Genomic DNA, 55,287 nt, shown 5'->3' with positions numbered 1-55,287 from the left:
TCCAACGGCCGGAGAAGCCGGGCTTCCTGGTCTCGGAGACGGACGAGGGCCCGGTCGTGCCGGTCTTCACCTCCTGGGCACGGCTCGGGCTGTTCGCCGGGCCGTGCGAGTGGGCGTCCACGACTGCCGCGGATCTGGTGGAGCTGCTGCCCGAGGGTGTACGCGTGTTGGTCGACCCGCTCGGACCTGGCGCGTTCCTGCTGGACACGGAGGCGCTGCGGGCCTCGGGCACGGAGAGGGAAGCACGGTGACGAGCCCTGGCGGAGAGTCCGGCGAGGTGAAGCCGGGGGACGGCTACCGGATCGAGATCGCCTCGGTGCGCAAGATCATGAAGCCGCTCGAGGAGTCCGTCGTCGCCGCACGCAAGATCAAGAGCGACTGGAAGCCGCTGGCCGACACCATCTACGACTCGGCCACCTTCGAGATCGTGCAGTCGGCCGAGGACGTGCTCTCGCAATGGGGCCACGGCATGGGGAAGGTCGCGGAGCACACGGACACCGTCGTGGAGACGCTGCGGCAGGTCATCGCCGCCTATATCCTCGCCGATCTGCTGGGCATCAAGCACTTCGCGCCGACCGAGGACAACCTCGCCAAGCTGCCGTTCGGCGAGTACGGGCTGAAGGCGTGGGAGGACGGGCACCGGCCCAAGTTCGACCCGCCGCCCCAGATCTACCAGGAACCCTGGCTCGACGACGGCGGTTCCGGCTCCGGCGGTTCGGACAACTCGGGCGGGGTCCAGGATCTGCCCACCAACCCGCGCAAGCTCTACGACGGCGGCTGGGTCACCGACGGCGGCGGCGGGGGGCCGATCATATGACTCGTGACGCGATCGAGGGCGGCACGGTCGAACGAATGGACCTGACCGCGGTCTGGGGTTGATCACAGGCGGCTCCCGACCGCGGGTGCGGGCGGGAGCCGGGTGCGCGGTTTCCCGGAAGTGAGAACTCAGGGCTCAGAACTCAGGGCAGATCGGGCACCACCAGGATCTTGCGGCCCGTGCCCGAGGCGAACTGGTCCAACGCGGCCGGGTAGCTCTCCAGCGGCACCCGGTCGCTGATGAAGACGTCGGGGTCGAGCACGCCCGCCGCGAAGAGTTCCGCCGCCCTCTCGTAACTGTGCAGCACGGCCATGGATCCGGTGATCGTGATCTCCTGGTTGTAGATGCGGTACGGCTCGATCGTCGCGGTGGTGGCGTAGTCCGAGACGCCGAACTGCAGGAAGGTGCCCGCCTTGGCGACCCGGGAGAGGCCGTCCTGGATCGCGGCGGCGTTGCCCGTCGCGTCGATCACCAGATCCCAGCCTCGCGGCTGGTCCAGTTCGTCGGCGGTGGCCGCCGCCGAGGAGCAGCCCAGGGTGCGGGCGGTGGCGAGCCGCTCGGGGTTGAGGTCGAGCACGTCCACCGAAGCGGCCCCGGTGCGCTTGGCGAGTTCGAGCATCATCAGCCCCATCGTCCCGGAGCCGTAGACCAGGACGTGGGCGCCCAGTTGGCTCTTCAGCACGTCATAGCCGCGCACCGCGCAGGACAGCGGCTCGATGAGCGCGGCGTCCTGCGTGCGTACGTGGTCCGGGAGGCGCACGCAGTTGGCGACCGGGGCCACCGCGTACTCCGCCGCGCCGCCCGCCGTGGTGACGCCGATGGCGGCCCAGCGGTCGCACATGTTGTTGTGCCCGACCCGGCAGTAGCGGCACTCGTGGCAGTAGAGCGAGGGGTCGACCGCGACCCGGTCGCCCTCCGACAGTTCGGTGACGTCGGCGCCGAGGCCGACGACCTCCCCCGCGAACTCATGGCCCGGCACCAGCGGCAGCGAGGGGGCGAACTCTCCCTGAAGGATGTGCAGATCGGTGCCGCACAGGCCGCAGGCGGCCACCTTCACCACGACATCGCGCGGTCCGGGGGCGGGGTCGGGCACAGTGGTGATCGAGACCTTGCCGGGCGCCTCGACGAGTGCGGCCTTCATTTCACAGCTCCTAGCGACAGGCCCTGGACGAGTTTGTCCTGGGCGGCGTACCCGGCGGCGAGCACCGGGAGGGAGATCATCAGAGAGGCAGCGCACACCTTGGCCAGGAACAGGCCCTGGCTGGTGATGAAGCTGGTCAGGAAGACGGGGGCGGTCTGGGCCGTCACGCCGGTGAGCACCCGCGCGAAGAGCATCTCGTTCCAGCTGAAGATGAAGCAGATCAGCGCGGTGGCCGCCATCCCCGGACCGGCGATGGGGGCGATCACCCTGGCCAGGATGGTGGGCAGCCGCGCGCCGTCGATCTGTGCGGCCTCGATCAGCGAGACGGGCACCTCGGCGAGGAAGGACTGCATCATCCAGACGGCGATCGGCAGATTCATCGCGGTGTAGAGGATGACCAGCAGCCAGATGTTGTCGAGCATGCCCGTGTTCTTGGCGAACAGATACACCGGCAGCAGCCCGGCGACCACCGGCAGCATCTTGGTGGACAGGAAGAAGAACAGCACGTCCCGCCACTTGTGCACCGGCTTGATGGACAGCGCGTACGCCGCCGGCAGCGCGAGCAGCAGCACCAGTACGGTCGAGACGACGGAGGCCGTCATCGAGTTGATCAGCGGGGGCCAGGGGCTGGCCCCTCCCCCGGCGCCGAAGAACTCCCGGTAGCCGTCCAGGGTGAGCGGCGCACCGAGCGAGGGCGGGTTGGTGGCGGCGTCCGCCTCCGAGTGAAAGGAGGTGAGCGCCATCCAGGCGACCGGCAGGAAGAAGAGGATTCCCGCCAGCCAGGCCAGCAGCCCCAGCGCGGCTCCGCGCCGCCGGGCACGGCGTACGACGGTGGGTTCCGGGTCCTTGCGGAGTCCGGCGCGAGCGCGCGCCGCCCTCGATTTGGACGCGAACGTGGAGGTGGACTTGGTGGTGGTCTCGGCCGTCGTCATGCCCGGGACACCTCCCCGCTGAAGAGGGACGACACCACGCGCAGTGCGAAGGTGGCAATGAGGATCGATCCGATCACCACGAGCACACCGGCGGCCGACGCCATGCCGTACTCGTGCGCCCGGTAGAAGGTCTCGTAGATCGTGTAGGGCAGGTTGGCGGTGCCGAGCCCGCCGGAGGTGAGCGTGAAGACGGCGTCGAAGTTCTGCACGATGTAGATGGAGCCGAGCAGCGCCCCCAGCTCCAGATAGCGGCGCAGATGCGGCAACGTGAGGTAGCGGAAGATCTGCCAGCTGTCCGCTCCGTCGAGCCGGGCCGCCTCGATCATGTCCAGCGGGCGGCTCTGCAGCCCGGCCAGCAGGATCAGCATCATGAACGGCGTCCACTGCCAGATCAGTGAGGCCTCGATCGCCAGCAGCGGCATTTCGGAGATCCAGTCCGGCTGCACCGGGTCGTCGATGCCCACGAGCCCGGCACCCCGGTTGATCAGGCCGTTGAACAGCCCGTACTCCGCGTTGAAGAGCACGTGCTTCCACAGCAGCGCCGCCGCCACCGGGACCAGCAGGAACGGGGTGATGAGCATGGTGCGCACCAGCCCGCGTCCCTTGAACGTGCGGTCCAGCAGCAGCGCGAGCACCAGCCCGAGCACCAGGCTCACCAGCACCACCGCGGCGGTGAGCACAGCCGTGGTGAGCACCGACTCGCGCAGTGCCGCGTCGGAGAGCACCGTGCCGTAGTTGGAGATGCCCGCGAACTCACGTGCGTCCGGGTAGAGCGAGTTCCACTCGAACAGGGAGATGAAGAGTGTCGCCACGAACGGCAACTGGGTGACGACGATGAGGAAGATCAGGGCGGGCAGCAGCGGGGCGCGGGTCGCCCATGCCTTGAGGCGCCGCGAGGAGGCGGTCGGGGGTGCCGGGGAGCGGGGCTGCCCCGGGGGCGCGGCGCCGGTGCGCGGCGCGAGGGTCTTCGGCGGAGTTGTCATCGGCTCCGCTGCTCCTCGCCGACCTTCTCGGCCAGTTTCTGGGACTTCTTCAGCGCCTCGTCGACGGTCTGGCGGCCGGCGATGGCGGCGCTGATCTCCTGGGAGACCTTGGTGCCCAGGTCGGTGAACTCCGGGATGCCGACGAACTGGATGCCGGGGGCCGGACGCTTCTGCACACCCGGATCGCGCGGGTTGGCGGCACTGATCGCCTCATGCGTCACTTCGTGGAATGCCTTCGCCGCCTTCTGGTACTGCGGGTTCTCGTAGGTGGAGGCGCGCTTCCCGGCGGGTACGTTGGCCCAGCCGATCTCCTTGCCCACCAGCTCCTCGTACTCCTTGCTGGAGGCCCAGGAGATGAACTTCCAGGCGTTGTCCGCGTTGCCCGAGGCCTTCTGCATCGCCCAGGCCCACGTGTAGAGCCAGCCCGAGCTGCTGGTCTTGTCGACCGGGGCGGGCACATATCCGATCTTGCCCTTGACCGGGGACTTCGCGGCCTCCAGCGAGCCGGCTCCGGCGGTGGCGTCGTACCACATCGCCGTCTTGCCCTGCGTCATGTTGTTCAGGCACTCGGCGTAACCGGCCTGGGCGGCACCGGACTCGCCGTGCTCGCGCACCAGGTCGACGTAGAACTTGGTCGCCTTCGTGAACTCGGGAGAGTCGAGCTGGGCGTTCCAGTCCTTGTCGAACCAGGTGCCGCCCATGGTGTTGACGACGCTGGTCAGCGGGGCTATCAGTTCGCCCCAGCCGGGCAGTCCGCGCAGGCAGATCCCGGCCATGTCCTTCTCGGCGCCGTCCACCTCGGCGGCGATGTCGGCGACCTGCTGCCAGGTGGGCTGCTCCGGCATCTTCAGGTCGTGCTTCTTGAGGACGTCCTCGCGGTACATCAGAAACGACGACTCTCCGTAGAACGGCTCGGCGTATACCTTGCCGTCCGCGGTGAGCGACTGCCGCATGGGGTCGAGGATGTCCTCCTGGTCGAACGCCTTGTCCTTGGCGATGTACGGGTCCAGCGGGTGCAGCCAGCCGTTCTTCGCGTAGATCGGCGTCTCGTAGTTGCTGATCGTGGCGACGTCGTACTGTCCGGCCTGGTTGGAGAAGTCCTGGCCGATCTTGTCGCGGACCTCGTTCTCGGGGAGGACGGTGAAGTTGACCTCGATGCCGGTCTTCTCGGTGAAGTGCTCGGCGGTCAGCTTCTGCAGGTCGGCCATCTGCGGGTTGTTGACCATCAGGACGTTGATGGAGTCGCCTTCCGAGGAACCGCCGCCCCCCGCACCGCTGCAGGCGGCCAGAAGGCTTCCGGCCGCCGCCACGGCGATGAGAGCACGCGCGGGATGTCGGCTGTGACTGCCCATGTCAGTCTCCGGTTTCTTGTCTGTTGCGCGGTATGGGGGCATCTTGAGGACGGACTCGGCCGCGCCGCCCGCACGGCGTGGTGACGCTGCGGGAGGTCCGCGACGCGTGATACGTGGAGGCGAGCGGGGTGGCTGCGAGCGGCGTGATTGCGGGCTGCGGGAATGCGGGCTGCGCTGGTGCGGTGCCGGGTGTCAGACCCGGATGACCTGGGGTCCCTGAAGGGAGTAGCGGTGGGCCTCGGCGGCGGGCAGACCGGTGGTCGTGACGATGGCCTCGAACTCTCCCACCTCGGCGAAACGGCAGAAGCTCACTGCGGCGAATTTGGTGTGCATTCCGGTGAAGACCCGGCGTCGAGATGCCTGCATGGCCCGGGCCTTCACCTCGCTGACGGCCGGATCGGGGGTGGTCAGTCCGTGCTCGCGGGAGATGCCGTTGGCTCCGATGTACGCCAGGTCGATGACGAATCCGGAGAGCATCCGGGTGGTCCAGTGGTCGACTGTGCCCAGGGTGCCGCCGCGTACCCGGCCGCCCAGCAGCAGCACGGTGAACTCGCCCGCGCCCGCGAGCGATCCGGCCACCGGCAGAGAGGCGGTGACCACCGTGAGGGGGCGGTCACGCGGCAGCGCCTCCGCGATGAGCTGCGGGGTGAAGCCCTCATCGATGAAGACCGTTTCGGCCTCGCCCAGGAGTTCGGCGGAGGCCTCGGCGATCCGGCGTTTCTCGGGTACGTGCATGGTGGTACGGAAGGCGAGCGTGGTCTCGAAACCCGCGCTCTCCACCGGGTACGCGCCGCCGTGCGTGCGCCGCAGCAGACCGTAGGACTCCAGGACCCGAAGGTCGCGGCGGACGGTCTCCTTGGCGACGCCGAGAGCGACCGCGAGCTCGGCGACCTCGACGGAACCCCCGCGGCGGGCCGTACCGACGATCTCGCGCCGCCTTTCCTCCGCGCTCATGCCGTGCCACCTCCTCTTCGCTCCGTACGGGCGCCGATGTGCCCGTTCAGGCCCGTTCCGGCCCGTGTGAAGAGTTGTACCTGCGGTCGCAGGCGGCGAACAGGCTTGCCGCAAACGCGATCGTGCCCGTTTGCGCCCGGTCCGCAACAGGCCGGGACGGCTCGGGCCGGGAGAAACAGCGCGGGCAGTGACCTGCACCACTGCCCGCTCTTGCCGCCGAGCCGCCCGTTCTGCGCCCGTTTCTCCGCAGCGGGCGCCCGCTCGGTCAGTGGCGCCCGCTCGGTCAGCCGCTCCCCCTCGCCCCGTTGCGGGTCAGGCGGGGCGCATCCTGAACTCGTAGGCGTCCGGCAGCGGTTCGTCGGTGAGGGCGGCCCAGGTGTCGCTCAGGACCTCGTCGCCCTCGCGCAGGTCGTCCACCTCGAAACCGGCGGCGAAGACGGCGCGGGCCGCCTCCTTGTCCCCCTCCGCGATCAGCACCCGCGCGTCCAGCAGCCGGAAGCGCCCCCGCTCCCGCTGGGCGGGAGGCAGCCGGTCCAGCGCCCCGCGTGCGTCCGCGGAGCGCCCCGCGGCCAGCAGCAGCGGCACCGCCTCCCGCACCAGCGCGGCCAGCGCCCGCACCTCGGTGACCCGCTCCAGGGCCGCCAGCGCACGATCGGCTGCCCGCTGCGGATGGAGCCCGGTCGCGGCGTCGTAGGCGTCGGCGAAGGCAAGGCACCGCAGCGCCCAGGGCGACTCGGCCGCCGCACACGACCGCTCCCAGCTGCGTACGGCCTGCGCGTGATCCCCGGCATGCCACTGCGCGACGCCCAGGTGGTAGTCGGTCAACGCACCGGAGGGGGCGCACTCCAGCTGGTCGCGCCAGGCGGCGGAGACCAGCGAGGGCCCCGGCGGGACGCCGTCCTGAAGGTCGGCGTCCGGCAGGCTGCCGGTGGTGAGCAAGTGAAGCCACGGCTGCTGCTCCGGCCCCAGAGTGTCCTCGGTGAACGGCGTACCCGGCAGCCGGTGACCGCCGCGCGCCACCTCCAGCGCGCCCCAGCCGGAACCGGTGGCGAGCGGCGGCCCCTTGGGATCGGCGTCGGCACAGGGACGCCACGCGGCGTACGCGGCCTCCACCTCCGCGCGCGGCAGCGCCGCCTCCAGACGGGACGAGACCTGCTCGCGGGCGGCGTGCCAGTCCTCGCCGTGCACCGCGTCCGGATCGGCGTCGAGCGGCCCGTACGCCTCCAGCCAGGCGAACTCCTCACCTGCCTCCAGCGGTATGTGCTCCAGCTGCGTACGGGCAAGACCTGCCTGGATTTCGGCATAGCCCGGAGTGCCGCTCTCCGTGAGCCACTGCTGCCAGCGGCGGCCGCCCGGCCCGGAGCCCCACACGAACAGCTTCCGGCCACGCAGCAGATCGGTGGAGGTCTGCACGAGCCCCTGCCCCCGCTCGTCGAGCGAGGCGATCCACTTCCGCGACTCCCGGGGCACCTCGTAGAAGTAGTCGGCGGGGAAGTCGCTGCGCAGCGGATAGCTGCGGTCCGCGCCGCGCCAGTGCGGGACCGGGATCCGGCGCAGGCTGCGCTCGTAGCCGAAGTGCCAGGTCTCCTCGGCGGGCACCAGCACCCGGGTGCGCTCATGCTCAGGGACGGCGATGTTCGACCACCAGTAGACGGGCACCGCACGGTCATGCGGATTGCGGATACGGACACCGACGTGCAGGAAGTCCGAACCCTCCGGCATCCACAGGTCGACCTGGAAGGGCGTGTCGCGCAGCCGCTCCCACTCCCACAGGCGCAGCATCTCGCCGCCGTCGGGAGCCGGTACGCGCGCGGCGTGCACCGGCGCGCAGGAGAGGGTCGTATGGCCGGTCGCGCCGATGTTCCACTCGATGCCGCCGGAGAACCAGGCGCCGTTGAGCGCGAAGTCGGCGGGCTGGAGGACGGGGTTGGTGTACAGCAGCTCGCGCCCGGTCGGCTTGTGGTGCAGTGAGTACACCCGCCCGCCGAGGCCCGGCAGCACGGTCGCGCGCAGCCGGTCGTTCTCGATCACGATCGTGTCCAGCACGGTGGCGGTGCGCTCGCGGGAGTATCCGTCGAGCACGCGGGCGGGCAGCACCGACCGCAGCGGCTCGTAGCCCACCTGGCGGGCCATCTCGGGGGGCAGCTCGGCCCGCTGGGCGTCCGGGATCGAGTGCGCCTCGTCCAGCGGGAGCAGCGGAGGGAGAGGGTTCTCGGCGCCGACGGCTGCGGCGGGCAGGGTCAGAGTGCTGCTGCGTACGGTGGTGGCCACGGCTGCTGCCTCGCTCTCTGCGGGCCCGGCTGCGCCGGGAGGAAACCCGCGTGTGCTGGTTTCGGTGCTCACTTGCGGTACTCCGTTGCTGGCCACGCCCCTCGTGGCGGCACCGTGACGGCGATGATGTTCTTCCCACCGCCGCCACGCGCAACCCCCGTTGACCTGCGGCCCGACCGCGACGGCTCACACCGCGGCGTCCTCCCGCACCAGCACGTCCTCCAGCAGACCCGCCAGCAGCGCGGCGGCCGAGCCGTCCGGGTCCAGATCGGGGTCGTAGATGGTGAGCTGGAAACCGGCGCAGCGCGGCGAGGCGGCCAGCGTCCGCAGCAGGACGCGGACCTCGTCGGTGCTGAGACCGCCCGGCTCGTCACTGTCGACGGCGGGCATCACGCCCGGGTCCAGCACATCGGCGTCCATGTGCAGCCAGAAGCCGTCCAGTTCCGCTGCGGCCAGCCGGGAGAGCGCGGCCCGCGCGGTCGCCTCCGGCCCTTCGCGGCGTACGGCGGCGACGGTGGCGTAGTCGATGCCCAGCGCGGTCAGCTCCTCCTGGCTGTTGTCCGGCTCGTTGTCGGCGTCGCGCAGGCCGAGCAGCACGAGGTCCTCATCGCGTACGTACGGGCGCAGCCCCTCGAGGTCGGTCAGGTCGCTCTGACCACGGCCGGTCACCAGGGCCACGTCCTCGCCGCCCGCCGCGCCGACGTCTCCGGGCGCGTTGCCCGGATGCCGGAAGTCGTCGTGGCCGTCCAGGTAGGCGAGCCCGTAGCGGCCGGTGCGGCGCAGCCCGAGCGAGGAACCGAGGACGATCGAGCAGTCGCCACCGAGGACCACCGGGAAGTCGCCCGCACGGACATGGTGCTCGATCCGGTCCGCGAGGCGGCTGCTGTACGCGGCGAGGGCGGGCGCGTTGAAGACACCGTCGCCGCGCTGCCAGTCGCCGCGGTCATAGCGCGGCGGTACCACCACACCGCCCTCGCGGGCACCGAGCCGCCGCAGCAGCCCCTGCTCGCGGAGGGCACCGGCAAGTTTGTAGCAGCCGGGGACCGTGCCCGGCGCAGGCGGGCGCAGGCCCAGGTTGGAGGGGGCGTCGATCAGTACGGTACGACCAGGCGGCATTGACATGGCGACATTCTGCCGCTCCCCCGGGGCGGACCACACTCTGGGTGCTGCGAAGATTGCCGGCATGCTGCCCATGCCCGGTGAACTCGTCCCCGCCTCGCTCCCCGTGGTCACCACCATGGGGGCACACGACAGCGGCCGGACCTGGCTCGCCGAACTGCCACGGCTGATCAGGGAGTCGGCCGAGCGGTGGGACCTCCGGCTGGGCGAGCCGTACCACGGCGGCAGCTGCTCCTGGGTGGCACCGGTCCTCCGCCGAAACAGCGCCGGACAGCCTGCCGGAGCACCCGCCGTACTCAAGCTGACCTGGCCGCACCCGGAGGCGGACGCCGAGGCCGCGGCGCTGCGGCGATGGGCAGGCCGGGGCGCGGTGCGCGTCTACGAAGACGACCCGCAGCGGTACGCGCTGCTGCTGGAGCGGTGCGACCCCGGCACGGAGCTGGGCGCGGCCCACGGCATACCGGCCGACGAACGGCTGACGGCCGCGGCCGGCGTGCTGCGGGAGCTGTGGGACGGGGCGGTGGCGGTCGATGTTCCGGGCGCGGCGCCGCCGGAGCCGGAGCCGTCCGGACCGCAGCCCGCACCACAGCCCGGCGCCGAGCTGACCGGGCTGGCGCGGCTGGGGCTGACCCGGCCGCAGCCGGACCGGATGACCGGCATCACCGCCGCGTGGGCAGACCTGGCCGAAGAGCGGGCGGCACGCAGCTGGCCCGACGGCATCGACACCGGCCTCTTCGCCCTCGGCGCACGGCTGCTGCGCGAACTGCCGAAGACCGCCACACGGGACGTGCTGCTGCACGGCGACCTCAACCCCGGCAATCTGCTCGCGGCCCGGCGTCGGCCATGGCTCGCCATCGACGCCAAACCGATGACCGGCGATCCGGCCTTCGACCCCTGGCCGCTGATCGAACAGGTCGACGACCCGTTCGCGAAGCCCGACCCGCACACGGTGCTCACCCGCCGCACGGCGCTGGTCTCGGAGATCCTCGGCGAGGACCCCTGGCGGGTGCGGGCCTGGGCGGTGGCGCGGCACGTGGAGTACCTGCTCTGGTCGGTGGTCGAGGACGAGGACCTGACCCGCAGCGTCGGGCTGATGGCGCAGACCCGGATCCTCGCGGACGTCGCCGGGCTCTGACGCCTCCGCTCCCCCGTGCATCGATTCCGCCCGGTTGCGGAAGGCGGGGGGCGAGGGACCATTGGGGTGAGGCACGCCACCCGTACCGAGGAGGTACCCCATGACCACCGCCGGCCAGATCATGCACTCCGGTGCGCAGTGGATTCCCGAGACCGAGACCCTCGACCGGGCCGCACAGCTGATGCGCGAGATGGATGTCGGGGCGCTTCCGGTGAGCGATCAGAACGAGAGGCTCTGCGGCATCCTCACCGACCGCGACATCGTCGTCGGCTGCGTGTCGCACGGGAGGGATCCGTCCCGCATGACAGCAGGAGACCTGGCGAAGGGCACCCCGCGCTGGATCGACGCCGGTGCGAGTGTGGACGAGGTCCTGGAGGAGATGCAGAGCCACCAGATCCGCAGGCTGCCGGTGATCGAGGAGAAGCGGCTGGTCGGCATGATCAGCGAGGCGGACCTCGCGCATCATCTCTCCGACAGCCAGATCGCCTCTTTCGTGGAACAGGTCTATTCCTGACCCCTTCACCGGCGGGGGCGGGTCCTTCCCCTGACCCGCCCCTTCCCGAAACTGGGGCCAAGCCCCGGACCCCCGCCCGGCCAACCCGGCACGCAGCCGCAACCACCAGCGCTCCGCGCGGGAAGTCTCCCCCTGCCCCTTCCGGAACCAGGGCGAGCCCCAGACTCCAGCCCGGCCAACGCGCCACGCAGCCGCCATCACTCCGCAGCGGGCGGTAGCCGCAGGCGCCACGGCTGCGTACCCGGAACTTGTCGCTGACCCGCTCCTGCCCGAAACCGGGCGCAGGACCAGACCCCGGCCCGGGTCAACCCGGCGTGCGGCCGCAGCCACAGGCAGGCTCGGCCGCCACCGCGGCGGAGTGGGAACCGGCCCCCGAACTGCCCGCGGGCCGGGGTCCAGGGGCGGATCCCCTGGTTTCGGGGAGGGGCGAGGCAGGGGAAGAGGCGAGCGGTCACCGCTCCAGCTTCAGCACCGGCACATCGTCCCGCGCCATCCCGAACCTCTGCGCGTACAGCGACAGTTCCGCCTCCACCGCCCGAACAATCGTGTCGGCCCGCCGGAACCCGTGCCCCTCCCCCTCAAAGGCCAGATAGGCGTGCGGGACGGCCCGCTCGCCCAGCCGTTCCAGGAAGCGTTCGCACTGGATCGGCGGGCAGATCACGTCGTCCAGGCCCTGGAGCAGCAGGAACGGGACGGCGACTTGTTCCGCCCGGTTGACCGGGGACCGCTCGCGGTAGCGGTCGGCGTTCGTTGCGGGTGCACCGACCAGGGAGTCCAGGTAGCGGGATTCGAAGTCGTGCGTCTCGCCTTCAGCCCATCCGGACAGGTCGAGGATGGGGTAGGTGATGGTGCCGCAGGCGTAGACGTCCCTGGCGGCCGGGGAGGTGAGCGAGGCCGCGCTGGTCCAGCCGCCCGCGCTGCCGCCGCGGATGGCGAGCCGTGCCGCGTCTGCTGAGCCTTCTGCCGCCAGGGTGCGGGCGACGGCCGCGCAGTCCTCGACGTCGACGACGCCCCACTGTTCGCGCAGCCGGTTGCGGTATTCGCGTCCGTAGCCGGTCGAGCCGCCGTAGTTGACCTCGGCGACGCCGATGCCGCGGGAGGTGAAGTAGGCGATCTCCAGGTCGAGTACGAGGGGTGCCCGGCTGGTCGGTCCGCCGTGTGCCCACACCACGTACGGCGGCAGTTCGCCGTCGGGGGCGGTGCGGGCGGGGTGGCGCGGCGGGTAGACGTGGGCGTGTACGTCCCGGCCGTCGGGGCCGTGGAAGACGCGGACCTCCGGCTCGGGGTAGTAGGCCGGGTCGACAGGGTCCCGGTGCGGGGAGCCGATGACGGCGCTGTGCCCGGTGAGGGTGTCCAGTTCGACGATCTCGTGCGCGAGGTGCGGGCTGGAGGCGACTCCGGCCACCCGGGTGCCGGACACCGCGAGGGAGGCCGCCCACTCTGTCCATGGTCCGGGCGTGTCGGCGAGTTCGCCGCTGGCGGGGTCGAGGATTCCCAGTTTCATCGCGCCGCGTCCGTGCACGACGGCGACGAGTCCGCTGGGCAGCGGGGCGAACCAGCGGTGTCCGATCTTCCACAGCCCGCCGCCGAACTCCTCTTCGCGGGGGCACAGGTTGACGGCGGTGCCGGTGTCCGGGTCGACGCGGTGCAGGTTCCACCAGCCGGTGCGGTCGGTGGAGGCCAGCAGGGAGCCGTCGGCGGCCCATTCGGCCTGTGCGACCGACTCTTCGGGGCCGCCCGCCACGGTGCGTACGTCGGTGAAGGTGCCGTCTCCGGCGACCTCGGCGAGCCGGACTTCGGTGCCGTCCCATGGCATCGAAGGGTGGTCCCAGGCGAGCCAGACCACACGGGCGCCGTCCGGGGAGAAGCGCGGGCCGGTGACGAAGCGGTGCGCGGCGGCGGTCAGTTCGCGTACCCGGGTGCGGTCGTCGGCCGCCGAGCCGTCCAGCGGCACGGCCACCGGAAGCCGTCGCAGGTCGGTGGGGCCCTCGCCGGTGAACTCCTCCATCACGCAGACAACCTCGCCTGCCGCCTGGCCGCGGCCGGGCCGGATCACCGGATCGCACCAGCGCAGTCCGCCGCCGACGGCGGAGAGCGGGGTCAGCGGCCAGGGCGCGGTGCCGGGATCGTCCGGCGCGAAGGCGTACAGGCGCTGGTCGGCGAAGTGGGTGAAGACGATCAGCGGGCCGCCTGCCGCCCGTGCGGTACCGGCCCAGGGCTTGCCGCCGTATTCGATCACCCGGTTGCGTACGTTCCAGGGGGCGGGCAGCACGGACACGGCCTCGCCGTCGCGGTCCGCGGCGAGCCGCATCAGGGCGCGGCGCCCGCCCTCCTGGGGGCGCGGCGCCGTCCACCACACTTCCTCGCCGACGGCGCCGAGGTACTCGGGGCCGCCGTCGTGCGCGGCGACGAGTGCCGCGTCGATCGGGGAGGGCCAGCTGCCGTAGGGGGCCCGGGTCGTCGTCATCTGCGGTTGATCTCCTCGGGGCAGGACGGGGAAGCGACGGGGAGTCGACGGGTGGACGGGGAGCGGCTCAGAGCCTGAGCAGGGCGCGGTCGAGGGTGCGGACGCCGAAGTGCAGGGCGTCCACCGGCACCCGCTCGTCCACTCCGTGGAAGAGCGCCTGGTAGTCGAAGCCGACGGGCAGCTTCAGCGGGGTGAAGCCGTACCCCCTGATGCCCAGCCGGGAGAACTGCTTGGCGTCCGTGCCGCCGGACATGCAGTACGGCACGACGTTGCCGGTCGGGTCGAAGTGTTCCAGCGACTCCCTCAGCACGGAGTACGACGGGGAGTCCACCGGGGCCTGGAGCGCGACCTCCTGGTGGTGGAACTCCCAGTCGACCTCGGGCCCCGTCAGCGCGTCCAGGGTGGTGCGGAACTCCTCCTCGCCGCCGGGCAGCATCCGACCGTCGACGAAGGCGGTGGCGCTGCCGGGGACGACGTTGACCTTGTAACCGGCTTCCAGGATCGTGGGGTTGGAGCTGTTGCGCACCGTCGGCGCGACCAGGTCGGCAGCCGGGCCGAGCTTGGCGAGCAGGGCGTCCACGTCGAAGTCGGGGGCGTCCATGTCGGGGGCGTCCATGCCCTGGAGCAGTGACAGCTGGGTGAGCGCCGCCCGTACGGTCGGGGTGAGCCGCACCGGCCACTCGTACTCGCCGATCCGGGTGACGGCGGCGGCCAGCATGCTCACCGCGTTCTCCCGGTTGACCTTCGATCCGTGCCCTGCCTTGCCGCGCGCGGACAGCCTGAGCCAGCCGGTGCCCCGCTCCCCTGCCGCGACCGGGTAGAGCCGCAGCCCGTCTCCGGTGTGGAAGGTGAAGGCACCGGATTCGCTGATGCCCTCGGTGCAGCCCTCGAAGAGGTCGGCGTGGTGCTCGGTGAGATAGCCGGAGCCGTAGTCGGCGCTGTCCTCTTCGTCCGCCGTGAAGGCCAGCACGATGTCCCTGCGGGGGCGTACTCCGGCGCGGGCCCAGGCGCGGACGACGGAGAGCACCATGGCGTCGGCGTTCTTCATGTCGATGGCGCCGCGGCCCCAGACCACGCCGTCCCGGATCTCGCCGGAGAAGGGGTGGACCGTCCAGTCGGCGGGCTCGGCGGGCACCACGTCGAGGTGGCCGTGCACCAGCAGGGCGTCGGCTCCCGGGTCGGTGCCGGGGATGCGGGCCACCACGTTGGTGCGGTCGGGGGCCTTCTCCAGCAGGGCGGGCTCGATGCCCACCTCGGCCAGCCGCTCCGCGACGTATTCGGCGGCCTGCCGCTCCACGCCGTCGCCCCGGCCGTGGTTGGTGGTGTCGATGCGGATCAGCTCGGAGGTGTAGTTCACCACCTCGTCGAGCGCCTGCTTGTCGATGTGGTCACCGGGATCGATGCGGACGTCAACCATACTGTTCCTCCACGGCGGACGAGACGACGGTGGTGACCGCCTTGAAGCACCGGATTCCTTCGTACATGTCCGGCGCGGTGTAGGCGACCCGGCGCTCGCCGGTCCGTTCCACCCCCGGCACGCAGGTGGCCGCTCCGGCCAGATGCTCGGCGTCGAACTCCATGGCCACTTCGTGCGGCCCGCGTGCCACCGGCTCGTGCCGTACTGCCAGCGCGGCGGCCTCGCGGGCGGCGGCGCGGATGTCCCGGGCGGTGCGGGCGGGTGTACGGCACACCGCCGCGTAGCGTGAGACGTAGTCCTTGACGGCGGCGGTGCGGGCCTCGGGCGCGTAGCCGCCGGCGTCCTCGCAGGTGAGGTCGTCGCCGGTGACGAGTACGACCGGCACGCCGTACTCGGCGACCACCAGGGCGTTGAGCAGGCCCTCGCTCGCGCGGGTGCCGTCCACCCAGACGCCGGTGAGGGAGTTGGCCAGATAGGTGTGGGCGAGGACGCCTTCGGCCCCCGCCCCGGTGTGATAGCCGACGAAGGCGATGCCGTCGACGTCGCCGTGCTGCACACCCTCGACCATGCTGAGCGACTTGTGCCGCCCGGTGAGCATCTGCGCGCGGTCGTCCAGTTGTTCGAGCAGCAGATTGCGCATCGTCCAGTGGGCCTCGTTGACGAGGACCTCGTCAACGCCGCCGTCGAAGAACCCGGCGATCGCGGCGTTGACATCGGAGGTGAACATCGGGCGGCAGCGTTCCCACTGCGGTGTCCCGGGGAGTACGTCGGCGGGCCAGGTGACGCCGGTGGCGCCCTCCATGTCCGCAGAGATCAGGATCTTGCTCATGACGTGCCACGTTACGCGGTCGCGGAGCGCGGCAGAACCCCGGCGGGGACTTACTAAGGTCCAGACCTCTACCGGACCTCTACTCGATCTCCACCGCGCCTCCGCCGTCTCGTCCCACCCCGCTCGCGACCGTCTCTGACCCCGCCCGGCTACTTCTGAGTCTCGGCGGCCAGTCGCGCCAGCACCGCGTCGTGGATCCGTGCGAGCCCCTTGGGCGCGAAGGTCTTCTCGAAGAAGCCGCCGACGCCGCCCGCGCCGTCCCAGACCGTGGTCACGCTGACCCGTGCGACACCCTCGCCGCTGCCGGGGGTGACCCGCCAGGTGGTGACCATCGAGGAGTTGCGGTCCTTCTCGACGAGTTCGCCCTCCGCCGGTTCGCTGATCTCCAGCAGGCAGTCGCGCACCCGCTTGCTGGTCGCCTGGAGCTTCCAGTGGACGAGGGTTCCCGCGCCGTCGCCGCCCTCCCGCACCTCGTACTCGCTGTACTGCTCGGGCAGCAGCTTCTCGCGGGTACCGCCGTAGTCGGCGAGCGCCTTGAAGACCTCCTCCGGCTTCGCCTTGATTTCCCGCTCCGTGGCCGCTTCGACCTGCGCCATTGATCCTCCTGTGGTGTCAACCCGGCGGTCGCCTGCGGACCGGCCCGGACTCGTCGGCCAGCCAACCATCCGGGTGCCGTCCGCCAAAATCCGGTTTGACGGAAGAGATGGGAACAGGTGTTCTATTCAGGTAGGCGTCGGAGCAGACGCACGACGACCACGTAAGGAGGCTCCATGCGCTGGGACAACCTGAGCGACGACGGTCCGTCCGCGCTGTTCGGCAGCGACGCCGTCGTCACCCGGACCTTCGACACCCCGGAGTTCCGGGGCATCACCTTCCACGAGGTACGCGCCCGGTCGATCGTCAACCGCGTCCCCGGCGCCTCCCGGATGCCGTTCGAATGGACGGTCAATCCGTACCGGGGCTGCACGCACGCGTGCGTCTACTGCTTCGCCCGCCGGACCCACGGCTATCTGGATCTGGATACCGGCACCGACTTCGACTCCCAGATCGTCGTCAAGATCAACGCCCCCGAGCTGCTCCGCCGCGAGCTGGGCTCCCGGCGCTGGGACGGCCAGCACGTCGCGATGGGCACGAACGTCGACTGCTACCAGCGGGCCGAGGGGCGATACCGCCTCATGCCGGGGATCATCACGGCCCTTCGGGACTACGCGAACCCGTTCTCCATCCTGACCAAGGGGACACTGATCCTCCGCGACCTCGCACTGCTGCGTTCCGCCGCCGCCGTCACGGACGTCGGGGTATCGGTGTCGGTCGGCTTCACCGACGAGGAGCTGTGGCGCACGGTCGAGCCGGGCGCACCCGCGCCGGAACGGCGGCTGGACGTCATCCGCACCCTCGCCGGGCACGGCATCCCCTGCGGCGTCCTGATGGCCCCCGTCATCCCGTTCCTCGGGGACTCGCCCGCCCAGCTGCGTACCACCGTCCGCGCCATCGCGGCGGCGGGGGCCACCTCCGTCACCCCGCTCTCCCTGCACCTGCGGCCCGGCGCCCGCGAATGGTTCATGCAGTGGCTCGGCACCCACCACCCCCAGCTCGTCCGGCACTACGAGGCGCTCTACGCCGACGGAGCGTACGCACCCAAGTGGTACCAGCGCCGCATCACGGGGCAGGTACACGAGCTGGCGAACGAGTACGGAATCGGCCCGTCGGCGCCAGGCGCGCACCGGCTGCCGCCCGAGCATTCCGAGCTCTCCGAGGAGGACGCTCCGGGCCGGGCGGAGCAGCCGACACAGCTCACGCTGTTGTGAACCACGCCGTACAGCGCGGTATAGCGCGGGCGTGCACGCGGTGCGAAGATCCCGGCATGTCTGATCTCACACACGTGTTCGCACCCGAAGGTGTCGCACCGCGCAACGGTTACAGCCATGTCGTCTGGGGCGAGGGCAAGTTCATCGCCGTGTCCAGTCAGGTCCCGCTCGACGAGCACGGCAAGCTCGTCGGGGAGGGCGATCCATACGCCCAGACCGCCCAGGTGTTCGAGAACATCCGGCTCTGTCTGGCCGAGGCCGGGGCCACCCTCGAAGACATCATCAAGCTCACCTTTTTCATGACCGACTTCAGCATCCTTCCGGCCGTGCGCGAGGCGCGCGATGTCGTCATCGACAAGGACCGCGGCCCCGCGAGCACGGCGCTGAAGGTCAACGGACTGGTACGGGACGACATCCTGTTGCAGATCGAGGCATTCGCCGTCGCCTGAACGCGCGACCGCGGTTCTCGCGGTGCGCTGCGACCGGGGTGCGGTGCGACCGGGGTGTCGCACCGCACCGTGGTGGAGGCCGGCCGGGTCAGAGGCCGGCGTTCACCGCAGCGGTCGCGCACTCGTCGGCGTTCTGTGCCGCGGCCTTCGTCCGGGCCGGACTCGCGGCGGGACGGCGGAGCAGGTCCGGGAGAAGGGTGCCGATCCCGGCCAGCGCCAGCGCGGCACCGAGCCACAGCGGCGCCCGCAGGCCGAACTCATTGATCCCCAGTCCGCCGAGCCAGGACCCGACGACGACGCCCATCGTGATGAAGGAGGAGTGCACCGTGTTGACCAGCGGACGGGCGTTGGCGGCACGCTGGACCCGGGTGGCCATCGCCGGATTCATGGTGACTCCGACCAGGCCGATGCCCAGCATCGCCAGCACGGCCGGTACGCGCAGGTCGGCGAGCAGCGCGAATCCGGTGAGGAAGACCAGGTTCAGCGCCAGACCCCACAGCTGGACGGAGAGGGTGTACTTGTCGGCGAGTTGCCCCACGACGTAGTTGCCCAGCACGGTGGCGGCGCCGTACGCCACCAGCAGCAGCGGAATGGTGCCGGTGGCGAACCCGGTCACCTCCGTCAGGATCGGGTTGAGGTAGCTGAAGGCGGAGAAGGTCGCGCCGATGATGAGAGTGCTGGTGATGAGCGCCAGCCACAGCCGCCGGTTCCGGAACGCGCCGAGCTCCGTACGGAAGTCACCGCCGCCCTCGGCGCGTGCCAGCGCGGGGACCCACGCGGCAGTGCTCAGCGCGGCGATCACGGTGAGCACGGTGATCACCCAGAACGCGGCCCGCCAGCCGAGGCGTTCGCCCAGCATGGTGGAGAGCGGAAGCCCGAGCAGCGTCCCGAGCATCAGGCCGTTCAGGACGGCCGCGATGGCCCGGCCGCGCAGTTCCGGGCGTACCAGCTGCACAGCGGCCGATATGGCGACTCCGAAGAACGCCGCCGAGGCGACGCCCGTGATGATCCTCGCCGCCAGCATGACGGCGTACGTGGGCGCGAGGGCGGCCAGCACGTTGCCCGCCAGGAAGATCGCGAACAGCACCATCAGGGCGGGTTTCACGGGCAGTTTCAGCACGGCGACGGCGAGGAACGGTCCGCCCAGGGCCATAGCCACCGCGAACACGGTGATGAGGTAGCCGATCTGCGGGATGGTGACGTCCAGCCCCTCGGCCATCTGCGGCATCAGTCCGGCGACGACGAATTCACTGGTCACCATGGCGAAGATGCCCATGGCGAGGAGATACACGGCTCGTGGCATGAGAGTCCCCCTGAGGTTCACTAGTTTTAGATTGATAAGTACAAAACTCGCGCATGGGTGTTCCGGACCCACCCGTGCCGGGTCAGCACGCCTGTCAGCGCGTCAGCGGTGAAGCAGTGAGTGCGCGCGTCAGTGCGTCAGTGCATCCATGGCCGTGGCCGCGATGGACTCCAGCGTGGCGCGGTCCGCGCCGCCCTGGCCGGAGACCCGCATGCCTCCGATCACCGCGTTGACGAAGCGGGCAAGGGACTCCGGGTCGCGGGTGGAGGTCAATTCACCGGCCCGCTGCCCGGTCTCGATCACGACACGCAGCGAGGCCAGCCTGCGCCTCAGGTCGCGCTCCAGCATCTTGGCGGCCTCCGGATCGCGGGAGCCGAGCTCCACGGTCGCGTTGACCGTCAGGCAGCCCATGCTGCGGCCGCCCCGCCGCCCCGCCACTTCACCTTCGACGATCACGTCGAACAGCCCGCGGAGGCGGTCCACGGCGGGCCGCGACACGTCCTCCAGGATTCTGACCTGCGTGCCGGTCATGGTGTCGATGTAATGGGCGAGCGCTCGCTTGAACAGGTCGTGCTTGCTGCTGAAGGTGTTGTAGATACTGCTGCGACCCAGGCCGGTGGCGTCGCACAGATCCTGGGTCGAGGTGGCCTCGTAGCCGTTCACCCAGAAGGCGTGCATCGCCGCCTCCAGGGCCCGCGCCTCGTCAAACGTTCTCGGTCGGGCCATGGGAAGTAACCTAGCATGTTCTGGACTGATCGATGCAATACTGTTCGGCCGCAGAGCTGATCTCCTTCCTCAGAGGGTGAGCGCCTCCAACGTCACCAGGGCGGTACCGCCCGTCTCATAGCGCACGTCGAGCCGTACCTCGTGCGCGCCGCCGGGCTCTTCGGGCAGGGACATGTCGAGGCAGACGTCCTGGCCGCAGTACTTCTCCGGTTTCCCGTCCGGATAGGAGCGCTTCAGCCAGGGCCCCACCTCGGCTCGGGGCATCCGGAACGTCCCCCGCACGGTGGTGTCCATCCATTCGTCGGACGAGCAGTCCTCGTCGGTGGCGCCCTCCGGAAGCTCCCCGTGCGCGAAGGACATGGCGCGCGAGCAGCTGATCTCCGAGTGCGTACGGAAGGGGTCGTCGCTGGTGGTGAAGGAGAAGGCCGCCCAGGCGAACCATGCGACGACGGCCAGGGCGACCGCCCCGACCGCCCAGAACACGGCCCACTGCGCGCGACGTACCCAACTTGCGCCCCGCGCGGGCAGCTGGTCCTCCTCCCCCACGGCCGTCCGGCCGCCGTCCGGCCCTTCGCCCCGGCTGTCTTCCTGCGCGTCCATATGCCCCCGTCCGTCGGCCCGTCCGACGGAAGAGATCCTGCCAGCCGCCGCCCGACCGGCCGATGCCGCGCTACGCGTCCGCGCGGGGCGGTGCGTCGTCGTTGCCCCGGCGGATCGTGCGGACCGGGCGGCCCGGCTTCCATACGTCCACACAGAGATCAGGAATGTCCAGATAGGTGCGGACCACCTCGGTCAGCTCAGCCCGGAAGAGATGAAAGACCTCCGGAACCTCACCCTCCGGAGCTGCCTCCGCGAAGCGGGCGAGCTCGGCCGGGTCGGTCACCTCGACTGCGCGGCCTGAGATCCTGGCGTCGCCTTCCTCCATCTCCGCGCTGGTGCCCGGATTGGCATGCAGTGCGAACCGGGGATCGCGCCGCAGGTCGAGCGCCTTGCGGGAGCCGGGCATCATGCCGAGCCACAACTCGCCCCGGCTGAACCCCGCCTCCAGGCCGGTCAGCCTCGGCGAGCCGTCGGCCCTCAGAGTGCCCAGTACATGATGCTTGTACGCCGCGAAGCGCCGCTGCACCCGCGCGGCGAGATCTGGTGCGGCGGTCTCGAAGTCTGCCCAGCGTGTCGTCATGCCCCGAGGCTGGCACCGATACCCGACACCTCCTGTCAGGCATTACCCGCGCTGCTGGAGGCGACCGGCGGGGCGGGTCTCGGGGCTGCGTGGGATCGGGGAGCCGGGCGCCTCATCCGCGCCCCGACTGGCCTCCCGTACGCGGGAAATACCGTTCGCCGACTCCCCGGAGCATCTCTAAGCTGAGCGCATGGGTCATGGGAAAACCTCGTATGTCTGCCTCTCCTGCCGGGTCTCGTACAAGCAGCCCTACGACAGGGCGAGGCAGCGGACATGCCCGCGGTGTACGGAACCGATGATCCACGCGGGGTCGGCGTTCGCCGCACCCCGGCGACGGGACGTCGCAGCGTGGCGGACTCTCACCGTGCTGCTGAACGCGGGAGTGGGTTTCCACAAGACCTGTTGCGGTGGTCCCGGATACCGTCCCCGGACGCTGCGCGAGGTGCGCGAGCGGATGACGCATGCGCGGCGCAGCGGGGAGCCGGTCGCCAAGGCACTCGTGCGCAACTGAGCACCGCGGTCGCCGTGCCGTCGGCCACCTGGGGCCGTTCTCGACGAAGCCTCGTCAGCGACCGGTCGCCGATGGTTCCCGCTGGCCTTCCCTCCCCTTGTTGCTTCGAGGGCGCCGGGTGAGCACGAGGGGGTCGGTCTCGGTGATGGCGACCGTGTGCTCGGAATGAGCGGTGCGCGAGCCGTCGGCCGAGCGGATCGTCCAGCCGTCCGGGTCAAAGACGATCTTGTTGGTGCCGGCGGCGAACCAGGGCTCGATCGCAATCGTCAGGCCCGGACGCAGCTTCCAGCCCCGGCCGGGGCGGCCGTCGTTGGGGATGTGCAGGTCCTCGTGCATCGTGCGGCCGATACCGTGGCCGCCGAACTCCAGGTTGACGGGGTAGCCGTACGCGGCGGCGACCGCGCCGATGGCCGCCGAGATGTCCCCGAGTTTGTTGCCGGGCTGGGCGACCTTGATCGCGGCTTCCAGGGCGACCTCGGTGGCCTCGATCAGCCGCAGGTCCTCCTCGGCCGGGGTGCCGACGATCACGGAGTGGGCCGAGTCCGCTGCCCAGCCGTCGATGCGCACCGCCATATCCATGGTCAGCAAATCACCGTCGCGCAGCTTGTAGCTGTGCGGCAGTCCGTGCAGCACGGCATCGTTGACCGAGAGGCACACCACGTTGCGGAACGGGCCCTTGCCGAACGAGGGCTCGTAGTCCCAGTAGCAGGACTCCGCGCCGCGCTCCTTGATCAGGCGGCGAGCGTGATGCTCCAGGTCCAGCAGGTTGACCCCTACTGCGGCGAGGTCACCGAGCTCAGCCAGCACCTGGCCGACGAACTGTCCGGTGACGTGCATACGCTCGATGTCTTTGGGAGATTTGTGCTCGATCACTGCGTTCCTCGATTCCCCGGGGCGACCGACAGGTATATTTATACCAGGGGGTGAAGTGGTTGCCGCCGGTCACCTGCGGCTCTAGCATGTGCGCATGGTTCGCCATCCGCTCGCCCCCGAACAGATCGAGGCGGGCCGACGCCTCGGGGCCGCATTGCGCTCGGCTCGGGCCGGACGCAGCCCCGTCGAAGTTGCCTTGGCGGCAGAGATCTCGCCGGAGACGCTCCGCAAGATCGAGACCGGCCGGCTGCCGACGCCCGCGTTCGGCACCATCGTCCGGCTCAGCGAGGTCCTCGGCGTACCACTGCCCGAACTCGCCATCATCTGGCGCTCGGACCCCGCCCTGAGTGAAGCCTCCTAGGGCGTGTCCTGTGAGTCGGTGCGCAGCCACGACACGATGGCCGCAATGATGATCTCCGACCGGTAGCAGGCCCTCGCTTCGCGTAGCGGGTGGCCAGGGCGCGGAACTGTGCGGGCAACCCGCCGACGCGGTGCGCTTCGTCCGGAATCTGACGATTGACGGAACCGGTCGGCCAGCCGAGCGATGAGTTCCGGGTCGTGCGGAGGTCAGAGCCTGCAGGACCGCCGGCAGACCGACGCGGTCGAACCCGAAGGAGACGCATGGCCAAGCTCATCTACTCGATGATCACCTCGCTCGACGGCTACACCAAGGCGGCGGAGGGCGACATCGGCACCGGGGCCGAGGACCAGGAGGTGCACACCTTCATCAACGACCTCTTCCGCCCTGTCGGCACCTACCTCTACGGCCGACGGATGTACGAGACGATGGTCTACTGGGAGACCGCGCACGCCGAGCCCGACCAGCCGCCGCACGTCCTGCAGTACACCCGCGACTGGCAGGCCGCGGAGAAGATCGTGTACAGCACGACGCTTGAGTCGGTGTCCAGCGCGAAGACAAGGATCGAGCGGACCTTCGACCCGGACGCGGTGCGCAAGCTCAAGGCCGAGTCTGATCACGACCTCACCGTCGACGGCCCGAACCTCGCGGCCCAGGCGATCGCGGCCGGCCTGGTGGACGAGTACCACCTGTTCATCACCACGAGCGTGGTCGGCGGCGGCAAGCGGTTCTTCCCCGACGGCGTGCGCCTCGATCTCGAACTGGTCGAGGAGCGTGCCTTCGGCAGCGGACTGATCTACGCGCGCTACCGGACCCGCTGAGCCGCACCGGTTGGTCTCACCTGCCGGCGGCCCAGCCGGGGCAGGTGAGACCAAGCCGCAGGCGAGGATCGGAGCGCCAGCGGCGTCAGGCCGTTTCGTTCGGATCACCGAATCCTTGATGAGAGCGCGCTCATCGGGTCCGCCACGGCTCCGTTGATGGCTTGTGTGGCCTGGCGTCGTCTGCACGCCGGGGGGAGATGACCGTGGAGAACGTCCTGTCCGTGGCCATCGGGGCTGGTATCGGCCTCATGGGGGCCGTGTTCGGGTCGTGATTCACTGCGCGCCGGCAGGGCCGCATGTGGCTCCGCGAACAGAAGCTCAAAACCGGGATCGGCTTCAACACCACTGTGGTTCAGCTACTCGACTGCCTCAAGGAAACGCAGTTGGGCGACGACGGGGCTGGTGCCAACGAGTTGACGGACCGGATGCAGGAGGCCCGTTCATCCCTCTACCTCCTGTGCACCGGTGACACCGTCGATCTCGCCGATGCTCTCGCCCGCCAGGTCTGGCGCACCCGCCCCACCGACGGCAGAGCGGATCGCAAGGCCGATCACCAAAAGGCGTTGGACCTCCTCCGCCGCTTCACGCACCAGCTCCGGCAGGAGACCGCCAGATCGTAGTCTCCGTTGGATCAACATGCGGACCACAGGAATCACCTGGATGGCGTCGTGGCATCCGCGACCTGGCCGGAATCCGTAGGAGCGTGATTCGAACCGGACTTCCCACTCAGGTTCCAGCGCAGTGCTCGTTCCCTGTCGATGCCTGCCGTCTTGCGGCCCTTGCTCTGCTGCGCCTTCGCGCGGCGGCGAGCGATGTGATCGCTCGCCTCCGGGCTGGTGAACGAAGCGCGCTCGCGCATCACCGCGCGGGTCGAGGGATGCCGACGGAGTCGTCCTTGACGATGACCTGGTCGAGGATGTGTTCCCCGGTGCCGTCCGCGGTCCAGATCCGCAGCCGTTCGTGCGCGGTCTTCCAGGGCCCGTAGCGCTCAGGTAGCTCTCGACACGAGCGCCGGTGCGGAGTTCCACAAGATCACGTTGGCCCCCGTGGCGGCGATCTGCTCGTCAGGCCGTCGCCGCTGCCCGGTAAGGTCGGAAGGATGCGCGCAGCTCCTCCGCGTAGGACTCGGCTCCTCGAACGGGTGCCGGGCGCCGCAGGCCCGAGAAGACCGCCCGGACGGGGCTTGGTGCCGCGTCAGGCAATGTTGCCCCATCCGGACCGGCGGTGGACTCGCGGGGGCAAGCACCAAGGTCCGACCGTGAGCCCTGACTGCGCCGGGCGCCGCTTCGCCCTTCTGCGGCGCTGAGAAGAGGGCCGGTCCGCGTGCGACGCGGGAGGCAGGCCCTGTACGGTCAGGGCCATGCAGCAGCAGCCTCCCGCCCCGCCCATACCCACCGGCCCGCACTCGTCTGACGGCGCGCCACGTCGCACCGGCCTGCTGGTGGCAGCCCTGACGCTCGGGCTGCTGCTGGGTGGCGCAGGCGTGGGGGCGGCTTGGGCGATCACGGGGGACGAAGGCGAATCCACGTCCAAGACTGGACCGGCGGCCGATGCGCGCGGCGCATGCGACGCCCTCGCCGGGTTCGACGAGTCGAAGTACCCGGCGAAGGGCGACGAGGGCCTGGTGGCCCTCAACCGCTGGAACGGAGCCATCACCCTGTCCGCCGCAGCGGCTGCGGGCGACCCGGCGTACAAGTCGCTGTCGGAGAGCCTCAGCCGGGCGCAGCAGCGTCACGCCCGGCTCTTCGAATTCGACGCCAAGGCGAAGAAGGACTTGGCAAAGGCCCGCCGGATCTGCGCGGATATCTAGGCCCTCTCCGGACGATCTTCTCGGATCTCTGCGACGCCCGGCACCCGTCCCCTCGGCCCTGCGGGCCTGAGGAGACCCCGTCCTCGCTGCGTTGTCTTCAGTCGCCCGAGTACGCCGGTACGAGGGCGATCCTTCCCACTCACCGTCCTGCGGTGGACGCGCCCGCGAGCGGTGCGGCCCACGGCGATGCGCCGACCGGTCGGTCCTTCCGGTGTGTCACGTGGCGGGCGGCGGGCGCCAGGACATGAACACGTCCGTGATCACCTCGAATCCCATCCCCTCGTACAACGGCCGTCCGTCCGGGGAGGCGCGCAGGCGGACGTCTGACACGTCATGCTCGGCGAGCCAGCTCATGACGGCGGTGGTGCAGGCGTGAGCGTAGCCGTTGCGGCGATGGTCGGGATCGGTGGCGACGGAGACGATTTCTCCGACATTGGCGGCGATGGTGCGGGCGCTGGGCAGCAATCGGGGAGTGTAGCGGCCGACTGCGCAGGACAGGAGTCGGCCGGTGCCGTCGTCCACGACGTACGCGGCGATTGACAGCTCGGTGTTCAGGAGTCGGGCCAGTGCGCGGGCACAGTAGGCGGTCCATGCTGGATCAGCAGGGTGCCGAGGGAGACGAACATGACGGCTCGTAGGCGGGCGAGTTCGTGCGCATCGGCCGCAGTGGCTCTTCGCGGCGTGGTCACGGCGTCGGTCCCCCAGCCCCGTGGGCGAGTTCGACGGCAGTCGGCCGCTTGGCTGGGTTGCCGGACAGGCAAGCGGCGATGAGGGTTTCGAGTTCGGGAAAAGGCCAAGGCCGGGCGTGGCGTAGTGGAGTGGGGGATGCGGCGGCGATGATGCGCAGTTTTTCGGGACGGTCAGTTTCGTCCTCGTATGCGAAGGGGCGGCGGCCTGTCCAGCACCAGAACAGGGTGGCGCCGAGTGACCACACGTCGGCTGCGGGGGCGGCCTGGATATGGGTGGTGTCGTCGGTGCCGAGGAGGGCGGCGGCGGTCTCCGGCGCGGTGGTGTGGGTGAGGGCACCGCGATAGGGAGTGCGGCCGGTGGCGCCGTCGGGGCCGCAGGCCAAGGCAAGGCACACGATGGCAACCGTTCGTCTCGTTCCGACAGTCCGGCGCCGGCGCCTTGGTGGAGCCTTGCGCAGGCTGCGCAACCAGGCGGGCGTCAGCATCGACACCACGGCGGAAGCCATGCGATGGGACCCCAGCAAGGTGTCACGCATCGAAAACGCCAAGGCACACATGCCGATCAAGGAAGTCGCTCCACTCCTGGCGCACTACGGAGTGACAGACCAGGCCGTCATCACGGCCCTGGAGGGGCTGGCCAAAGACGCCAACAAGACCGGATGGTGGACGACATACGGCGATGTCGTCGCCGACGGCTACCGCGACTACATCGGCCTCGAAGAAGACGCCGAGAGCGCCCACATCTACGCCCAGGGCCTCATTCCCGGCCTTCTTCAGATCGGCGCGTACGCGCGGGAGATCATCGCCGGGACCGCACCACAGCTCACCCAGGACGACGTGAACGCACTTACGGAGATCAGGAAGAAGCGGCAAGCCATCCTCACCGACGCCAGCAGGCCGACGGGCTCCCTCAAGCTGTGGGCGATCATCCACGAGGCGGTGCTGCACTACCGCTCGGCCGCCTACCCGTCCCTGATGCGAGATCAGCTCCGACACCTGCTCGACATGACCGAGCTGCCGAACATCACGATCCAGGTCATGCCGAGGGAAGCCCCTGCCCACCCCGGAATGGTGGGCCCGTTCCACGTGGTCCGTTTTCCAGAACCCTGGCCCACGGTGATCAACCTGGAGAACATCAGGGGCGGCTACTTCGTCGAAGGAACCGACGAGGTCAAGGCGTTTGAATCGGCCTTCGAGCTCATCCGCGCCGCAGCGCTTCCCGTGCCAGGGACACGGGAGACCATTAAAAAGATCATGGAAGGAAGCCCCGAATGACCACTGAGCACGACCGTAGGAGCAACCTCGACGCGGGCGAATGACCGACGCCGTCTGGTGGAAGTCGTCGTTCAGCGACGGCGGACAGCAGTGCGTCGAGGTCGCCGACGTCCGGGGGACTCACCGCGGCATCGCCGTGCGGGACAGCAAGCACCCCGCCGGGCCCGCGCTCCTCTTCGACGCCGACCAGTTCACCCGGTTCACCCAGTTCGCCGCCGGGTTCGGCGCCTGAGCCTCGCCTTCGCCCGGACGTACGGCGACGGCCGCCCCCGCTGGCCTGGGGGCGGCCGTTGCCGGACTCCGGCCCGCCCCTACTGGTGCGCGGCGATCAGAGTCTCCAGGGGGAGGTCGGGGAACTCACGCTCGAAGGAGCTGACGTGCCAGCGGCTGGGGAAGAGCCCCAGCCAGGCGCTGTCGCGGACGCGGAGCATCGCCTCGCCGTGCACGAGCCGGGAGCGGTTGAGCGCGTCGGCGCCCTCCAGATCGGTGGCCCGTGCCGTGCTGTAGGCCAGCGGATCCAGCCGCACCGGCGCGGTGAACTCGTTCTCCATCCGGTGCTTGACCACGTCGAACTGCATCGGTCCGACCGCCGCCAGCACCGGTGCCTGGTCGCCGCGCCGGTCGGAGACGAGGACCTGCACCACGCCTTCTTCGTCGAGTTGGGCGATGCCGCGGCGGAACTGCTTGGAGCGGCCGATGTCGACGGGGCGTACGACGGCGAAGTGCTCGGGCGCGAAGGTGGGCATCGGCGGGAAGACCGCACGGCGTTCGGTGTAGAGCGTGTCACCGACGCGGAGCGCGGCGGCGTTGACCAGGCCGACGACGTCACCCGGATAGGCCGTCTCCACCGAGGTACGGTCCTGGCCGAACACGCTGTGCGCGTACTTCGTCGCGAAGGGCCTGCCGGTCGCGGCCTGCTTGACCGTCATGCCGCGTTCGAAAACGCCGGAGCAGACGCGTACGAAGGCGATCCGGTCGCGGTGCGAACGGTCCATGTTGGCCTGCACCTTGAACACCAGGCCGGAGAAGGGCGCGTCGACCGGACGCTCACCGCCGCCCTCCAGTTCGCGCGGTGCGGGCGCCGGTGCCATGTCGACGACGGCGTCCAGCAGCAGCCGTACGCCGATGTTGGAGACGGCCGCACCGAAGAACACCGGGGTGGTCTTGCCCGCGAGGAACTCCTCCGGGTCGTGCACGCCGCCGGTCTCGCGCAGCAGGTCCAGCTCCTCGGTGGCCTGCACCCAGTCCGCGCCCTCCTCGGCAGCGGCACGCTCCGCGCTCACGGTTTCCTCGACCGCTTCCTTGGCCCCGCCGGGAGCGCGGGTGTAGCGCAGCATCTGGTCCTGATCGCGTACGTCGACCATCCCTCGCAGATGGCCCGCCATCCCCACCGGCCAGGTCACGGGGGTGGGCTTGAGGCGGAACTCCCGCTCGATCTCGTCCAGCAGCTCCAGCGCCTCGCGTCCGGGCCGGTCCCACTTGTTGATGAACGTGATGACGGGGACGCCGCGGTGGCGGCATACGTCGAAGAGTTTCCGGGTCTGCTCCTCCAGGCCCTTCGCCGCGTCGATGAGCATCACCGCACAGTCGACGGCGGCCAGCACCCGATAGGTGTCCTCGGAGAAATCCGCGTGCCCCGGAGTGTCGAGCAGATTCAGCACCACGCCCTGGTGCTCGAACTGCATCACCGCGGAGGTCACCGAAATCCCCCGCGCCTTCTCCATCTCCATCCAGTCCGACGCCACGCCGCGCCGACCCGACTTCCCGTGCACCGCACCCGCCGACGTGATCGCCTGCGCATGCAGCGCCAGCGCCTCCGTCAACGTCGACTTTCCCGCGTCCGGATGGCTGATCACCGCGAAGGTCCGCCGCCGAGCCGCCTCGCTTTTCGCGTCCCCGCTCAACAAAACGGCCACTCCCTCGCTTGGTGTACTCCCACCCGCAAACCTTACTCCCGTCCGGAGGACGACCGTCCGTTCACGGAACCCGCACGGTGCGTGACATGCCCGATATCGCTTTCCGTGGCGGCTGCGCGACTGAGAACATCACGCGATGCGGATACGGGAGATGACGGAGGCGGACGTCGGGGCCGTGGCGGCGGTGCGGGTCCGAGGCTGGCAGCACGCGTACGCCGGGCTGATGCCGCAGGAGTATCTGGACTCCCTCTCCTCGGAGGGGGACGCCGGGGAGCGGCGGCGGGCATTCACCCGGACGCGCGAGGTGATCAGCAACTTCGTCGCGGAGGACACGGCGGGCCGGATCACCGGCTGGGCGGCGCTCGGTCCGTACCGGGAAGGCGACCTTCCGCCCGCCGGGCGCCCCTTCACCTCGGACGGGGAGGTGTACGCCCTCTATGTGCACCCGGAATCGATCGGCACCGGCACCGGGCGCGCGCTGATGGACGTCTGCCTCCGGCAGGCGGAGGCACGCTCCTTTCCGCGCGTCCTCCTGTGGGTGGTGAAAGGCAACGCGCGCGCCCGCCGCTTCTACGAACGGGCGGGCTTCCACCCGGACGGCGCAGAGGAGTCGTACGACGTGCAGGGCGTCCCGGTGCCGGAGGTGCGCTACGCGAAGCGGCTGGCCGCCGCATAGGACCGCCGCCTAACGCACCACGCGGTGGCGGAGGTAGACGACTCCTGACCCGAAGGTGCGGGTCTCGGCGAGTTCGAGATCCACCCGGCGCTCGCGCCGGGGAAAGAACGGAATGCCACCGCCGACCAGCACCGGGTAGACCATGGCCCGGTACTCGTCGATCAGGCCCGACGCAGCCGCCTCGGCGGCGAGGGTGGCGCCGCCGATCGCGATGTCGCCCTCCCCCGGCTCGGCCCGCAACCGCTCGATCTCCTCCGCCGGGCTGCCGGATGCCAGGCGGGCGTTGCCCCGCACCGCCGGCAGGGTGGTGGAGAACACCACCTTCGGGAGCGGCTTCCAGAGCGAGGTCCACTCGCGCATTGAGTCGTCGAGCGAGGGGTCCTGGTCGGCGGTCTCCCAGTACAGCATCGTCTCGTACAGCCGTCGTCCCAGCAGATGGACGCCCACCTCTCGGATCTCGTCGATCCAGAAGCGGAAGACCTCCTCGTCGGGCACCGTCCAGTCGAAGTCGCCGTCCGGCCCGACGATGTAGCCGTCCAGCGACACGGACATCGAGTAGGTCACGCTGCGCATCCGAATGCCTCCTCGGTATCGGGTTCGACAGTACGACCGCCGGACGCCGCAGAACTCATCGCGACTCGCGGGATCCGCTGGGCCAAGGCGGTTCCTCCTGGGCCTGGCCGACCCGGCTGACCGGGCGGTGTGCTGGTGACGTGGCCGCCGGCACGGGGCCGCGCGCGGCGGGCCGACGCGTGGTTCCCAGATGCCAGAGGAGCGTCAGGGCGGTGATTCCGGCGGCCACCAGCCCCAGTGCGGCGGGGTCCAGCCCGAGCCGGTCTTGCGCCAGGGTGACGGCCGCGAGGGCGAGCGCACCGGCCAGGGACGCGGATGGAGTCGTGGCGGTCGACCAGGCGTCCGGCAGCGATGTTCCCGGCCAGAAGCTGCTCGGCGGGACGAAGGGCAAGAGAGGGGTGAGACGTCCTTCCGCTCCCTGAGGCGTCCGCACCTGCTACGGCGCGCCGGCGAGCCTGCCCATCACGTCGTACATCTGCTGCGGGGTCAGCGGGGCGACGGAAAGCGGCCCTTGCGATGTTTCCGCGCTCAGTCCGTCAAGCAAGAAGGCGACTTGGCGGCGCCAGGCGTCCGGCGCAGTGTCCGCGACCGCGCGAGCGAGCAGAGCGTTGGTGCCGAAGAAGAGCAGGAGGTCCTCGCCGGTGAAGTCCGGACGGATAGCGCCGGCCAGCCGGGCTCGCTCGATGATCCGTGTGGCGGCGTCCTGCGCCCGGCCGCAGATAGCCATCAGGCACTCGGCAGCCGGATAGCGTCCGCTGACGACGTCGGCGACCGCGGGATCGGTGGCCTGCAGTTCACAGACCCTCTCTGCGTAGTACGCGAATCCCTCCCCGGCCTCCTCGAAGGACAGGGCGTGCTCGGCGGCTTCGCCGAGACGGTCTGCGGCCAGGCCGGCCACCACTTCGTCGATGAGCGCCTCGCGTGTGCCGAAGAGGTTGTAGAGGGTGCCGTGGCTGACGCCGGCCCGGCGGGCGATTTCTTTCAGGGGCACCTTGAGGCCGCGCTCCTGGAAGAGCTCGGCGGCGGCTGCCCGCAGTTTCTCCGCGTTCCGTTGCGCGTCGGCCCGCATCAGGTCGTTCCTCCTGGCTCCGGCGTTGCGGCCTCCATGGTCGCATTCCCCCCCACCAGATTAACTTGACCCATGGACCAAGTTGCATGTTAACGTCGACCGCGTAAGTTGACCCCAGGGTCAAGAATGCTGTTACGGCAAGGAGCAGTCCCATGTCCAAGGTGATCGCCGTCTTCGGTGCTGGTACCGGTCTGGGTGTGTCCGTGGCCCGCCGCTTCGGGCACGAAGGCTTCCGGGTTGCGCTGGTGGCCCGCCGCAAGGACCGGCTGGACGCCCTCGTCGAGGTGCTCGCCGGTGAAGGCATTGAGGCGGTCGCGTTCTCCGCCGACCTTTCCAAGCCCGCCGGGGTGCCCGCTCTCGTCGGGGCGATCCGTGAGCGCTTCGGCCGGATCGACGTGGTCGAGTACGGGCCGATCAGCGGCGACCAGGGCTTCACCCCGGCCACCGAGCTGGACGCGGCCATCCTGGAGGGCCTGACCCCGCTGCTGCTGTTCACCCCGGTCGAGGTGGTCCGCGCCGTGCTGCCGGAGTGGACCGAGCGCGGCGAGGGCGCCTTCCTGCTGGCTCAGGGCTACTCAGCGGCGCAACCCATGCCCCACCTCAGCGGTCTGGGGCCGGTGATGTCGGCCACCCGCAATTACCTGTACTCCCTCAACGCCGAGCTGGCTGACACGGGTATCTACGCCGGCGCCCTGACCATCGCGTCCCTGATCGCCCGCAGTGAGGTGTCCGCCGCGGCCCAGGCCGCCTTCGACTCGGCCGACGGTCCGCAGTTCCCGGTCGCCGACCCGGACGACCTCGCAGAGGACTACTGGAACATGTACACCAAGCGCGACCGCGTCGAGCAGTTCCACCCCGAGTCGATGACTCCGCAGGCCACCGCGTAGCGCCTGAGGCGCTGAGCAGGACGCTCAGGGTCAGGCAAACCCGCCCCGCCTTTCACATCCAACTCGCAGATCGTCACAGTCGGTCACACCAACTGTCCACCCTGTGCACCCGTACGCTGACCCAGCGTACGAGCCGCCGACCTGGTCACCGCCCTCCGCCCCGCCTCATGCTCAGCCGTGCCAGCCCGCGCGCCGGTGGCCCCGCCACCGCTCTGATCGACGACTGTGACCTGCCGAACGCAGCCATGCGCGTGGCCCTTTCGATGGCCATCCATGCGGCCAGGGCGGCCCAGAAGCCACTAGTGATCCAGCGGTAGTCACGAACTGCCACAACATGACGCACCGTCGGTCAACTAGACTCAATAGCAAGCCCCTGACCAGGGACGATAGCGAACTACCGCTGGAGTACTGGTACTCCAGCCGTAGATCGTGATCTCGGTGGTGAGGGGCGCCGAGGCCAGCGTGGATCATCTCGCCCGAGATCGCCCACGCCGTCACGGGCGTCGGCTCCTTCTTCGTCTACCCGAGTTCACCGAGACGGAGGGCGTCCCGTATCTCGCTGAGCTTCGCGGCCGTTGCCGGGGTACGCTCGTGCGCTTGTTCGGCGAGTCGGAGGGCGTCGTCAATCTCGCTGAGCTTCAGGGAGGACAGGACGGCCTCCCGCTCTATCAGGTCGTCCCGGGACACAGTGGTCAGCCACGTGCACGGGGTGAAGCCTGGACGCGGGAACGCGAGCCGCAGCACGCCTTCGAACGGCAGTCCTTCACCGGCGCCCACCATCACTTCGATGCCCAGACCGCTGATGTCGACGCCCGCCGGAGCAACGACCTGCATCACCCGGATCCCGGACGTGTCCTCTCCCGACAGCAGTACGACCAACCTCCGCTCGTCGAACTGAACCCACCAGACTTCGCCACGTTGCACAAGTCCTCCAAATACAGGACGGCAGGCAGACGCTGCGCGGCCCTGACGCGTTGTGGAGACGGGCGCGGCCACCGTTGATCATCGGTGTGTGAAGACAAACGATCATGCGGTGGCCGCAGGTCACAGCGTAGACCCTGCCCGCTGGCAGGAAGCGTTCGAGGGCCTGATGAGCCGGATAGCGGGACGGTGCACGCGGGTGGAATCCCGGCACCGGGCCCGGAAGTTGGTACTCGGCCGGCTGTCCGACCTGCCGCGCAAGAACTGCTGGACCATCGCCGAGTGGGCCGGGGACAAAAACCCCGGACGGCATGCAGCACCTGCTCGGGCGGGCCAAGTGGGACGCCGACCAGGTCCGCGACGACGTGCGCGCCTACGTGGTCGAGCATTTGCACGACGACGAGGCAGTCCTGGTTGTCGACGAGACCGGCGACGTGAAGAAGGGCACCGACACTGTCGGTGCTCAGCGGCAGTACACCGGCACCGCGGGCAGGATCGAGAACGCCCAGGTCGCCGTCTATCTGGTCTACGCCGGCCGCCGCGGGCACGCCGCGGCGGACCGGGAACTGTACGTTCCGCGTTCCTGGACCTCCGACCCCGACCGCTGCCGGGCAGCCGGCCTTGGCGACAAGACGGAGTTCGCGACCAAGCCGGAGCTGGCCGCTCGCATGGTCACCCGATTCCTCGACGCCGGCCACCGGGCCGCCTGGGTCGCGGGAGACGAGGTCTACGGCGGCAACCCGAGGCTGCGCGCCGCGCTGGAGGAACGTGGCACCGGCTACGTCCTCGCGGTGGCCTGCTCGTACGAAGTCACCACAGGCGCCGGGAAGTTCCGCGCCGACATGCTGGCCAGGAAGGTGCCCAAGAGAGCCTGGCAGAAGCTATCCGCAGGAGCCGGAGCCAAGGGCCACCGCTTCTACGACTGGGCCGTCATCGGCCTCACCGCCCCCAGCCCGGGAGCCGGCAGTTGCTAATCCGCCGCAATCACAGCACCGGCGAACTCGCATATTACCGCTGCTACTCGCCGGCCGTAGTGCCGCTGACCACCCTGGTGCGCGTCGCTGGATCAAGTTGGCGGGTCGAGGACTTTTTCCAGTCCGGCAAAGGCTTGGCGGCCTACGAGATCCAACGACTGTTCATCACGCTTGTCATCCAACGCGCCTTTGACCCTGTCCACCGGCTTCGCTGGTCCGTCTGGCGACGCCGCCACCAGGCTCGATCCCAGACCAGCCACTACCGGCGACAAGCCGCTCAAGCATGAAGATCACGATCTACGGCGCTGGAGTACTAGGCTGATCCGTCGGTCCAACTCTCTTATGTGGAGGCCATGATGGGCGATTCCGAGCTCGAACGTGTCGTGCGTGCTCGCCTCGCCGGGGACGAGGAGCTGCGGGCAGCCGTATCCGCCTACACAGGTGCCGGCCTCTCCCGTGTCGTCGTCGGCGTCACCGACCGTCGCGTTCTCGCGATCAAAAGCACCTACTGGTCGATCCGGGACAAGGGGCTTCTCTGGGCCGATCCGCTGGACGAGGTGGCGTTGGCCGATCTCCCGCAGGAGGTTCGCATGAAGGGCGCCTACACCGGCAATACGTACATCCGCATCCGTCGCGCCGACGGCAGCAAGCTGCGTCTGAATCCCCGGAGCGGCTTCGCCGGCGACCATGCGGGCACGAGGAGCAGCGTGGAACGCCTGTACTCACTCATCTCCGGTCGCTTCTGACCTGCGGCGGCGATGCGGCATGGCGCCACCCGTGCGGTCCACGATCGCCGGTGTGGGGCAGCCGGGCCGGGCGCGCCGTGCGAGGCCCGGCTGCCTGAGGAGTGGCTGAAACGGCAGACGCGGCTGATCGTTCAGAGTGGGGTGACGTACGCGCCCGCGATGCCGCCGTCGACGAGGAAGTCGGCGGCGTTGACGAAGGACGAGTCGTCGCTGGCCAGAAAGGCGACGGCGGCGGCCATCTCCTCCGGCTCGGCGAACCGGCCTGCGGGGACGTGCACGAGGCGGCGTTCGGCCTTCTCGGGGTCCTTGGCGAACAGCTCCTTCAGGAGCGGGGTGTTGACCGGCCCCGGGCACAGCGCGTTGACCCGGATGCCTTCGCGGGCGAACTGCACACCGAGCTCGCGCGACATGGCGAGTACGCCGCCCTTGGACGCGGTGTAGGAGATCTGCGAGGTGGCGGCGCCAATGACGGCCACGAAGGAGGCCGTGTTGATGATGGAGCCCTTGCCCTGGCGCTGCATGTAGGGGAGCGCGGCCTTGCAGCAGAGATAGACGGAGGTCAGGTTGACCTCCTGGACGCGCTTCCATGCCTCCAGGCCGGTGGTGAGGATGGAGTCGTCCTCGGGCGGCGAGATGCCGGCGTTGTTGAAGGCGATGTCGACCGAGCCGTAGGTGTCGTAGGCGGTCTTGAAGAGCGCCTCGACCTGTTCGGGATCGGTGACGTCGACCTGGACGAAGATGCCGTCGACCTCGGCGGCCGCGGCCTTGCCGGTGGTCGCGTCGATGTCGGCGCACACGAGGTTCGCGCCCTCGGAGGCCAGGCGGCGGACGGTGGCGAGGCCGATGCCGCTGCCGGCTCCGGTGACGACTGCGGTACGGCCGACCAGGCGGCGGCACACAGAGGGTCCCCCTGCCGGAGGCGAGGGGAGGTTCTGCTCAGTCAAGGGACTGGCCTTTCTCTCACAAGGGCGAAACGGGACAGCCGGGGGTCAGCGGTCAGTCCTCGGTGCTGATGAAGACGTTCTTGGTCTCGGTGAAGGCCGCGAGGGCGTCGGGGCCCAGCTCCCGGCCCAGGCCGGACTGCTTGTAGCCGCCGAAGGGGGTCCAGTAGCGGACGCTGCTGTGCGAGTTGACGGAGAGGTTGCCTGCTGCGACCGCACTGGAGACGCGGAGGGCGCGGCCGACGTCGCGGGTCCAGATGGAGCCGGACAGGCCGTATTCGGTGGCGTTGGCCAGGCGTACGGCGTCGGCCTCGTCCTCGAACGGGAGGACGACCGCGACGGGACCGAAGATCTCCTCGACGGCTGCCGGGTGGTCCGGGGAGTGCGGGGTGAGCACGGTCGCCGGGTACCAGAAGCCCTTGCCGTCGGGTGCCTCGCCGCGGAAGGCGACGGGGGCGTCCTCGGGGACGTAGGACCGTACGGTCTCCCGCTGGGCCGCGGAGATCAGCGGGCCCATCTGGGTGGCCGGGTCGGTCGGGTCGCCTGCGCGGAAGGAGGTGACGGCCGGCTCGAGGAGTTCCAGGTAGCGGTCGTAGACGCTGCGCTGGACGAGGATGCGGCTGCGGGCGCAGCAGTCCTGGCCGGTGTTGTCGAGGAAGGAGCCGGGGGTGGCGGCCGCGGCCTTCTCGAGGTCGGCGTCGGCGAAGATGATGTTCGGACTCTTGCCGCCGAGTTCGAGGGTCAGCCGCTTCACGCGGTCGGCGCACTTGGCCATGATCTGCTTGCCGACACCGGTCGAGCCGGTGAAGACGATCTTGGCGACACCGGGGTGTTCGACGAGCGCGTTGCCCGCGATGCGGCCGGCGCCGGGCACGGCCTGGAACAGGCCCTCGGGAAGCCCGGCTTCGAGGCCGAGCTCGGCCAGCCGGATCGCGGTGAGCGGGGTCAGCTCGGCGGGCTTGAGGAGGACGGCGTTGCCGGCGGCGAGCGCGGGCGCGACGCCCCAGGCGGCGATCGGCATCGGGAAGTTCCACGGCGCGATGACGGCGACGACGCCGAAGGGTTCGTGGAAGGTGATGTTCAGGCCACCCGGCACGGGGATCTGCTGGCCGTTCAGTCGTTCGACTCCGCCTGCCGCGTAGGCGAAGAGGTCGCGGGCGTTGCCCGCTTCCCCGCGTGCGTTGCCGATCGGGTGGCCCGCTTCGCGGACCTCGAGCTGCGCGAGTTCCTCGAGGTGGTCGTCGATGACGGTGGCGAAGCGGCGCAGCAGCCGCGCCCGGTCGCCGGGGCTGACGCTCGCCCAGTTTTCCTGGGCCTTGGCCGCGCGTGCGACGGCAGCGTCGACGTCGGCCGGGGTCGCCCCGGCGACGGTGGCGACGGTTTCCTCGGTCGCCGGATTGAGTACGTAGTGCTTGCTCAAGGTTTCCTCGCCTGCTCGGGAGTTACATGCGCTCGAAGGAGCGGAACCGCTCCCAGTCGGTGACGGCGCTGTCGTACGCGTCCTGCTCGACGCGGGCCATGTGGGTGTAGTGCTCGACCACGTCGTCACCGAAGGCGGCGCGAGCGATCGGGCTGGCCTCCCAGAGCTCCGCGGCCTCCCGCAGGGTGACGGGTACGTGTGCGGCATCGCCCGCGTAGGCGTTGCCGGTGCACTCCTCGGGGAGCTCCAGCTCGTGCTCCACGCCGTACAGCCCTGCCGCGACCATGCCGGCCACCGCGAGGTACGGATTCACATCGCCGCCGGGGAGGCGGTTCTCGAAGCGGTGGGACTGGCCGTGGCCGATGACGCGCAGGGCGCAGGTGCGGTTGTCGGGGCCCCAGGTGACGGCGGTGGGTGCGAAGGAGCCGGGCCGGAACCGCTTGTAGGAGTTGATGTTCGGCGCGTACAGGAGGGTGAAGTCGCGCATCGCCACTATCTGTCCGGCGAGGAAGTGCCGCATGAGCTTCGACATGCCGTACGGGCCCTCGTCGTCGGCGAGCACGGGCTGCCCGGCCTCGTCGCGCAGTGAGAGGTGGATGTGGCAGGAGTTGCCCTCGCGCTCGTCGTACTTCGCCATGAAGGTGAGCGACATGCCCTCCTGGGAGGCGATCTCCTTGGCACCGGTCTTGTAGATCGAGTGCTGGTCGCAGGTGGTGAGCGCCTCGTCGTAGCGGAAGGCGATCTCGTGCTGGCCGAGGTTGCACTCTCCCTTTGCCGACTCGACGGTCATGCCCGCCGCGCCCATCTCGTTGCGGATGCGGCGCAGCACTGGCTCGACGCGGCTGGTGCCGAGGATCGAGTAGTCCACGTTGTAGAGGTTCGCGGGGTTCATGTCGCGGTAGCCGCGGGCCCAGGCGTCTTCGTAGGTGTCCTTGAAGAGCATGAACTCCAGCTCGGTGCCGGCATACGCCGTCCAGCCGTGCTCGGCGAGCCGGTCGAGCTGGCGGCGCAGGATCTGGCGCGGGGAGGCGACGACGGGCGTGCCGTCGTGCCAGGCCAGGTCGGCGGTGACCAGGGCGGTGCCGGGGTTCCAGGGGGTGCGGCGCAGCGTGCCGAGGTCGCAGAGCATGGCGAAGTCTCCGTATCCGCGCTCCCACGAGGACATGCTGTAGCCGTCGACCGTGTTGAGGTCGACATCCACGGCGAGAAGGTAGTTGCAGCCTTCGGTGCCGCGCTCCAGAGCGTCATCGAGGAAGAAGCGGGCGGCGAACCGCTTGCCCTGGAGCCTGCCTTGCATATCGGTGAAGGCGAGGACGACGGTGTCGATCTCGCCGGTGTCGACGAGCCTCCTCAGTTCGCCGACGGAGAGCGGGGACGTACGGTCAGCCACGGGGAGTGCCTCTCGTCGGTGCAACCGGATGCCATAAGGTATGCACAAGAACCATTGATTGGGAAGGGGCTTCGATGAGTGAGGCTCAGGAATTTGTCGCGCCGGACAGACTGGGCCCGGTGCTGCTGCGCCCCGTGCGGGCGGGCAACGGCTTCGAGGAGGCCCTGGAGCAGATACTCCAGGTCGTACGGCTCGGTCTCGTGCCGCACGGCGAGCGGCTGCCGGCCGAGCGCGAGCTGGCCGACCGGCTGGGGGTCAGCCGGGTCACGCTGCGCGAAGTCCTGAAGGTGCTCCAGGACCAGGGGCTGGTGGAGGCCCGACGCGGCCGGTACGGCGGGACTTTCGTGCGGCGGCGGCCCGAGGTCGCCGGCAGCCGTCTCGAGGACGAGCTGCGGCGGCGGATCGAGAAGGTGGACATCGAGGACACGCTGCGGTTCCGGGAGGTCCTGGAGGTGGGCGCGGCCGGGCTGTGTGCGGCACACGGGCTCGGTGACGAGCGGCGGGAGCGGCTGCGGGCCGCACTGGAGGCGACGCGCGACGCGCCGCTGACCGACTATCGCCAGGTGGACACGCTGCTGCATCTCACGCTGGCGGAGCTCTGCGGCTCCCCGTCGCTCGCCGCGCAGTACGCGGCCGTCCGCGCGACCGTCAACGATCTGCTCGGCTGCATCCCGCTGCTCGTCCGCAACCTCGAGCACTCGCAGGAGCAGCACGAGGCGCTGGTCGAGGCGGTTCTGGAGGGCGACGCGGACGGGGCGCGCGAGGTGATGCGCGAGCACTGTGCGGGCACGGCGGCGCTGCTGCGCGGATTCATCGCCTGAGCAGTGAGAGGCCGATTTGCTGACGCAGGGGGTCTTGCGCTCGGCAGCCGAGCAGGTAAAGGTGTGGCCTCAAACCTTTGACTCGAGGCAGGGAGCGGCTCATGGCCGACGACACCGACTCGTGCAGGGCAACACCCTCCGGCGCGCCGCCGGGTGGCGCCGATTCCACGATCTCTCCGGAAGACGACTATCTGAAGCGGCGCGCGCTGCGCCGGGGCAGCGCCGGCTGGTTGCTGCTGACCGGCCTCGGCGTGGCCTATGTCGTCTCCGGCGACTACGCGGGCTGGAACTTCGGCTTGGCGGAGGCGGGCTTCGGCGGCCTCGCCATAGCCGTCGTGCTCATGGGCCTGATGTACACGTGCCTGGTCTTCTCGCAGGCCGAGATGGCCGCGATCCTGCCGACGGCCGGCGGGGGGTACGGCTTCGCCCGGCGCGCGCTCGGCACCTGGGGCGGCTTCCTCACCGGCACCGCGATCCTCATCGAGTACGTCCTCGCCCCCGCCGCGATCTCCATCTTCATCGGTGACTACGTGGAGTCACTGAACCTCTTCGGCCTGGAGTCAGGCTGGCCGGTCTATCTCGCCTGTTTCGCGATCTTCATCGGCATCCACCTGTGGGGTGTGGGCGAGGCGCTGCGCTTCATCTTCGTCGTCACCGGCATCGCGGTCGCCGCGCTGCTGATCTTCGTCCTCGGGGCCGCCACCGAGTTCGACGCGGGCGGGCTCAACGACATCCCGGTGGATGCCGACGCCTTCGGCGCCAACTCCTGGCTGCCCTTCGGCGTGCTCGGCATCTGGGCGGCGTTCCCCTTCGGCATGTGGTTCTTCCTCGGCGTCGAGGGCGTGCCGCTGGCGGCCGAGGAGACCAAGGACCCGGCACGCTCACTGCCGAAGGCGATGGCCCTGTCCATCGCGATCCTGCTGGTGCTCGCGCTGGTCACCTTCCTCGCCGCGACCGGCGCGCGCGGCGCCGCCGCCGTGCAGGACGCGGGCAACCCGCTGGTGGCCGCGCTCCAGGGCGACGGCGAGCCGACGGCGCTGAGCCGGTTCGTGAACTACGCCGGACTGGCCGGTCTCGTCGCCTCCTTCTTCTCCCTCATCTACGCCGGGTCCCGGCAGCTGTTCGCGCTCTCCCGCGCCGGTTACCTGCCGCGCTTCCTCTCCCTGACGAGCCGCCGCAAGGCCCCGTATCTCAGCCTGCTGGTGCCGGGAGCGCTGGGCTTCGCGCTTGCCGCGTCCACCGGCGACGGCGCCCGGATGCTGAATGTCGCCGTCTTCGGCGCGACCATCTCGTACGCCCTGATGGCCCTGTCGCACATCGTGCTGCGGCGCCGCGAGCCGAACCTGCCGCGGCCGTACCGCACACCTGGTGGCGTCGTCACCTCCTCGGTGGCGCTCCTGCTGGCCTGCTCCGCGCTCGTGGCGACCTTCCTGGTGGACAAGGACGCGGCCTTCATCGCGCTCGGCGTCTATGTCGTCGCCCTGGCCTACTTCGCCTTCTACAGCAGGCGCCGCCTTGTCGCGGCCGCTCCGGAGGAGGAGTTCGCCGCCCTGGCCGCGGCCGAGGCCGAACTCGAACGCAACTGACCTTCTGAGACACGAGTGATCGGAGCAGCCGTGCCCAAGCCGCTCATCGGCATCAGTACGTATCTGGACCCGTCCGTGCGGTGGGGGGTGTGGCACCTGCCCGCCGCCGTGCTGCCGGCCGGCTACCACCGGCAGGTGCAGTACACGGGCGGGCTCGCGGCGATGCTGCCGCCGGATGATCCCGCCGCAGCCGAGGAGACGGTCGCCCGGCTCGACGGGCTGGTCATCGCGGGCGGGGCGGATGTGCAGCCCGTACGGTACGGAGTGGAGACGCACGCGGAGACCGGGCCGCCGGACCTGGCGCGGGATGCCTGGGAGCTGGCTCTGATCGAGGCCGCGCTGGCGGCGGGGAAGCCGCTGCTGGGCGTCTGCCGCGGCATGCAGCTTCTCAACGTCGCGCTGGGGGGCACCCTCATCCAGCACCTGTCGCAGACGGTGGGGCACGGCGGGCACTCCGGGCCGCCAGGGCTGTTCGCCGAGCACGTGGTGAAGCCGGTGCCGGGCACCCGCCTGGCTGTGGCCGTGCCGGAGGCGGTGGGCGTGCCGACGTACCACCACCAGGCCGTGGACCAGCTGGGCGGCGGACTGATGGCGAGCGCGTTCGCCGACGACGGCACGGTCGAGGCGGTCGAACTCCGGGACACGGACAGTTTCGTATTGGGTGTGCAGTGGCATCCGGAGGCGGGTGAGGACCTCCGGGTGATGCGGGCGCTGGTCACCGCTGCCAGGGCGCCGGTGCAGGTCCGCCGCGCCGCGACGGGTTGTCGTGAGCGGTCGGCTGGGCCGGCCCAGCCGAGGGCTCACGGCTCAGTCTGAGCGGTCGGACACGGCAGAGGGCGCCTGCCTTCCCCAGCGACAGCCGGGGGGAGGGGAAGGATGCCGCGCCGTCATCGCCGTGGATGCCGGTCGATGGGCCCGCGGCTGTACACCGCGAACGCGGGCTGCCGTTCGCGGACTTCTCCACCATGATCCGCTGCCCCTCCCCCGGCCGCAGCTGGCGGTGAGGCTCTGGCGAGTCCCGGAATCCGAGCCGGATCAGCGCTCGGCAGGTGATCCGGGAACGCGACCGCACCATCCGGCGTCTGCGCGGCCGGGCCGCAGGCAGCACGCAATGCGCCTCGGAGGGGAGAGTCCGGGACGGCTCCGGGCACGGCGCGCGACGGGTGCGGGCCCGGCCCGGCGTCGCAGGAGTGCGGGGGCCGGGGGTCAGCCGCCCGCGCGGGCCAGGGCGGCCTGGGCCGCTGGGCGGAGGCGGTGGTGGGCCGCGGCCTCGCGGAGTACCGGGCGGGCCCGTGCGTCTCCTATGCGGCCGAGCCCCTCGACGCAGGCGAGCGCTATCGGCCAGTGCGGTCCGGGCCCGTCCAGCAGTCTGCCCAGCAGGGAGACCAGCGCCGGTACGGACTCGGGTGCGCGGAGCGCGACGAGCACCCGTACGGGGTGCAGCGCGTAGGCCGTCCGCAGCTCGTTCGTGGCCAGGGCCGCCGCCGCGCGTGCGGTGCGCGGATCGCGGAGCCGTACGAGGGCGTGTGCGGCGGTGGCACCGCGCAGCGGGTCACGGTAGTTGAGCAGGAAGACGAGAGTCTCGAAGGCCCGGCGGTCCCCCGCGCAGCCGAGTGCGAAGGCGGCCATCTCCTGGGCCCACAGCGGGCGTCCGGTCTCCGCGAGCACTTCCGCCAGGGCGTCGCGCGCGCCGGGGCCGCCGTCCCGGGCGAGCGCTTCCAGTTCGGCCCGCTCAGCCTGCGCACCGCGGCTGTCCGCCTCCGCCCGGACTCTCCTCAGCAGTTGCTCGAATTCCGTGCCGTCCTGCGGTTCCGACAGTGCACCGGTCGTCATAGGACCCCCTCACATGCAATTGAACCGCACCGGAGGGCGTGGCCACAGGGGCCGTACAGGCGCGGGAGAAGCGGCGCACGGCCCGGCGAGGGAGCGCGCACGGGCGCCCGGGCGGGTTCAGGGGCGCTCCGTGGTGTCCGCGCGCGGTACAGGTCACAGCTGCGGCCCTCTGGTGTTCTTGTTACTGGCGAGTTAGTGTGCTCATCAGAGCGGTACCCCCGCTCAGGCGGCCTGGTGACGCAGCCGCCGAGAGTGCAGTCGGTTCGGCGACCTTGGTACGGCCCGGCCCCGGGACAGGGCCGGCCGGTTCTCCGCAACTCCCCTTGCCGTGTGCGTGTGCACGCGCGGCGCACCCTCATCAGCCTCGCCCTGCCGGGGCTTGTGTCACCCACTGACTGGAGTCCCGTGATGGACCGTCCCTCCCTCACCACCATCGCCGTCGTCGGCCTGGGCACCATGGGCACCGGTATCGCCGACGTACTCATCCGGTCCGGCCGCGAGGTGATCGGCATCGACACCGACGAACTCGCCTCCCGCCGGGCCGTGACCTCGCTGGAGACCTCCACCGCGCGCGCCGTGGAGCGCGGGCGCATCACCGCCACGGAGCGCCGGGACGCGCTGGCCCGCTTCCGCACCTTCCCCGATGTGCGGGCCGCCGCCGAGGCGGACCTGGTGATCGAGGTGGTGCCGGAGGACTACGACACCAAGTGCCGCGTCTTCGCCGCGCTCGACACCGTGGTCAGGCCGGACGCCATCATGGCGACAGGCACCAACGCGCTCTCGGTGACCCGGCTGGCGGCCGACTCCGACCGGCCCGAGCGCGTGCTGGGTCTGCACTTCTTCAACCCGGCTCCCGCCATGCGGCTCGTCGAGATCGTCTCCTCGGTGCTGACCGCGCCGGAGGCGGTTGCGGCTGTCACCGATCTGGTCCGCGAGCTGGACAAGGATCCGATCGCGGTCGGCGACCGGCCCGGATTCCTCGCGGACGGCCTGCTGTTCGGCTATCTGAACCAGGCGGCGGCGATGTACGAGTCCCGGTACGCGAGCCGCGAGGACATCGACGCCGCGATGCGGCTGGGCTGCGGGCTGCCGATGGGCCCGCTGGCGCTGCTGGACCTGATCGGCATCGACACCGCGCGCACGGTGCTGGACGCGATGTACGCCGAGTCGCAGGACCGGCTGCACGCTCCGGCCTCGGTGCTGCGGCAGTTGAGCGACGCCGGGCTGAACGGCCGCAAGTCCGGCCGCGGCTTCTACACCTACGCCTCCCCCGGCAGCGCCGAGACGGTGCCGGACGCCGCGACGCCGGACACCGCCGCCACGGACGCGTCCGCCCGTACGGTCCGGGCCGTCGGCGTCGTCGGCTCCGGCACCATGGCCGCCGGTATCGCGGAGGTCTTCGCGAAGGCCGGGTATCCGACCGTGCTCACCGCGCGCGGTGCTTCGAAGGCCGCCGCGGCGAAGGCCCGGGTGGCCACCTCGCTGGAGCGGTCGGTCGCCAAGGGGCGGCTGGGCGCGGCCGAGCGGGACGCCGCGCTCGCGCGGATCGCCCCGGCGGGGTCGCTGGGCGCGCTGGTGGGCGTGGATCTGGTCGTGGAGGCCGTCGCGGAGGATCTCACGGTGAAGCGGCAGCTCTTCGCGGCGCTGGACGAGGTGTGCGGCCCGGGTACGGTGCTGGCCACCACCACCTCCTCGCTCCCGGTCGTCGCCTGCGCCCGCGCCACCTCGCGCCCGCGGGACGTCGTCGGGATGCACTTCTTCAATCCGGCGCCCGCGATGAAACTCGTCGAGGTGGTCCGCACCGTGCTGACCGGCGACGAGGCGCACGCCACCGTGCGCCAGGTGTGCGGGGTGCTGCGCAAGCACCCGGTGGACTGCGGGGACCGGGCGGGCTTCATCGTGAACGCGCTGCTGTTCCCGTATCTGAACAACGCGGTCAAGATGGTCCAGGAGCACTATGCCTCGCCGGACGACATCGACGCCGCGATGCGGCTCGGCGGCGGCTATCCGATGGGCCCCTTCGAGCTGCTGGACGTGGTCGGTCTGGACGTGTCGCTGGCGATCGAGCGGGTGCTGCACACCGAGTTCCGTGACCCGGGGCTCGCCCCCGCACCGCTGCTCGAACACCTGGTCGCGGCGGGTTGCCTGGGCCGCAAGACCGGCCGGGGCTTCCGCGAGTACGCGCGGCGGTGACCGGCTCCGGGCCACCCGGAGGGGGGTGGGGCGGGCTGCTGCAGCCTCCCTCCGGCGGCCCGTCACCCGAGCCCGTCACACCGTGTAACGTGCACCACATGCCGGAGCCCGCGAAGCCTTCCCGTACCCCAGCCGCCTCCTCCCAGCGTCTGAAGCTGCGCCGGGAGTTGGCCGCCGCGGCCATGGAGCTGTTCGCGACGAAGGGGTACGAGGCGACCACGGTCGACGAGATCGCGGCGCGGGCCGGGGTCGCCCGGCGCACCTTCTTCCGGCACTTCCGCTCCAAGGAAGAGGCGATCTTCCCGGACCACGACGAGACCCTCGTACGGGCCCAGGCGGTACTGGAGGCGGCGCCCGCGCACGAGCACCCGCTGGACACCGTGTGCCGGGGCATCAAAGAGGTGATGAAGATGTACGCCGCCTCCCCCAAGGGGAGTGTCGAGCGGTACAAGCTGACGCGCGAGGTGCCGGCCCTGCGCGAGCGCGAGATCGCCTCGGTGGCGCGCTATGAGCGGCTGTTCACGCGCTATCTGCTGGGCCACTTCGACGAGGCGGCACACGGGGACGGCGTGAGCGACTACGACGAGCCGCTGCTCGCGGAGGTTGCTGCCTCGGCCGTGGTCACCGCGCACAACCACGTGCTGCGGCGCTGGCTGCGCGGCGGCGGCGCGGGCGATGTGGAGGCGCAGCTCGACCACGCCTTCGCGATCGTGCGGCGGACTTTCGGCACCGGCTTCGGGGCGAACCGCGCGGTGAGCGGGGGGCGTTCGAACGCGGCGGAGACGGCGCGGCAAGGCGAGGTGCTGGTCACCGTCGCCCGTACGGACGCGCCGCTGGCCGAGATCATGAACTCCATCGAGGACGCGCTGCGCAAACACGACGCTTGACTTGAAGTTCTCTTCAAGTACGACGGTGTCCACATGACCACCACCACGGATATCCAGCAGCTGCACACCCTCGCCGACCGCGCCGCCCTCACCGATCTCCTCGACCGCTACCAGCACTCCCTCGACCAGGGCCCCTTCGACGCCGCCTGGGCGGCGCGCTTCTACACCGCGGACGCCCACATCGAGGTCCCTGTCGGAGCCTCCGAGGGGCGGGAGGAGATCGCCCGCGACACCACGCGCGGCGTCGGACTCTTCGCGCGCACCCAGCATGTCGGCACGAACTACGTGATCGACCTGGACGGCGACCGCGCCACCGTGCGGGCGAGCGTCGTGAGCCTTCACGTACTGCGGGGAGAGCGCCCCCAGGAGGGCATGTTCGCCTCGGGCGGCTGGAACGACTACGAACTGCTGCGGACGGACGAGGGCTGGCGCATCCACCGCCAGGCGATGCACATCACCTGGACCCAGGGCGAGCCTCCCCGCATGTAGCCGGGCAGCCCATGCAGCCGGTCAGCCGCCGCGCTCATCTGTGTACGGCAGCTGACATCCGAGAGGAATTTCTGGCACCCAGTGTCTTGCGTCTTGGCACTGGGTGCCATAACGTCGTTCTCAGTCCGGTCGCTGTCCCCATGGATTTCACCCCCGTGCGCGTACCGGACGCCTGCGTCACAGGCACCCTCCGCGCCCACCCGGCGCTCGGGTCATCCGCGCCCACCGGGCGCTCGACTCATCCGCGCCCACCGGGCGCCGCAGCACCAAGCCGAACCGACGGCACTGCCTCAACATCCCCCAGAGCGTTCCTCCAACGCGCTTCGCCGGAGGCATTACCGTGAACAAGATCCTCGACGCGATCCTCGCGTCCGACACCACGGCCGACGACTTCGCCGCACTCGAACTGCCGGAGTCCTACCGCGCGGTCACCGTGCACAAGGACGAGGCCGAGATGTTCGCCGGTCTGTCCAGCAAGGAGAAGGACCCCCGCGAGTCACTGCACCTCGACGAAGTCCCGGTCCCCGAACTCGGGCCGGGCGAGGCGCTGGTGGCCGTGATGGCCTCCTCCGTGAACTACAACTCCGTGTGGACCTCGATCTTCGAGCCGCTGCCCACCTTCGCCTTCCTGGAACGCTACGGCCGGCTCTCCCCGCTGGCCAAGCGGCACGACCTGCCGTACCACGTGATCGGCTCCGACCTGGCCGGCGTCGTCCTGCGCACCGGAGCGGGGGTGAACTCCTGGAAGCCCGGGGACGAGGTGGTGGCGCACTGCCTCTCCGTCGAGCTGGAGAGCTCCGACGGGCACAACGACACGATGCTCGACCCCGAGCAGCGCATCTGGGGCTTCGAGACCAACTTCGGCGGACTGGCCGAGATCGCCCTCGTCAAGTCCAACCAGCTGATGCCCAAGCCGGGCCACCTCTCCTGGGAGGAGGCCGCCTCGCCGGGGCTGGTCAACTCCACCGCGTACCGGCAGCTGGTGTCCCGCAACGGCGCCGGGATGAAGCAGGGCGACAACGTCCTGATCTGGGGCGCCTCCGGCGGACTCGGCAGCTACGCGACGCAGTTCGCGCTCGCGGGAGGGGCGACGCCCATCTGCGTGGTCTCCAGCGAGCAGAAGGCGGAGGTCTGCCGGAGGATGGGCGCCAGCGCGGTCATCGACCGCACCGCCGGCGGATACCGGTTCTGGAAGGACGAGCACCGGCAGGACCCCAAGGAGTGGAAGCGCTTCGGCAAGGACATCCGCGAGCTGACGGGCGGCGAGGACGTCGACATCGTCTTCGAGCACCCGGGCCGTGAGACCTTCGGCGCCAGCGTGTACGTCACCCGCAAGGGCGGCACGATCGTCACCTGCGCCTCGACCTCCGGCTACACGCACGAGTACGACAACCGCTACCTGTGGATGTCACTCAAGCGGATCGTCGGCTCGCACTTCGCCAACTACCGCGAGGCGTGGGAGGCGAACCGGCTGGTCGCCAAGGGCAGGATCCACCCCACCCTCTCCAGGACCTACACCCTGGAGGAGACCGGGCAGGCCGCGTACGACGTGCACCGCAACCTGCACCAGGGCAAGGTCGGCGTCCTCGCACTCGCCCCGGAGGAGGGCATGGGCGTCCGCGATCCGGAGCTGCGCGCCCAGCACGCCACCGCGCTGAACCGCTTCCGGGACGTGTGACATGGAGTCCCCGCAGAGTCAGAAGCACAAGCAGAGCCAGAAGCAGAAGGACCGTCCGTGGCTGATGCGGACGTACGCCGGGCACTCCACCGCCGAGGCGTCCAACGCGCTCTACCAGCGGAATCTCGCCAAGGGCCAGACGGGCCTGTCGGTCGCCTTCGACCTGCCGACCCAGACGGGCTACGACCCGGACCACACGCTCGCCCGCGGCGAGGTCGGCCGGGTCGGGGTGCCGGTTTCCCATCTCGGCGACATGCGGCGGCTGTTCCGGGACATCCCGCTGGAGCGGATGAACACCTCCATGACCATCAACGCGACCGCCATGTGGCTGCTCGCGCTCTACCAGGTGGTCGCGGAGGAGCAGGGGGCCGACGTAACGGCGCTCCAGGGGACGACGCAGAACGACATCGTCAAGGAGTACCTGTCACGCGGGACCCATGTCTTCCCGCCCGGTCCGAGCCTCCGGCTCACCACGGACATGATCGTGTACACCGTCCGCCACCTCCCCCGCTGGAACCCGATCAACATCTGCAGCTACCACCTGCAGGAGGCCGGAGCCACTCCGGTACAGGAGATCGCGTACGCGATGAGCACGGCGATCGCCGTCCTCGACTCGGTGTTCGCCTCCGGGCAGGTGCCCGAGGAGCGCAGGGGTGACGTCGTCGGGCGCATCTCGTTCTTCGTGAACGCGGGCGTCCGCTTCGTCGAGGAGATGTGCAAGATGCGCGCCTTCGGCCGCATCTGGGACCGCATCACCCGTGAGCGGTACGGCATCACGGACCCGAAGCAGCGCCGCTTCCGCTACGGCGTCCAGGTCAACTCCCTGGGCCTCACCGAGGCGCAGCCGGAGAACAACCTCCAGCGGATCGTACTGGAGATGCTGGCCGTCACCCTCTCCAGGGACGCCCGCGCCCGTGCCGTACAGCTGCCCGCCTGGAACGAGGCGCTCGGCCTCCCCCGGCCCTGGGACCAGCAGTGGTCGCTGCGCATCCAGCAGGTGCTCGCGCACGAGAGCGACCTGCTGGAGTACGGGGACCTCTTCGAGGGGTCGCACGTGGTGGAGGAGAAGGTCGAATCGCTGGTCGCTGAGGCGCTCGCGGAGATCGGCCACATCGAGCAGCTGGGCGGCGCGATGGCGGCCGTGGAGTCGGGCTACCTCAAGTCGCAGCTGGTCTCCTCGCACGCCGAACGCCGCGCGCGCATCGAATCCGGCGAGGAGAAGATCGTCGGCGTCAACTGCTACCAGGGCTCCGAGCCGAACCCGCTCACCGCCGATCTGGACACCGCCATCATGACCGTCGACCCGGCGAACGAGGCGGGTGTGGTGCGGGCGGTGCGCGAGTGGCGGGCCACCCGCGACGAGCCGTACGTCCACCCGCCCGCGGCCAAGGCGCTCCAGCTGCTCAAGGAGGCGGCGGCCACCGACACCAACCTGATGGAGGCCACCGTCGAATGCGCCCGCGCGGGCGTCACCACCGGCGAGTGGGCCGGGGCGCTGCGCGAGGTCTTCGGCGAGTTCCGCGCCCCGACGGGGGTGAGCAGCGCGCCCGTCGCGGTCGCCGCCGAGCGGGGCTCCACGCTGGCCCTGGTACGCGGCCGGGTCGACCGCACCGCAGCCGACCTCACCGCGGCGGCGGGCGCCGCCTCCGGCGGGGGCAGGCTGCGGCTGCTGGTCGGCAAGCCCGGTCTGGACGGGCACAGCAACGGCGCCGAGCAGATCGCCGTACGGGCCCGTGACGCGGGCTTCGAGGTGATCTACCAGGGCATCCGCCTCACGCCCGAGGAGATCGTCTCGGCCGCCGTCGCCGAGGATGTGCACTGCGTCGGCCTGTCGATCCTCTCCGGCTCGCACACGGAGCTGGTGCCCGAGGTGCTGGAGCGGCTCCGCCGGGCCGGGGCGGAGGACATCCCGGTCATCGTCGGCGGCATCATCCCGTCCGCCGACGCACAGGTGCTGCGTGCCGCCGGAGTGGCGGCCGTCTTCACCCCGAAGGACTTCGGTATCACGGAGATCATCGGCCGTATCGTCGACGAGATCCGTACCGCGAGCGGGCTCGAACCCCTTGAGCCGCTCGGCTCCCCCGATCCGCACCACACGCCCGACCCCCTGGAGGTCCCCGCATGACTGGCTCTTCCGGCGCTTCCGGCCCCTCCGGCGGCACGGTGAACCGTCTCCGCCCGCGCCGCTCCTGCCTCGCCGTACCCGGCAGCAATCCGCGCTTCCTGGAGAAGGCCCAGGGCCTCCCCGCGGACCAGGTCTTCCTCGATCTGGAGGACGCCTGCGCCCCGCTCGCCAAGGAGGGTGCCCGGCACACCATCGTCGAGGCGCTCAACGAGGGCGACTGGGGCGGCAAGACCCGGGTGGTGCGGGTGAACGACTGGACGACTCACTGGACGTACCGCGATGTGATCACCGTCGTGGAGGGTGCCGGGCAGAACCTGGACTGCGTCATGCTGCCCAAGGTGCAGGACGCGCAGCAGGTGCACGCGCTGGATCTGCTGCTCACCCAGATCGAGAAGACGGTCGGGCTTCAGGTGGGCCGGATCGGCATCGAGGCACAACTGGAGAACGCCAGGGGCCTTGTCAACGTCGACGAGATCGCCGCCGCCTCGCCCCGGCTGGAGGCCCTGATCTTCGGGCCCGCCGACTTCATGGCCTCGATCAACATGAAGACGCTCGTGGTCGGCGAGCAGCCGCCGGGCTACCCGGCCGACGCCTACCACTACATCCTGATGCGGATTCTGATGGCCGCCCGCGCCCACGATCTCCAGGCGATCGACGGCCCCTACCTCCAGATCCGGAACGTCGACGGCTACCGCGAGGTCGCACGGCGCGCCGCCGCGCTCGGCTTCGACGGCAAGTGGGTGCTGCACCCGGGCCAGGTCGAGGCGTCGAACGAGATCTTCTCGCCCTCCCAGGAGGACTACGACCACGCCGAACTGATCCTGGACGCCTACGAGTACTTCACCTCCGAGGCGGGCGGCAGGAAGGGCTCGGCCATGATCGGCGACGAGATGATCGACGAGGCCAGCCGCAAGATGGCGCTGGTGGTCGCCGGAAAGGGCCGGGCAGCCGGTCTCACCCGTACATCCGAGTTCGAGGCCCCGGAGGCGTGAGCATGCAGTTCGGCCGCACCTATGAGGAGTTCACGGTCGGTGACGTGTACAAGCACTGGCCGGGCAAGACGGTCACGGAGTACGACGACCATCTCTTCTGCCTGCTGACGATGAACCACCATCCGCTGCACCTGGACGCCCACTACGCGGAGCGGACCACCGACTTCGGCCGGAACGTCGTGGTGGGCAACTACGTCTACTCGCTGCTGCTGGGCATGTCGGTGCCGGACGTGTCCGGCAAGGCGATCGCCAACCTGGAGATCGAGTCGCTCAAGCACGTGGCTCCGACCTTCCACGGCGACACGCTGTACGGCGAGACGACCGTGCTGGACAAGACGCCCTCCCGCACCAAGGACGACCGCGGCATCGTGCAGGTCGCGACGAAGGGCTACAAGCAGGACGGCACGGTGGTGTGCGTCTTCCGCCGCAAGGTGATGGTGCCCACCGCGGCGTACGTCGAGGAGCGCGGCGGGGAGCAGCCGGGCCGCCCGGAGCCGCAGGAGATCCAGCCGCAGCGGCGCGTGAAGGGAGCGAAGTGACATGGGAAGGCTCGCGCAGACCGAGGGGCTGACCGAGATCCAGCGGGAGATCCTGGGCACCGTCCGTGCATTCGTCGACAAGGAGATCCTCCCGGTCGCCACCGAGCTGGAGCACCGGGACGAGTACCCGACCGAAATCGTCCGGGGCCTGAAGGAACTGGGCCTCTTCGGCCTGATGATTCCCGAGGAGTACGGCGGGCTCGGGGAGTCGCTGCTGACCTACGCGCTGTGCGTCGAGGAGATCGCCCGGGGCTGGATGAGCGTCTCGGGCATCGTCAACACGCACTTCATCGTGGCGTACATGCTGGCGCAGCACGGCACGCAGGAGCAGAAGGACCACTTCCTGCCCAGAATGGCGACGGGCGACATCCGGGGGGCCTTCTCCATGTCGGAGCCCGCGCTGGGCTCCGACGTGTCGGCGATCACGTCCAAGGGCGTACGGGACGGCGAGGAGTACGTCCTGGACGGCCAGAAGATGTGGCTCACCAACGGCGGTTCCGCGTCTCTGGTGGCCGTGCTGTGCCGTACGGACGAGGGGCATCCGGAGGGCACGCCCGCGCACAAGTCGATGACCACCTTCCTCATCGAGAAGGAGCCGGGCTTCGGTGAGGTGCGGCCGGGACTGACCATACCCGGCAAAATTGACAAAATGGGATACAAAGGTGTCGACACCACGGAGATGGTGATGGACGGCCTGCGCCTTCCCGCGGCGCGCGTGCTGGGCGGGGCCACCGGCCGGGGTTTTTACCAGATGATGGACGGGGTCGAGGTCGGCCGGGTCAACGTCGCCGCCCGTGGCTGCGGTGTCGCCCAGCGCGCCTTCGAGCTCGGCATCTCCTACGCACAGCAGCGGCACACCTTCGGCAAGCCGATCGCACAGCACCAGGCGATCCAGTTCAAGCTGGCCGAGATGGCCACCAAGGTCGAGGCCGCGCACGCCCTGATGGTGGGCGCCGCACGCAAGAAGGACTCCGGCAGCCGCAACGACCTCGAAGCGGGAATGGCCAAATATCTCGCCTCGGAGTACTGCAAAGAGGTCGTGGAGGACGCTTTCCGAATCCACGGCGGGTACGGTTTCTCCAAGGAGTACGAGATTGAGCGGCTCTATCGGGAAGCACCCATGCTGCTGATCGGTGAAGGTACCGCTGAGATCCAGAAAATGATCGTTGGGCGCCGCCTGCTGGAGGAGTACCGTCTTCAGGGGTGATCGCCCGATTCGGGGTGCGGCACCGCGGTTCGGGTGCGGCACCCCAGCCGGGACGCCCGGGTACGGACTGGCCCTCTGGCTTGCCCAGTTGCCACCCGTAACCGATAACATCCCCGAAGGCCGCCGTCCCCTCTCTGTCGCGGCACCCTCCGCTACGAAGGTCATTCATGCCCCACAGCTCATCCTCTGCACCCAGCGGTCGAATCCGCCTAGCGCGCGGAGCGTCGCCGTGGCTCCTCCCCACCATGGCCACCGCCGCCGTCAGCCTGCTCCGGTGCCGCCGGTCAGGAGCCGCCGCGGCGGTCGCCGTGCCCGCCACCGCGCTCGCGGCGGGCATGCTGTGGTTCTTCCGCGACCCTGAGCGGGAGATCACACCGGGCCGCTTCATCTCCCCGGCGGACGGCGTGGTGCAGAGCATCATGCCGTGGAAGGACGGGCGTACCCGGGTGGCGATCTTCATGAGCCCGTTGAACGTCCACGTCAACCGCGCGCCGCTGGCGGGGACCGTGGCGTCGGTGGAGCACATCCCCGGCGGGTTCGTACCGGCGTTCAACAAGGAGAGTGAGAACAACGAGCGGGTCGTCTGGCACTTCGACACGGAGTTCGGCGACATCGAGATGGTCCAGATCGCCGGTGCCGTGGCCCGGCGGATCGTCCCGTACGTAGCGCAGGGCAGCAAGGTCGAGCAGGGCGAGCGGGTCGGGCTGATCCGCTTCGGCTCGCGGGTGGACATCTACCTCCCGCAGGGGGTCCAGGCCGACGTCGAGGTCGGCCAGGCCACGACAGCGGGGGTGACACGACTTGACCGTGACTGATCCCGACACCCAGGCCACATGGGCCGGCGAGGTGGAGGAGGACGACGATGAGATGCCGCTGTCCATGCGGCTCTCGATAGCGGACACCCTGACCCTGGGGAACGCCACCTGTGGCTTCCTCGCGGTCTACTTCACCACCACCGGCGTACTCATCCCGCACCTCGCGGGCAACGAGGACGGCGGCATGGCACGGCACAGCGCCGCCACCGCCGTCATCCTGATGCTCCTGGCATCGGTCTTCGACCTCTTCGACGGGCTGGTCGCACGGAAGCTGCGCAGCTCGCCGATGGGGGCGGAACTGGACAACCTGTCCGACCTGATCAGCTTCGGGCTGGCGCCCGCCTACTTCGTGGCCGTCTGGGGCATGGTCGCCAGCGACGCCCACCAGCGGGTCTCGGTGGTCGCGGCGGTGGTCGTACTCCTGGCGGTGGTCCTGAGACTCGCCCGGTTCTCCTGTGTCACCTTGCGTGACGGCATCTTCCAGGGCATGCCGAGTCCCTTCGGCGCGCTGACGGTCGTCTCGATCGTACTGCTCGGGCTGCCGTTCATCCCGACGCTGCTGGCCATCGTCGGCGTCGCCTGGCTGATGGTGAGCCGCGTGGAGTACCCCAAGCCGCGCGGGCGGCTGGCCCTCGCGATGCTCAGCTGGATCGTGCTCAGCATGGGCCTGCTGGCGGCCTGGGCCTTCGACGCACCGGGCGGCGAGTTGCTGCTCCAGACGGGTTGCGCGCTCCAGGTCGTCCTGGGCGCGGTCATCCCGCTCTTCGCCACGGCCCGCCGGGTCAACAGCTTCCGCGACAACCGCCGCGAAGCGCGGGCTGCTGCGCAGGGCTGAGGCCGGAACACGGCATGCGCGCGGGCCCGGACGGAGGCTT

55 protein-coding genes and 2 pseudogenes (1 of these 57 only partly in view) are annotated in these 55,287 nt (G+C 70.1%); 30 read left to right on the top strand and 27 right to left on the bottom strand.

What is annotated here, in order from left to right; all coding sequences use genetic code 11:
• Together LHJ74_RS26795 and LHJ74_RS26790 are read left to right on the top strand one after the other, a co-directional pair.
• On the top strand, positions 1-251 hold the 3' portion of the coding sequence (locus LHJ74_RS26795; RefSeq protein ID WP_260220840.1) for an SseB family protein. It extends 22 nt beyond the left edge of the window; the window shows 251 of its 273 coding nt (coding positions 23-273); the start codon falls outside the window, past its left edge; the stop codon is at positions 249-251.
• Positions 248-817 carry a hypothetical protein gene (locus tag LHJ74_RS26790; RefSeq protein WP_375546846.1) on the top strand — a complete coding sequence of 190 codons (570 nt, stop codon included), beginning with the start codon at positions 248-250 and terminating at the stop codon, positions 815-817. Before LHJ74_RS26795 ends, LHJ74_RS26790 begins: the two co-directional genes overlap by 4 nt.
• Before the next feature lie 142 nt (positions 818-959).
• On the opposite strand, the gene LHJ74_RS26785 is transcribed toward LHJ74_RS26790, so the two are convergent.
• The 7 genes from LHJ74_RS26785 to LHJ74_RS26755 form a co-directional block, all read right to left on the bottom strand.
• Complete coding sequence (locus tag LHJ74_RS26785; RefSeq protein ID WP_260220839.1) at positions 960-1,958, bottom strand: zinc-dependent alcohol dehydrogenase family protein; 999 nt, start codon at positions 1,956-1,958, stop codon at positions 960-962.
• Positions 1,955-2,890, bottom strand: a complete 936-nt coding sequence (locus LHJ74_RS26780) for a carbohydrate ABC transporter permease (RefSeq protein WP_260220838.1) — start codon at positions 2,888-2,890, stop codon at positions 1,955-1,957. Before LHJ74_RS26780 ends, LHJ74_RS26785 begins: the two co-directional genes overlap by 4 nt.
• Positions 2,887-3,873, bottom strand: a complete 987-nt coding sequence (locus LHJ74_RS26775; protein ID WP_260220837.1) for a carbohydrate ABC transporter permease — start codon at positions 3,871-3,873, stop codon at positions 2,887-2,889. Before LHJ74_RS26775 ends, LHJ74_RS26780 begins: the two co-directional genes overlap by 4 nt.
• Positions 3,870-5,225 carry an ABC transporter substrate-binding protein gene (locus LHJ74_RS26770; protein WP_260220836.1) on the bottom strand — a complete coding sequence of 452 codons (1,356 nt, stop codon included), beginning with the start codon at positions 5,223-5,225 and terminating at the stop codon, positions 3,870-3,872. The genes LHJ74_RS26775 and LHJ74_RS26770 overlap by 4 nt, the downstream gene beginning before the upstream one ends.
• Positions 5,226-5,417: 192 nt before the next feature.
• Complete coding sequence (locus LHJ74_RS26765; RefSeq protein WP_260220835.1) at positions 5,418-6,179, bottom strand: DeoR/GlpR family DNA-binding transcription regulator; 762 nt, start codon at positions 6,177-6,179, stop codon at positions 5,418-5,420.
• 312 nt (positions 6,180-6,491) lie between these two features.
• Positions 6,492-8,450 carry a DUF5107 domain-containing protein gene (locus LHJ74_RS26760; RefSeq protein ID WP_260220963.1) on the bottom strand — a complete coding sequence of 653 codons (1,959 nt, stop codon included), beginning with the start codon at positions 8,448-8,450 and terminating at the stop codon, positions 6,492-6,494.
• A gap of 186 nt (positions 8,451-8,636) precedes the next feature.
• Complete coding sequence (locus tag LHJ74_RS26755) at positions 8,637-9,572, bottom strand: arginase family protein (protein ID WP_260220834.1); 936 nt, start codon at positions 9,570-9,572, stop codon at positions 8,637-8,639.
• A 61-nt stretch (positions 9,573-9,633) separates the two neighbouring features.
• Here LHJ74_RS26755 and LHJ74_RS26750 point away from each other — a divergent pair, with 61 nt between their 5' ends.
• A complete protein-coding gene (locus LHJ74_RS26750; RefSeq protein WP_260220833.1) occupies positions 9,634-10,704 on the top strand; it encodes an aminoglycoside phosphotransferase family protein in 1,071 nt (356 codons plus the stop codon).
• Between the two features lie 100 nt (positions 10,705-10,804).
• Entirely contained in the window at positions 10,805-11,218 is a 414-nt protein-coding gene (locus tag LHJ74_RS26745) for a CBS domain-containing protein (RefSeq protein ID WP_260220832.1), read from the top strand.
• A gap of 451 nt (positions 11,219-11,669) precedes the next feature.
• Here LHJ74_RS26745 and LHJ74_RS26740 read toward each other — a convergent pair whose 3' ends face one another.
• The 4 genes from LHJ74_RS26740 to LHJ74_RS26725 all read right to left on the bottom strand — a co-directional run bounded on the left by LHJ74_RS26740 (position 11,670) and on the right by LHJ74_RS26725 (position 16,527).
• Complete coding sequence (locus LHJ74_RS26740) at positions 11,670-13,685, bottom strand: prolyl oligopeptidase family serine peptidase (protein ID WP_260220831.1); 2,016 nt, start codon at positions 13,683-13,685, stop codon at positions 11,670-11,672.
• Positions 13,686-13,752: 67 nt separating this feature from the next.
• Complete coding sequence (locus LHJ74_RS26735; protein ID WP_260220830.1) at positions 13,753-15,102, bottom strand: M20/M25/M40 family metallo-hydrolase; 1,350 nt, start codon at positions 15,100-15,102, stop codon at positions 13,753-13,755.
• A complete protein-coding gene (locus LHJ74_RS26730; protein ID WP_260220829.1) occupies positions 15,095-15,931 on the bottom strand; it encodes a M55 family metallopeptidase in 837 nt (278 codons plus the stop codon). Before LHJ74_RS26730 ends, LHJ74_RS26735 begins: the two co-directional genes overlap by 8 nt.
• A gap of 149 nt (positions 15,932-16,080) precedes the next feature.
• Positions 16,081-16,527, bottom strand: coding sequence for an SRPBCC family protein (locus LHJ74_RS26725; RefSeq protein ID WP_260220828.1), 447 nt, complete (start codon positions 16,525-16,527; stop codon positions 16,081-16,083).
• Between the two features lie 174 nt (positions 16,528-16,701).
• Between LHJ74_RS26725 and LHJ74_RS26720 the strand changes: the two genes are divergently transcribed.
• Together LHJ74_RS26720 and LHJ74_RS26715 are read left to right on the top strand one after the other, a co-directional pair.
• A complete protein-coding gene (locus LHJ74_RS26720) occupies positions 16,702-17,739 on the top strand; it encodes an Rv2578c family radical SAM protein (protein ID WP_260220827.1) in 1,038 nt (345 codons plus the stop codon).
• Positions 17,740-17,795: 56 nt separating this feature from the next.
• The gene (locus LHJ74_RS26715; protein WP_260220826.1) at positions 17,796-18,188 is read left to right on the top strand and encodes a RidA family protein; all 393 of its coding nucleotides are present in this window, start codon (positions 17,796-17,798) and stop codon (positions 18,186-18,188) included.
• Between the two features lie 88 nt (positions 18,189-18,276).
• Here LHJ74_RS26715 and LHJ74_RS26710 read toward each other — a convergent pair whose 3' ends face one another.
• The 4 genes from LHJ74_RS26710 to LHJ74_RS26695 form a co-directional block, all read right to left on the bottom strand.
• Positions 18,277-19,491, bottom strand: coding sequence for an MFS transporter (locus LHJ74_RS26710; RefSeq protein WP_260220825.1), 1,215 nt, complete (start codon positions 19,489-19,491; stop codon positions 18,277-18,279).
• Positions 19,492-19,620: 129 nt separating this feature from the next.
• On the bottom strand, positions 19,621-20,217 hold the full coding sequence (locus tag LHJ74_RS26705) for a TetR/AcrR family transcriptional regulator (protein ID WP_260220824.1): 597 nt from the start codon (positions 20,215-20,217) through the stop codon (positions 19,621-19,623).
• A gap of 69 nt (positions 20,218-20,286) precedes the next feature.
• Positions 20,287-20,817 carry a hypothetical protein gene (locus tag LHJ74_RS26700; protein WP_260220823.1) on the bottom strand — a complete coding sequence of 177 codons (531 nt, stop codon included), beginning with the start codon at positions 20,815-20,817 and terminating at the stop codon, positions 20,287-20,289.
• Between the two features lie 70 nt (positions 20,818-20,887).
• On the bottom strand, positions 20,888-21,397 hold the full coding sequence (locus LHJ74_RS26695; protein ID WP_260220822.1) for a pyridoxamine 5'-phosphate oxidase family protein: 510 nt from the start codon (positions 21,395-21,397) through the stop codon (positions 20,888-20,890).
• Positions 21,398-21,587: 190 nt separating this feature from the next.
• Here LHJ74_RS26695 and LHJ74_RS26690 point away from each other — a divergent pair, with 190 nt between their 5' ends.
• Positions 21,588-21,908, top strand: a complete 321-nt coding sequence (locus tag LHJ74_RS26690) for a deoxyxylulose-5-phosphate synthase (RefSeq protein WP_260220821.1) — start codon at positions 21,588-21,590, stop codon at positions 21,906-21,908.
• Between the two features lie 54 nt (positions 21,909-21,962).
• Here the strand turns inward: LHJ74_RS26690 and map are convergent, their stop codons facing one another.
• The gene (map, locus tag LHJ74_RS26685; RefSeq protein WP_260220820.1) at positions 21,963-22,781 is read right to left on the bottom strand and encodes a type I methionyl aminopeptidase; all 819 of its coding nucleotides are present in this window, start codon (positions 22,779-22,781) and stop codon (positions 21,963-21,965) included.
• Between the two features lie 94 nt (positions 22,782-22,875).
• On the opposite strand from map, the gene LHJ74_RS26680 reads away from it, so the two are divergent.
• The 4 genes and pseudogenes from LHJ74_RS26680 to LHJ74_RS26660 all read left to right on the top strand — a co-directional run bounded on the left by LHJ74_RS26680 (position 22,876) and on the right by LHJ74_RS26660 (position 25,770).
• Complete coding sequence (locus LHJ74_RS26680; RefSeq protein WP_260220819.1) at positions 22,876-23,142, top strand: helix-turn-helix domain-containing protein; 267 nt, start codon at positions 22,876-22,878, stop codon at positions 23,140-23,142.
• Positions 23,143-23,402: 260 nt separating this feature from the next.
• Positions 23,403-23,960 carry a dihydrofolate reductase family protein gene (locus LHJ74_RS26675; protein ID WP_260220818.1) on the top strand — a complete coding sequence of 186 codons (558 nt, stop codon included), beginning with the start codon at positions 23,403-23,405 and terminating at the stop codon, positions 23,958-23,960.
• A 203-nt stretch (positions 23,961-24,163) separates the two neighbouring features.
• Positions 24,164-24,580: pseudogene (locus LHJ74_RS26670) on the top strand (hypothetical protein).
• Positions 24,581-25,320: 740 nt separating this feature from the next.
• Positions 25,321-25,770 carry a hypothetical protein gene (locus LHJ74_RS26660; protein WP_260220817.1) on the top strand — a complete coding sequence of 150 codons (450 nt, stop codon included), beginning with the start codon at positions 25,321-25,323 and terminating at the stop codon, positions 25,768-25,770.
• Positions 25,771-25,986: 216 nt separating this feature from the next.
• On the opposite strand, the gene LHJ74_RS26655 is transcribed toward LHJ74_RS26660, so the two are convergent.
• Positions 25,987-26,292, bottom strand: coding sequence for a GNAT family N-acetyltransferase (locus tag LHJ74_RS26655; protein WP_260220816.1), 306 nt, complete (start codon positions 26,290-26,292; stop codon positions 25,987-25,989).
• Positions 26,293-26,455: 163 nt separating this feature from the next.
• Positions 26,456-26,854, bottom strand: coding sequence for a protein kinase family protein (locus LHJ74_RS26650; protein ID WP_260220815.1), 399 nt, complete (start codon positions 26,852-26,854; stop codon positions 26,456-26,458).
• A 1-nt stretch (position 26,855) separates the two neighbouring features.
• On the opposite strand from LHJ74_RS26650, the gene LHJ74_RS26645 reads away from it, so the two are divergent.
• Positions 26,856-27,734 (top strand): helix-turn-helix domain-containing protein, encoded by an 879-nt coding sequence (locus LHJ74_RS26645; RefSeq protein WP_260220814.1) that lies wholly within the window; start codon positions 26,856-26,858, stop codon positions 27,732-27,734.
• Positions 27,735-27,774: 40 nt separating this feature from the next.
• Positions 27,775-27,966 (top strand): DUF397 domain-containing protein, encoded by a 192-nt coding sequence (locus LHJ74_RS26640; protein ID WP_260220813.1) that lies wholly within the window; start codon positions 27,775-27,777, stop codon positions 27,964-27,966.
• Between the two features lie 79 nt (positions 27,967-28,045).
• Here LHJ74_RS26640 and LHJ74_RS26635 read toward each other — a convergent pair whose 3' ends face one another.
• Complete coding sequence (locus LHJ74_RS26635; RefSeq protein ID WP_260220812.1) at positions 28,046-29,638, bottom strand: peptide chain release factor 3; 1,593 nt, start codon at positions 29,636-29,638, stop codon at positions 28,046-28,048.
• 148 nt (positions 29,639-29,786) lie between these two features.
• Here LHJ74_RS26635 and LHJ74_RS26630 point away from each other — a divergent pair, with 148 nt between their 5' ends.
• Positions 29,787-30,326 (top strand): GNAT family N-acetyltransferase, encoded by a 540-nt coding sequence (locus LHJ74_RS26630; protein ID WP_260220811.1) that lies wholly within the window; start codon positions 29,787-29,789, stop codon positions 30,324-30,326.
• Positions 30,327-30,335: 9 nt separating this feature from the next.
• On the opposite strand, the gene LHJ74_RS26625 is transcribed toward LHJ74_RS26630, so the two are convergent.
• From LHJ74_RS26625 to LHJ74_RS26615, 3 genes are read right to left on the bottom strand one after another with little or no spacing between them, the layout of a single operon-like run.
• The gene (locus LHJ74_RS26625) at positions 30,336-30,899 is read right to left on the bottom strand and encodes a dihydrofolate reductase family protein (protein ID WP_260220810.1); all 564 of its coding nucleotides are present in this window, start codon (positions 30,897-30,899) and stop codon (positions 30,336-30,338) included.
• Positions 30,900-30,954: 55 nt separating this feature from the next.
• Positions 30,955-31,290 (bottom strand): hypothetical protein, encoded by a 336-nt coding sequence (locus LHJ74_RS26620; RefSeq protein ID WP_260220809.1) that lies wholly within the window; start codon positions 31,288-31,290, stop codon positions 30,955-30,957.
• 45 nt (positions 31,291-31,335) lie between these two features.
• A complete protein-coding gene (locus tag LHJ74_RS26615) occupies positions 31,336-31,968 on the bottom strand; it encodes a TetR/AcrR family transcriptional regulator (RefSeq protein WP_260220808.1) in 633 nt (210 codons plus the stop codon).
• A 152-nt stretch (positions 31,969-32,120) separates the two neighbouring features.
• Between LHJ74_RS26615 and LHJ74_RS26610 the strand changes: the two genes are divergently transcribed.
• Positions 32,121-32,855: an SDR family NAD(P)-dependent oxidoreductase gene (locus LHJ74_RS26610; protein WP_260220807.1), complete on the top strand. Its 735-nt coding sequence runs from the start codon at positions 32,121-32,123 to the stop codon at positions 32,853-32,855.
• A gap of 519 nt (positions 32,856-33,374) precedes the next feature.
• On the opposite strand, the gene LHJ74_RS26605 is transcribed toward LHJ74_RS26610, so the two are convergent.
• Positions 33,375-33,779 (bottom strand): type II toxin-antitoxin system PemK/MazF family toxin, encoded by a 405-nt coding sequence (locus LHJ74_RS26605; RefSeq protein ID WP_260220806.1) that lies wholly within the window; start codon positions 33,777-33,779, stop codon positions 33,375-33,377.
• 166 nt (positions 33,780-33,945) lie between these two features.
• Here LHJ74_RS26605 and LHJ74_RS26600 point away from each other — a divergent pair.
• Positions 33,946-35,037 (top strand): annotated as a pseudogene (locus LHJ74_RS26600) (IS701 family transposase).
• A 57-nt stretch (positions 35,038-35,094) separates the two neighbouring features.
• The gene (locus tag LHJ74_RS26595) at positions 35,095-35,496 is read left to right on the top strand and encodes a hypothetical protein (protein ID WP_260220805.1); all 402 of its coding nucleotides are present in this window, start codon (positions 35,095-35,097) and stop codon (positions 35,494-35,496) included.
• A gap of 131 nt (positions 35,497-35,627) precedes the next feature.
• Here LHJ74_RS26595 and LHJ74_RS26590 read toward each other — a convergent pair whose 3' ends face one another.
• The 3 genes from LHJ74_RS26590 to LHJ74_RS26580 are packed head-to-tail and all read right to left on the bottom strand — an operon-like array spanning position 35,628 to position 39,247.
• Positions 35,628-36,440, bottom strand: a complete 813-nt coding sequence (locus LHJ74_RS26590; protein ID WP_260220804.1) for a 3-oxoacyl-ACP reductase — start codon at positions 36,438-36,440, stop codon at positions 35,628-35,630.
• Positions 36,441-36,492: 52 nt separating this feature from the next.
• Positions 36,493-37,857, bottom strand: coding sequence for an aldehyde dehydrogenase family protein (locus LHJ74_RS26585; protein WP_260220803.1), 1,365 nt, complete (start codon positions 37,855-37,857; stop codon positions 36,493-36,495).
• A 22-nt stretch (positions 37,858-37,879) separates the two neighbouring features.
• The gene (locus LHJ74_RS26580) at positions 37,880-39,247 is read right to left on the bottom strand and encodes a glutamine synthetase family protein (RefSeq protein WP_260220802.1); all 1,368 of its coding nucleotides are present in this window, start codon (positions 39,245-39,247) and stop codon (positions 37,880-37,882) included.
• Positions 39,248-39,321: 74 nt separating this feature from the next.
• Here LHJ74_RS26580 and LHJ74_RS26575 point away from each other — a divergent pair, with 74 nt between their 5' ends.
• The 3 genes from LHJ74_RS26575 to LHJ74_RS26565 all read left to right on the top strand — a co-directional run bounded on the left by LHJ74_RS26575 (position 39,322) and on the right by LHJ74_RS26565 (position 42,470).
• The gene (locus tag LHJ74_RS26575) at positions 39,322-40,068 is read left to right on the top strand and encodes a FadR/GntR family transcriptional regulator (RefSeq protein ID WP_260220801.1); all 747 of its coding nucleotides are present in this window, start codon (positions 39,322-39,324) and stop codon (positions 40,066-40,068) included.
• Positions 40,069-40,169: 101 nt separating this feature from the next.
• Complete coding sequence (gene eat, locus LHJ74_RS26570) at positions 40,170-41,654, top strand: ethanolamine permease (RefSeq protein WP_260220800.1); 1,485 nt, start codon at positions 40,170-40,172, stop codon at positions 41,652-41,654.
• Between the two features lie 30 nt (positions 41,655-41,684).
• Complete coding sequence (locus LHJ74_RS26565; RefSeq protein ID WP_260220799.1) at positions 41,685-42,470, top strand: gamma-glutamyl-gamma-aminobutyrate hydrolase family protein; 786 nt, start codon at positions 41,685-41,687, stop codon at positions 42,468-42,470.
• Between the two features lie 390 nt (positions 42,471-42,860).
• On the opposite strand, the gene LHJ74_RS26560 is transcribed toward LHJ74_RS26565, so the two are convergent.
• A complete protein-coding gene (locus LHJ74_RS26560) occupies positions 42,861-43,487 on the bottom strand; it encodes a HEAT repeat domain-containing protein (RefSeq protein ID WP_260220798.1) in 627 nt (208 codons plus the stop codon).
• Between the two features lie 408 nt (positions 43,488-43,895).
• On the opposite strand from LHJ74_RS26560, the gene LHJ74_RS26555 reads away from it, so the two are divergent.
• The 10 genes from LHJ74_RS26555 to pssA all read left to right on the top strand — a co-directional run bounded on the left by LHJ74_RS26555 (position 43,896) and on the right by pssA (position 55,247).
• A complete protein-coding gene (locus tag LHJ74_RS26555; RefSeq protein WP_260220797.1) occupies positions 43,896-45,680 on the top strand; it encodes a 3-hydroxyacyl-CoA dehydrogenase family protein in 1,785 nt (594 codons plus the stop codon).
• Between the two features lie 98 nt (positions 45,681-45,778).
• On the top strand, positions 45,779-46,567 hold the full coding sequence (locus LHJ74_RS26550; protein ID WP_260220796.1) for a TetR family transcriptional regulator: 789 nt from the start codon (positions 45,779-45,781) through the stop codon (positions 46,565-46,567).
• 33 nt (positions 46,568-46,600) lie between these two features.
• Complete coding sequence (locus tag LHJ74_RS26545) at positions 46,601-47,056, top strand: nuclear transport factor 2 family protein (RefSeq protein ID WP_260220795.1); 456 nt, start codon at positions 46,601-46,603, stop codon at positions 47,054-47,056.
• 340 nt (positions 47,057-47,396) lie between these two features.
• Entirely contained in the window at positions 47,397-48,734 is a 1,338-nt protein-coding gene (ccrA, locus tag LHJ74_RS26540) for a crotonyl-CoA carboxylase/reductase (RefSeq protein WP_260220794.1), read from the top strand.
• 1 nt (position 48,735) lies between these two features.
• Entirely contained in the window at positions 48,736-50,859 is a 2,124-nt protein-coding gene (locus LHJ74_RS26535; protein WP_260220793.1) for an ethylmalonyl-CoA mutase, read from the top strand.
• Complete coding sequence (locus LHJ74_RS26530; RefSeq protein WP_260220792.1) at positions 50,856-51,851, top strand: HpcH/HpaI aldolase/citrate lyase family protein; 996 nt, start codon at positions 50,856-50,858, stop codon at positions 51,849-51,851. The genes LHJ74_RS26535 and LHJ74_RS26530 overlap by 4 nt, the downstream gene beginning before the upstream one ends.
• Before the next feature lie 2 nt (positions 51,852-51,853).
• Entirely contained in the window at positions 51,854-52,390 is a 537-nt protein-coding gene (locus LHJ74_RS26525) for a MaoC family dehydratase (protein ID WP_260220962.1), read from the top strand.
• Between the two features lies 1 nt (position 52,391).
• The gene (locus LHJ74_RS26520) at positions 52,392-53,597 is read left to right on the top strand and encodes an acyl-CoA dehydrogenase family protein (RefSeq protein WP_260220791.1); all 1,206 of its coding nucleotides are present in this window, start codon (positions 52,392-52,394) and stop codon (positions 53,595-53,597) included.
• Between the two features lie 167 nt (positions 53,598-53,764).
• A complete protein-coding gene (locus tag LHJ74_RS26515; RefSeq protein ID WP_260220790.1) occupies positions 53,765-54,412 on the top strand; it encodes a phosphatidylserine decarboxylase in 648 nt (215 codons plus the stop codon).
• Positions 54,399-55,247 carry a CDP-diacylglycerol--serine O-phosphatidyltransferase gene (gene pssA / locus LHJ74_RS26510; protein ID WP_260220789.1) on the top strand — a complete coding sequence of 283 codons (849 nt, stop codon included), beginning with the start codon at positions 54,399-54,401 and terminating at the stop codon, positions 55,245-55,247. The genes LHJ74_RS26515 and pssA overlap by 14 nt, the downstream gene beginning before the upstream one ends.
• Positions 55,248-55,287 lie beyond the last annotated feature (40 nt).

This window comes from Streptomyces gossypii, assembly GCF_025165795.1.
GTDB lineage: Bacteria > Actinomycetota > Actinomycetes > Streptomycetales > Streptomycetaceae > Streptomyces > Streptomyces gossypii.
This window is presented reverse-complemented; position numbering and strand designations above follow the sequence as displayed.

Bases quoted from the DNA above. Each gene is read 5' to 3' on its own strand.
- LHJ74_RS26525 (WP_260220962.1), top strand. From the start codon at position 51,854: ATGCAGTTCGGCCGCACCTATGAGGAGTTCACGGTCGGTGACGTGTAC.
- LHJ74_RS26515 (WP_260220790.1), top strand. From the start codon at position 53,765: ATGCCCCACAGCTCATCCTCTGCACCCAGCGGTCGAATCCGCCTAGCG.
- LHJ74_RS26535 (WP_260220793.1), top strand. From the start codon at position 48,736: ATGGAGTCCCCGCAGAGTCAGAAGCACAAGCAGAGCCAGAAGCAGAAG.
- LHJ74_RS26550 (WP_260220796.1), top strand. From the start codon at position 45,779: ATGCCGGAGCCCGCGAAGCCTTCCCGTACCCCAGCCGCCTCCTCCCAG.
- LHJ74_RS26750 (WP_260220833.1), top strand. From the start codon at position 9,634: ATGCTGCCCATGCCCGGTGAACTCGTCCCCGCCTCGCTCCCCGTGGTC.
- LHJ74_RS26740 (WP_260220831.1), bottom strand. From the start codon at position 13,685: ATGACGACGACCCGGGCCCCCTACGGCAGCTGGCCCTCCCCGATCGAC.
- LHJ74_RS26695 (WP_260220822.1), bottom strand. From the start codon at position 21,397: ATGACGACACGCTGGGCAGACTTCGAGACCGCCGCACCAGATCTCGCC.
- eat (WP_260220800.1), top strand. From the start codon at position 40,170: ATGGCCGACGACACCGACTCGTGCAGGGCAACACCCTCCGGCGCGCCG.
- LHJ74_RS26785 (WP_260220839.1), bottom strand. From the start codon at position 1,958: ATGAAGGCCGCACTCGTCGAGGCGCCCGGCAAGGTCTCGATCACCACT.
- LHJ74_RS26705 (WP_260220824.1), bottom strand. From the start codon at position 20,217: ATGGCCCGACCGAGAACGTTTGACGAGGCGCGGGCCCTGGAGGCGGCG.
- LHJ74_RS26700 (WP_260220823.1), bottom strand. From the start codon at position 20,817: ATGGACGCGCAGGAAGACAGCCGGGGCGAAGGGCCGGACGGCGGCCGG.
- LHJ74_RS26735 (WP_260220830.1), bottom strand. From the start codon at position 15,102: ATGGTTGACGTCCGCATCGATCCCGGTGACCACATCGACAAGCAGGCG.
- LHJ74_RS26765 (WP_260220835.1), bottom strand. From the start codon at position 6,179: ATGAGCGCGGAGGAAAGGCGGCGCGAGATCGTCGGTACGGCCCGCCGC.
- LHJ74_RS26730 (WP_260220829.1), bottom strand. From the start codon at position 15,931: ATGAGCAAGATCCTGATCTCTGCGGACATGGAGGGCGCCACCGGCGTC.
- LHJ74_RS26625 (WP_260220810.1), bottom strand. From the start codon at position 30,899: ATGCGCAGCGTGACCTACTCGATGTCCGTGTCGCTGGACGGCTACATC.
- LHJ74_RS26645 (WP_260220814.1), top strand. From the start codon at position 26,856: ATGGCAACCGTTCGTCTCGTTCCGACAGTCCGGCGCCGGCGCCTTGGT.
- LHJ74_RS26545 (WP_260220795.1), top strand. From the start codon at position 46,601: ATGACCACCACCACGGATATCCAGCAGCTGCACACCCTCGCCGACCGC.
- LHJ74_RS26745 (WP_260220832.1), top strand. From the start codon at position 10,805: ATGACCACCGCCGGCCAGATCATGCACTCCGGTGCGCAGTGGATTCCC.
- LHJ74_RS26575 (WP_260220801.1), top strand. From the start codon at position 39,322: ATGAGTGAGGCTCAGGAATTTGTCGCGCCGGACAGACTGGGCCCGGTG.
- LHJ74_RS26530 (WP_260220792.1), top strand. From the start codon at position 50,856: ATGACTGGCTCTTCCGGCGCTTCCGGCCCCTCCGGCGGCACGGTGAAC.
- LHJ74_RS26675 (WP_260220818.1), top strand. From the start codon at position 23,403: ATGGCCAAGCTCATCTACTCGATGATCACCTCGCTCGACGGCTACACC.
- LHJ74_RS26720 (WP_260220827.1), top strand. From the start codon at position 16,702: ATGCGCTGGGACAACCTGAGCGACGACGGTCCGTCCGCGCTGTTCGGC.
- LHJ74_RS26770 (WP_260220836.1), bottom strand. From the start codon at position 5,225: ATGGGCAGTCACAGCCGACATCCCGCGCGTGCTCTCATCGCCGTGGCG.
- LHJ74_RS26680 (WP_260220819.1), top strand. From the start codon at position 22,876: ATGGTTCGCCATCCGCTCGCCCCCGAACAGATCGAGGCGGGCCGACGC.
- LHJ74_RS26710 (WP_260220825.1), bottom strand. From the start codon at position 19,491: ATGCCACGAGCCGTGTATCTCCTCGCCATGGGCATCTTCGCCATGGTG.
- LHJ74_RS26630 (WP_260220811.1), top strand. From the start codon at position 29,787: ATGCGGATACGGGAGATGACGGAGGCGGACGTCGGGGCCGTGGCGGCG.
- LHJ74_RS26755 (WP_260220834.1), bottom strand. From the start codon at position 9,572: ATGTCAATGCCGCCTGGTCGTACCGTACTGATCGACGCCCCCTCCAAC.
- LHJ74_RS26555 (WP_260220797.1), top strand. From the start codon at position 43,896: ATGGACCGTCCCTCCCTCACCACCATCGCCGTCGTCGGCCTGGGCACC.
- LHJ74_RS26640 (WP_260220813.1), top strand. From the start codon at position 27,775: ATGACCGACGCCGTCTGGTGGAAGTCGTCGTTCAGCGACGGCGGACAG.
- LHJ74_RS26715 (WP_260220826.1), top strand. From the start codon at position 17,796: ATGTCTGATCTCACACACGTGTTCGCACCCGAAGGTGTCGCACCGCGC.
- LHJ74_RS26690 (WP_260220821.1), top strand. From the start codon at position 21,588: ATGGGTCATGGGAAAACCTCGTATGTCTGCCTCTCCTGCCGGGTCTCG.
- LHJ74_RS26560 (WP_260220798.1), bottom strand. From the start codon at position 43,487: ATGACGACCGGTGCACTGTCGGAACCGCAGGACGGCACGGAATTCGAG.
- LHJ74_RS26660 (WP_260220817.1), top strand. From the start codon at position 25,321: ATGCAGCAGCAGCCTCCCGCCCCGCCCATACCCACCGGCCCGCACTCG.
- LHJ74_RS26610 (WP_260220807.1), top strand. From the start codon at position 32,121: ATGTCCAAGGTGATCGCCGTCTTCGGTGCTGGTACCGGTCTGGGTGTG.
- LHJ74_RS26520 (WP_260220791.1), top strand. From the start codon at position 52,392: ATGGGAAGGCTCGCGCAGACCGAGGGGCTGACCGAGATCCAGCGGGAG.
- LHJ74_RS26775 (WP_260220837.1), bottom strand. From the start codon at position 3,873: ATGACAACTCCGCCGAAGACCCTCGCGCCGCGCACCGGCGCCGCGCCC.
- LHJ74_RS26725 (WP_260220828.1), bottom strand. From the start codon at position 16,527: ATGGCGCAGGTCGAAGCGGCCACGGAGCGGGAAATCAAGGCGAAGCCG.
- LHJ74_RS26615 (WP_260220808.1), bottom strand. From the start codon at position 31,968: ATGCGGGCCGACGCGCAACGGAACGCGGAGAAACTGCGGGCAGCCGCC.
- LHJ74_RS26780 (WP_260220838.1), bottom strand. From the start codon at position 2,890: ATGACGACGGCCGAGACCACCACCAAGTCCACCTCCACGTTCGCGTCC.